Origin of the sequence: Rhodoferax sp. TS-BS-61-7 (genome assembly GCF_002943465.1) — a bacterium.
Lineage (GTDB): Bacteria > Pseudomonadota > Gammaproteobacteria > Burkholderiales > Burkholderiaceae_C > Allorhodoferax.
This window is the reverse complement of the sequence record NZ_PTQY01000001.1, coordinates 1182304-1235732: the sequence shown is the minus strand read 5'-3', so window position 1 is coordinate 1235732 and position 53429 is coordinate 1182304. Positions and strand designations below refer to the sequence as shown.

The 53429-nt window shown below is 63.3% G+C and carries 49 protein-coding genes and 1 riboswitch (1 of these 50 running past the window's edge); of the genes, 19 read left to right on the top strand and 30 right to left on the bottom strand.

Annotation, left to right across the window (positions count from 1 at the left end; genetic code table 11):
* Positions 1-137: 137 nt before the first annotated feature.
* Genes rarD through C5F53_RS05820 form a run of 3 tightly spaced genes read right to left on the bottom strand, consistent with a single transcriptional unit; the run spans position 138 to position 2445 of the window.
* Complete coding sequence (gene rarD / locus C5F53_RS05830; protein WP_105260320.1) at positions 138-1004, bottom strand: EamA family transporter RarD; 867 nt, start codon at positions 1002-1004, stop codon at positions 138-140.
* Positions 1005-1063: 59 nt separating this feature from the next.
* On the bottom strand, positions 1064-1927 hold the full coding sequence (locus C5F53_RS05825; RefSeq protein WP_105260319.1) for a bile acid:sodium symporter family protein: 864 nt from the start codon (positions 1925-1927) through the stop codon (positions 1064-1066).
* Positions 1924-2445: a DUF962 domain-containing protein gene (locus C5F53_RS05820; protein ID WP_105260441.1), complete on the bottom strand. Its 522-nt coding sequence runs from the start codon at positions 2443-2445 to the stop codon at positions 1924-1926. Before C5F53_RS05820 ends, C5F53_RS05825 begins: the two co-directional genes overlap by 4 nt.
* A 123-nt stretch (positions 2446-2568) precedes the next feature.
* Here C5F53_RS05820 and C5F53_RS05815 point away from each other — a divergent pair, with 123 nt between their 5' ends.
* Positions 2569-3273, top strand: coding sequence for a Crp/Fnr family transcriptional regulator (locus C5F53_RS05815; protein WP_105260318.1), 705 nt, complete (start codon positions 2569-2571; stop codon positions 3271-3273).
* Between the two features lie 8 nt (positions 3274-3281).
* On the opposite strand, the gene C5F53_RS05810 is transcribed toward C5F53_RS05815, so the two are convergent.
* Positions 3282-4484, bottom strand: coding sequence for an MFS transporter (locus C5F53_RS05810; protein WP_105260440.1), 1203 nt, complete (start codon positions 4482-4484; stop codon positions 3282-3284).
* A 114-nt stretch (positions 4485-4598) separates the two neighbouring features.
* Between C5F53_RS05810 and C5F53_RS05805 the strand changes: the two genes are divergently transcribed.
* Positions 4599-5483, top strand: a complete 885-nt coding sequence (locus tag C5F53_RS05805; RefSeq protein WP_105260317.1) for a LysR family transcriptional regulator — start codon at positions 4599-4601, stop codon at positions 5481-5483.
* Between the two features lie 46 nt (positions 5484-5529).
* Here C5F53_RS05805 and gap read toward each other — a convergent pair whose 3' ends face one another.
* Positions 5530-6528 (bottom strand): type I glyceraldehyde-3-phosphate dehydrogenase, encoded by a 999-nt coding sequence (gap, locus tag C5F53_RS05800; RefSeq protein ID WP_105260316.1) that lies wholly within the window; start codon positions 6526-6528, stop codon positions 5530-5532.
* A 50-nt stretch (positions 6529-6578) separates the two neighbouring features.
* On the bottom strand, positions 6579-8651 hold the full coding sequence (gene tkt / locus C5F53_RS05795) for a transketolase (RefSeq protein ID WP_105260315.1): 2073 nt from the start codon (positions 8649-8651) through the stop codon (positions 6579-6581).
* Between the two features lie 132 nt (positions 8652-8783).
* On the opposite strand from tkt, the gene C5F53_RS05790 reads away from it, so the two are divergent.
* Positions 8784-9905 (top strand): NADH:flavin oxidoreductase/NADH oxidase, encoded by a 1122-nt coding sequence (locus C5F53_RS05790; RefSeq protein WP_105260314.1) that lies wholly within the window; start codon positions 8784-8786, stop codon positions 9903-9905.
* Between the two features lie 12 nt (positions 9906-9917).
* On the top strand, positions 9918-10301 hold the full coding sequence (locus tag C5F53_RS05785) for an S-adenosylmethionine decarboxylase family protein (protein ID WP_105260313.1): 384 nt from the start codon (positions 9918-9920) through the stop codon (positions 10299-10301).
* Between the two features lie 18 nt (positions 10302-10319).
* On the opposite strand, the gene C5F53_RS05780 is transcribed toward C5F53_RS05785, so the two are convergent.
* From C5F53_RS05780 to C5F53_RS05745, 8 genes are all read right to left on the bottom strand, one after another.
* Entirely contained in the window at positions 10320-12629 is a 2310-nt protein-coding gene (locus tag C5F53_RS05780; protein WP_236635224.1) for a penicillin-binding protein 1A, read from the bottom strand.
* A 113-nt stretch (positions 12630-12742) separates the two neighbouring features.
* Entirely contained in the window at positions 12743-13549 is an 807-nt protein-coding gene (locus tag C5F53_RS05775) for a hypothetical protein (RefSeq protein ID WP_105260311.1), read from the bottom strand.
* A gap of 37 nt (positions 13550-13586) precedes the next feature.
* Positions 13587-14519, bottom strand: coding sequence for a TIGR01777 family oxidoreductase (locus C5F53_RS05770; protein WP_236635223.1), 933 nt, complete (start codon positions 14517-14519; stop codon positions 13587-13589).
* Positions 14520-14619: 100 nt separating this feature from the next.
* Positions 14620-16221 (bottom strand): FAD-dependent oxidoreductase, encoded by a 1602-nt coding sequence (locus tag C5F53_RS05765; RefSeq protein WP_105260438.1) that lies wholly within the window; start codon positions 16219-16221, stop codon positions 14620-14622.
* A complete protein-coding gene (locus tag C5F53_RS05760) occupies positions 16221-17783 on the bottom strand; it encodes a polyamine aminopropyltransferase (RefSeq protein ID WP_105260310.1) in 1563 nt (520 codons plus the stop codon). Before C5F53_RS05760 ends, C5F53_RS05765 begins: the two co-directional genes overlap by 1 nt.
* Positions 17784-17856: 73 nt before the next feature.
* Positions 17857-18075 (bottom strand): DUF350 domain-containing protein, encoded by a 219-nt coding sequence (locus tag C5F53_RS05755; RefSeq protein ID WP_105260309.1) that lies wholly within the window; start codon positions 18073-18075, stop codon positions 17857-17859.
* A 20-nt stretch (positions 18076-18095) separates the two neighbouring features.
* Positions 18096-19625 (bottom strand): DUF4178 domain-containing protein, encoded by a 1530-nt coding sequence (locus C5F53_RS05750; RefSeq protein WP_105260308.1) that lies wholly within the window; start codon positions 19623-19625, stop codon positions 18096-18098.
* Positions 19626-19727: 102 nt separating this feature from the next.
* On the bottom strand, positions 19728-20768 hold the full coding sequence (locus C5F53_RS05745; RefSeq protein WP_105260307.1) for an SPFH domain-containing protein: 1041 nt from the start codon (positions 20766-20768) through the stop codon (positions 19728-19730).
* A 70-nt stretch (positions 20769-20838) separates the two neighbouring features.
* Between C5F53_RS05745 and C5F53_RS05740 the strand changes: the two genes are divergently transcribed.
* From C5F53_RS05740 to C5F53_RS05730, 3 genes are read left to right on the top strand one after another with little or no spacing between them, the layout of a single operon-like run.
* A complete protein-coding gene (locus C5F53_RS05740) occupies positions 20839-21633 on the top strand; it encodes a nucleotidyltransferase family protein (protein ID WP_105260306.1) in 795 nt (264 codons plus the stop codon).
* Positions 21634-21637: 4 nt separating this feature from the next.
* The gene (locus tag C5F53_RS05735; protein WP_105260305.1) at positions 21638-23032 is read left to right on the top strand and encodes an aminopeptidase P N-terminal domain-containing protein; all 1395 of its coding nucleotides are present in this window, start codon (positions 21638-21640) and stop codon (positions 23030-23032) included.
* A gap of 1 nt (position 23033) precedes the next feature.
* Positions 23034-23420 (top strand): hypothetical protein, encoded by a 387-nt coding sequence (locus tag C5F53_RS05730; RefSeq protein WP_105260304.1) that lies wholly within the window; start codon positions 23034-23036, stop codon positions 23418-23420.
* A gap of 3 nt (positions 23421-23423) precedes the next feature.
* Here the strand turns inward: C5F53_RS05730 and ypfH are convergent, their stop codons facing one another.
* Both ypfH and C5F53_RS05720 read right to left on the bottom strand, forming a co-directional pair.
* Complete coding sequence (gene ypfH, locus C5F53_RS05725; RefSeq protein WP_105260303.1) at positions 23424-24110, bottom strand: esterase; 687 nt, start codon at positions 24108-24110, stop codon at positions 23424-23426.
* A complete protein-coding gene (locus C5F53_RS05720) occupies positions 24103-25308 on the bottom strand; it encodes a multidrug effflux MFS transporter (protein ID WP_105260302.1) in 1206 nt (401 codons plus the stop codon). Before C5F53_RS05720 ends, ypfH begins: the two co-directional genes overlap by 8 nt.
* A 132-nt stretch (positions 25309-25440) precedes the next feature.
* Between C5F53_RS05720 and C5F53_RS05715 the strand changes: the two genes are divergently transcribed.
* The 6 genes from C5F53_RS05715 (at position 25441) to C5F53_RS05695 (ending at position 32505) form a co-directional block, all read left to right on the top strand.
* Entirely contained in the window at positions 25441-26640 is a 1200-nt protein-coding gene (locus C5F53_RS05715; protein WP_105260301.1) for an FAD-dependent oxidoreductase, read from the top strand.
* 137 nt (positions 26641-26777) lie between these two features.
* Complete coding sequence (locus C5F53_RS05710) at positions 26778-29138, top strand: NADP-dependent malic enzyme (RefSeq protein ID WP_201740792.1); 2361 nt, start codon at positions 26778-26780, stop codon at positions 29136-29138.
* 154 nt (positions 29139-29292) lie between these two features.
* On the top strand, positions 29293-29682 hold the full coding sequence (locus C5F53_RS05705; RefSeq protein WP_105260299.1) for a ribonuclease domain-containing protein: 390 nt from the start codon (positions 29293-29295) through the stop codon (positions 29680-29682).
* 34 nt (positions 29683-29716) lie between these two features.
* A complete protein-coding gene (locus C5F53_RS05700) occupies positions 29717-30118 on the top strand; it encodes a barstar family protein (protein ID WP_094481228.1) in 402 nt (133 codons plus the stop codon).
* Positions 30097-30315, top strand: a complete 219-nt coding sequence (locus C5F53_RS20070) for a hypothetical protein (RefSeq protein WP_146097301.1) — start codon at positions 30097-30099, stop codon at positions 30313-30315. The genes C5F53_RS05700 and C5F53_RS20070 overlap by 22 nt, the downstream gene beginning before the upstream one ends.
* A 117-nt stretch (positions 30316-30432) precedes the next feature.
* Entirely contained in the window at positions 30433-32505 is a 2073-nt protein-coding gene (locus C5F53_RS05695; protein ID WP_105260298.1) for a PAS domain S-box protein, read from the top strand.
* An 18-nt stretch (positions 32506-32523) separates the two neighbouring features.
* On the opposite strand, the gene rsmA is transcribed toward C5F53_RS05695, so the two are convergent.
* The 3 genes from rsmA to C5F53_RS05680 all read right to left on the bottom strand — a co-directional run bounded on the left by rsmA (position 32524) and on the right by C5F53_RS05680 (position 37149).
* The gene (gene rsmA / locus C5F53_RS05690; RefSeq protein ID WP_105260297.1) at positions 32524-33333 is read right to left on the bottom strand and encodes a 16S rRNA (adenine(1518)-N(6)/adenine(1519)-N(6))-dimethyltransferase RsmA; all 810 of its coding nucleotides are present in this window, start codon (positions 33331-33333) and stop codon (positions 32524-32526) included.
* A 94-nt stretch (positions 33334-33427) separates the two neighbouring features.
* A complete protein-coding gene (locus C5F53_RS05685) occupies positions 33428-34735 on the bottom strand; it encodes a peptidylprolyl isomerase (RefSeq protein WP_105260296.1) in 1308 nt (435 codons plus the stop codon).
* A gap of 5 nt (positions 34736-34740) precedes the next feature.
* Complete coding sequence (locus tag C5F53_RS05680) at positions 34741-37149, bottom strand: LPS-assembly protein LptD (protein ID WP_105260295.1); 2409 nt, start codon at positions 37147-37149, stop codon at positions 34741-34743.
* A gap of 103 nt (positions 37150-37252) precedes the next feature.
* Between C5F53_RS05680 and C5F53_RS05675 the strand changes: the two genes are divergently transcribed.
* The 3 genes from C5F53_RS05675 to C5F53_RS05665 all read left to right on the top strand — a co-directional run bounded on the left by C5F53_RS05675 (position 37253) and on the right by C5F53_RS05665 (position 40407).
* Positions 37253-38407 carry an aminoglycoside phosphotransferase family protein gene (locus C5F53_RS05675; RefSeq protein ID WP_105260294.1) on the top strand — a complete coding sequence of 385 codons (1155 nt, stop codon included), beginning with the start codon at positions 37253-37255 and terminating at the stop codon, positions 38405-38407.
* Between the two features lie 80 nt (positions 38408-38487).
* Positions 38488-39210 carry a 16S rRNA (uracil(1498)-N(3))-methyltransferase gene (locus C5F53_RS05670; RefSeq protein WP_105260293.1) on the top strand — a complete coding sequence of 241 codons (723 nt, stop codon included), beginning with the start codon at positions 38488-38490 and terminating at the stop codon, positions 39208-39210.
* Between the two features lie 27 nt (positions 39211-39237).
* Positions 39238-40407 carry an MFS transporter gene (locus C5F53_RS05665; protein ID WP_105260292.1) on the top strand — a complete coding sequence of 390 codons (1170 nt, stop codon included), beginning with the start codon at positions 39238-39240 and terminating at the stop codon, positions 40405-40407.
* A gap of 3 nt (positions 40408-40410) precedes the next feature.
* Here the strand turns inward: C5F53_RS05665 and C5F53_RS05660 are convergent, their stop codons facing one another.
* From C5F53_RS05660 to C5F53_RS05615, 10 genes are all read right to left on the bottom strand, one after another.
* Positions 40411-41007: a chalcone isomerase family protein gene (locus C5F53_RS05660; protein ID WP_105260291.1), complete on the bottom strand. Its 597-nt coding sequence runs from the start codon at positions 41005-41007 to the stop codon at positions 40411-40413.
* Positions 41004-43076 carry a bifunctional diguanylate cyclase/phosphodiesterase gene (locus tag C5F53_RS05655; protein ID WP_105260290.1) on the bottom strand — a complete coding sequence of 691 codons (2073 nt, stop codon included), beginning with the start codon at positions 43074-43076 and terminating at the stop codon, positions 41004-41006. Before C5F53_RS05655 ends, C5F53_RS05660 begins: the two co-directional genes overlap by 4 nt.
* A 41-nt stretch (positions 43077-43117) precedes the next feature.
* Positions 43118-43960, bottom strand: a complete 843-nt coding sequence (locus C5F53_RS05650; RefSeq protein ID WP_105260289.1) for an alpha/beta hydrolase — start codon at positions 43958-43960, stop codon at positions 43118-43120.
* A gap of 15 nt (positions 43961-43975) precedes the next feature.
* Positions 43976-45436, bottom strand: a complete 1461-nt coding sequence (locus C5F53_RS05645) for a M20/M25/M40 family metallo-hydrolase (protein ID WP_105260288.1) — start codon at positions 45434-45436, stop codon at positions 43976-43978.
* A 76-nt stretch (positions 45437-45512) separates the two neighbouring features.
* Positions 45513-46340: a 2-oxo-tetronate isomerase gene (otnI, locus tag C5F53_RS05640; protein WP_105260287.1), complete on the bottom strand. Its 828-nt coding sequence runs from the start codon at positions 46338-46340 to the stop codon at positions 45513-45515.
* Positions 46341-46366: 26 nt separating this feature from the next.
* Positions 46367-46948, bottom strand: coding sequence for a methionine biosynthesis protein MetW (gene metW, locus C5F53_RS05635; RefSeq protein WP_105260286.1), 582 nt, complete (start codon positions 46946-46948; stop codon positions 46367-46369).
* Complete coding sequence (locus C5F53_RS05630; protein ID WP_105260285.1) at positions 46945-48177, bottom strand: homoserine O-acetyltransferase; 1233 nt, start codon at positions 48175-48177, stop codon at positions 46945-46947. Before C5F53_RS05630 ends, metW begins: the two co-directional genes overlap by 4 nt.
* A gap of 148 nt (positions 48178-48325) precedes the next feature.
* Complete coding sequence (locus tag C5F53_RS05625; RefSeq protein ID WP_105260284.1) at positions 48326-48781, bottom strand: type I restriction endonuclease; 456 nt, start codon at positions 48779-48781, stop codon at positions 48326-48328.
* A gap of 48 nt (positions 48782-48829) precedes the next feature.
* On the bottom strand, positions 48830-49153 hold the full coding sequence (locus C5F53_RS05620) for a type II toxin-antitoxin system YafQ family toxin (protein ID WP_105260283.1): 324 nt from the start codon (positions 49151-49153) through the stop codon (positions 48830-48832).
* Complete coding sequence (locus C5F53_RS05615) at positions 49095-49409, bottom strand: type II toxin-antitoxin system RelB/DinJ family antitoxin (RefSeq protein ID WP_105260282.1); 315 nt, start codon at positions 49407-49409, stop codon at positions 49095-49097. Before C5F53_RS05615 ends, C5F53_RS05620 begins: the two co-directional genes overlap by 59 nt.
* Positions 49410-49856: 447 nt before the next feature.
* Between C5F53_RS05615 and C5F53_RS05610 the strand changes: the two genes are divergently transcribed.
* The gene (locus tag C5F53_RS05610; protein ID WP_146097300.1) at positions 49857-50141 is read left to right on the top strand and encodes a hypothetical protein; all 285 of its coding nucleotides are present in this window, start codon (positions 49857-49859) and stop codon (positions 50139-50141) included.
* Between the two features lie 205 nt (positions 50142-50346).
* Here C5F53_RS05610 and C5F53_RS05605 read toward each other — a convergent pair whose 3' ends face one another.
* Entirely contained in the window at positions 50347-50907 is a 561-nt protein-coding gene (locus tag C5F53_RS05605) for a TMEM165/GDT1 family protein (RefSeq protein ID WP_105260280.1), read from the bottom strand.
* Between the two features lie 4 nt (positions 50908-50911).
* Positions 50912-51110, bottom strand: a riboswitch (yybP-ykoY riboswitch).
* Between the two features lie 123 nt (positions 51111-51233).
* On the opposite strand from C5F53_RS05605, the gene C5F53_RS05600 reads away from it, so the two are divergent.
* Together C5F53_RS05600 and C5F53_RS05595 are read left to right on the top strand one after the other, a co-directional pair.
* Positions 51234-52436: an ammonium transporter gene (locus C5F53_RS05600; protein WP_105260279.1), complete on the top strand. Its 1203-nt coding sequence runs from the start codon at positions 51234-51236 to the stop codon at positions 52434-52436.
* A gap of 266 nt (positions 52437-52702) precedes the next feature.
* Positions 52703-53429, top strand: the 5' portion of a protein-coding gene (locus tag C5F53_RS05595; RefSeq protein ID WP_105260278.1) for an endonuclease/exonuclease/phosphatase family protein. Its footprint extends 386 nt past the window's final position; the window shows 727 of its 1113 coding nt (coding positions 1-727); the start codon lies at positions 52703-52705; its stop codon lies beyond the right edge, outside the window.

The following is a 53429-nucleotide window of genomic DNA, read 5'->3' as shown; positions in this document are numbered from 1 at the left end:
GCTGAGGTGGTTGTGGGTCATTGGCAAACCTGTCGGTGTAGGAACCAAAAGGCTAACCAATTCACTCCATCCTCAGCCCTTCGTCATGCGCTCATGAGGTGTCGCAATTCGATTTGGAAATCAAGATTTGGCTTTAATTAGCGCCGACTGGTCCACCAGCCCTCCAGGCTGTAAACCCCCAGCGCCGCCCAGATCAGGCCAAAACCCAGAGCGCGCGCGGGTTCAAACACCTCGCCAAACAGCCACACACCCAACAGCAGCTGCAAGGTGGGCGAGATGTACTGCAAGATGCCCATGGTGGACATGCTGACGCGCCGCGCACCCGCGGCAAACAACAGCAAGGGGATGGCGGTGAGCGGCCCGCCCAGCAGCAGCCAGCCGATGGTGGCGCCGTCCGCCTGCACCAGCGCGCCCTGGCCGTGCCAGCCCCACCAGAGCAGGCAGCCCGCGGCCACGGGGCTGAGTACCAGGGTTTCCAGCGTCAGGCCTTCGAGTGCGCCTAGCGCACCCACCTTGCGCAGCAAGCCGTAAAAGCCAAAGGTGATGGCCAGCACCAGTGCCACCCAGGGCAGGCGCCCGGCCTGCACGGTGAGCCACAACACCCCCGCTGCCGCCACGGCCACCGCCAGCCACTGGCCGGGGCGCGGGCGCTCGTGCAGAAACACAAAACCCAGGGCGACATTGACCAGCGGCAGGATGAAGTAACCCAGGCTGGCGTCCAGTACATGACCGTTTTGCACCGCCCACACATAGGTGCACCAGTTGACCGCCAGCAGCAGCGCCGACAGCACAAAGGCCCCCAGCACCCGTGGCGAACGCCACACCGCCCCCAACCAGGCCCAGTGCTGGCGCACCGCCAGCACGCCCAGCAAAAACACCAGTGACCAGACGGTGCGGTGCATCACCACCTCAAAGGCGTTGACAGCGACCAGCTGTTTGAAAAAGAGGGGGAACAGGCCCCAGGCCGTGTAGGCCAAGGCCGCGTAGACAACGCCAGCGTGCATGAAGAAGGAGAGGGTGGAGCGGGAAAGCGCCTAGCTTACCCGCCCCACCGGGGGCCGGCTCAGGCCTCGGCTTGGCGGCGCAGCACCAGAAAACCAAACGCCGTGGCGGTGAGGTACATGCTGACCGAGTAAATGGCCGCGGGCAGCGCGAGCTGGAAGTTGGCCAGCACCGACAGCGCCACAAAAATCGCCAGCGTGGAGTTATGGATGCCAATCTCGAAACTCACGGCCGTCGCAATCGGTTTGTTCAGACCGGCCCAGCGCGACAGGTAATACCCCGAGAGCAGGCTCAGCAGATTAAAGGCCAGCACCACCGGCCCCAGGCTGGAGAAGGACGCGGTCAGCGCCGTCCACTCCTTGGCGATTGCAATGATGGAGAAGGTGGCCAGCACCAGGGCGCTGAAGGCCTTCATGGGCTGGCCCATGCGCTGCGCAAAGGCCGGGCGCTGGCTGCTCACCACCATGCCAATGGCCACCGGCACCAGGATCACCCCCACCACCTCAAACACCTTGCCAAACTGCAGCGGCACCACCTGGCCGGTTTGCACAAAGGTGGCAATCGCCCAGTTGGCAATCAGCGGCAGGCTCACGATGGAAAGCACGGTGTTGATGGCCGTGAGCGAGATGTTCATGGCCACATTGCCGCCAAACAAATGGCTGAACAGATTGGCCGACACCCCACCAGGCGAGGCCGCCAGCAACATCAGGCCCACGGCAAACACCGGCTCCACCTTGAGCGCCACGATGAGCAGGTAGGCCACACCGGGCAGCAAAAACATCTGGATGGCCAGGGCCAGCGCCACGGCCTTGGGGTTGTCACGCAGACGGCCAAAATCGCCCAGCGAGAGGGACAGGCCCAGACCAAACATGACCAGGGCCAGCGCGATCAGCAACAGCGTGGGCAGCGCAGCGGTAAAACTCATGCCGCCACACCGGTGGGGGTGGCCACGGCGCCCAGGCGGCGCTGGATTTCGTCACGCACGTCGGTGCGCATATTGAAGTGGAACGCGGCCTCCGCCACCAAAAACAGCGGGCCGACCAGCAAACCCATCAGGTCATCCACAAACGCGGGTTTTTTGCCCTCGTAGTAATGCCCCAGAAACTGGATCGCCCAGCCCACCACAAACAGGCCCACCCCCCAGCCCAGCCAGACGCCGGTGCTTTGGGCCGCAAACCACTGGCTGGCGGCCAACGAAGCGGCCAGCAGCAGGGCCATGACGATGCCAAAACGCGCATCCAGACGTGCATAAAACCAGCTGGACGCCAGCGCCACTAGCACCGCGGGGCTGAGCATCAGCGCCCCCATTTGCCACTGCGGGCGTGACAACAAAATGGTGACGGCCAGCACGATCAGGGGGATGCCGACAAAGTGGGTGGCCACGTTGCGGCTGTCCTGGTGGTAGGCGGCGTATTGGGTGAGGTGGTCGGTCAGGGTTTTCATGGCGCTCTCCTTCATTCTTCTGGATTGACGAAGCGCAATGATCCGCTTAGCCTCGGTCCTGCGTCTGTCGGGTAGCCGACACAAGACGCGTCATCCGTACAAACCACTAGACCCACGCCCTCCATGACCGACCTGTCCCGTTATCTGCCGGTGTTGAACTCCGGGCGCTGGTTCACCCAGCTGCCTGCCGAATTTGCCCAGGCCTTGCTGCAGATTGCCAAGCTGCGCACGCTGCAAACCGGTGATGCCCTCTTTCTGCGCGACAGTGCACCCTGCGGGCTGTATGCGCTGGTGAGCGGTGCCATCCGCATCTCGGGCCAGAGCGGGCAGCGCAACGATGCACGCGAGGCGCTGCTGGTGGTGCTGACGCCACCGCAGTGGTTTGGCGAGATTTCGGTGTTTGACGGCTCGGTGCGCACCCACCACGCCCATGCCGCCGAACCCAGCACGGTGCTGCAGGTGCCACACGAAGAACTGCTGGCCTGGCTGCAAGCCCACCCCGCGCATTGGCGCGACTTGGCCGTGCTGATGGCCGACAAGCTGCGCATGGCTTTTGTCAGCATGGAAGAACAAACCGTACTGAGCGCCCCGCTGCGCCTGGCACGCCGCCTGGTGGGCATGGCCCAGGGTTACGGCCAGCGAGCTGATGACGGCAGCACCCGGCGCGTGCTGGCCATCACGCAGGAAGAACTGGCGCTGATGATTGGCGTCTCGCGCCAGACCACCAACCAGATCCTCAACGCCCTCAAGGCGCAGCACATTGTGCGCATTCAGCGCGGAGAACTGGAAATTCTGGATCTTCCGGCGCTGCGTGCGCAGTGCCAGTAGCCCGCCCCTCAATGCGCAGGTACACGGCCTGAGACCTGCGTTGGGGCGGGGGCAGGGTCACGCTGATCGAGGCGACCACTCCAGAACGTCAGCGCCAGGGCGCCCAGCACCACAACGGCACCGATCCACGGCGTGTGCATCAAGCCAATGTGGGTGACCACCAGGCCACCGGCCCAGGCTGCAAACGCAATGCCCACATTAAAAGCCGCGATGTTGAGGCCCGAGGCCACGTCCACCGCATGCGGCGTGTGGCGTTCGGCCTGGCGCACCACATACACCTGCAGACCCGGCACATTGCCAAACGCCACAGCGCCCCACAACAGCACCGTCGCCACGGACAGCCAGGGGTGTGGCGCGGTGAAATGGAAGACGAACAACACGGCAGCCAGCAGCGCAAAGATAAGCTTGAGCGCAGCGATGGGGCCCTTGCGGTCCGCCAGCTTGCCACCCCAGATATTGCCCACGGCCACCGACACGCCGTACACCAGCATCACCCAACCCACGGCACCGGCGCCAAAGCCCGACTGCTGCAGGATGGGTGCAAGAAACGTGAACGGAATGAAGGTGCCTCCGTAGCCCACCGCCGTGGTGACGTAGACCAGCAGCAGGCGTGGCTGCGCCAATACTTTGAGCTGCTGCGCGATAGAGGCGGGGGCGGTGTGACGAATGGTGTTGGGCACAAAAACAAAACTCACCACAAGCGCGAGAGCGCCTAGGGCAGACACGGCCAGAAAGGTTTCGCGCCAACCAAAATGTTGACCGATGAAGGTACCCAGCGGCACACCGGTGACCAACGCCACGGTCAGGCCGGTGAACATGATGGCAATCGCACTGGCGGCTTTGTCCTTGGGCACCAGGCCGGTGGCAATGGTGGAGCCAATCGAGAAAAACACACCATGTGCCAGCCCCGTGAGGATGCGGGCGGCCACCAGCGTGGTGTAACCCGGCGCCTGCCAGGCCAGCAGATTGCCCAGCGTGAACAGGGCCATGAGGCCCAGCAATAAGGACTTGCGTGGCAGCTTGCCGGTGAGTGCGGTGAGCACGGGCGCGCCAATGGCCACGCCAAGTGCGTACAGGCTGACCAGCAGGCCGGCCGAGGGAAGGGTGATCTGCAAATTGGCCGCCACCGTGGGCAGCAGGCCCACGATGACGAACTCGGTGGTTCCGATGGCAAAGGCGCTGATGGTCAGCGCAAGAAGGGCAATGGGCATGAAGGGCTCCGGCATTCGAGTGAACAAGAGGACCGGAGTGTGCGTGCTTTACCTTTGCAGAATAAGCCCCTTGTCGGCAGAATACTGTTGACTTGAATTCAATAATGCAGGCTTATGAAAACCACGCTTGAAGAACTGCTGGCCTTCCGCGCCGTGGTCGACACGGGCTCCATCACCGCGGCGGCCGACCAGCTGGAGCAAACCGTCTCGGGCATCAGCCGCGCTTTAAGCCGGCTGGAGAAAAAACTGGGCACCACGCTGCTGCGCCGCACGACACGCCGGTTGGAACTGACCGAGGAAGGCCAGGCCTTTCTGGCACGCACCCGCGCCATCCTCGATGCGATGGACGCCGCCGAAGAGGAGATGGCAACCCGCCGCGAAGCGCCCACCGGGTTACTGCGGGTCAACGCGGCATCGCCGTTCATGCTGCATGCCATCGTGCCGCTGGTGCCGGAGTTTCACCGCCTGTTTCCCGGCATCCATCTGGAGCTCAACACCGATGACCTCAACGTGGACCTGCTGGCACAGCGCACCGACATCGCCATCCGCATTGGCACACTGCGCGATTCCACGCTGCATGCGCGACCACTGTGCAGCAGCCGCCTGCGCGTACTGGCCAGTCCGGCCTATCTGGCGCAGCATGGCAAACCCAAACGCGTGGCTGATCTAACCCACCACGCACTGATCGGCAACAGCCAACTGTCGGCACTGAACGATTGGCCCCTGCGCAGCCCACAGGGCGACCACTACCGCGCCACACTGGCCTTCAGCGCCTCCAGCGGCGAAACCATGCGCCAGCTGGCGCTGGCGGGCTTGGGCCTGGTCTGTCTGGCCGACTTCATGACCGAGGCCGACCGCACCCGCGGCGACCTGGTACAGGTGCTGGCGCGTGACACTGTGGAGGTGCGCCAACCCGTCAACGCGGTCTACTACCGCAACACCGCACTGTCTTCGCGCATCACGGCCTTTTTGGACTTTCTGGCAGCGCGGCTGCAATAAAAAAACGCGCCCGAAGGCGCGTTTTTTGGAGAGCGTGGGGGCTCTATTACTTGGCCACAACGCGTGCCATTTCCAAAACTTTATTGGAGTAACCCCATTCGTTGTCGTACCAGCTCACCAGCTTGACGAAGGTGCCGTCCAGGGCGATGGAGGCTTCGGCGTCGTAGATGGAGGTGCGGCTGTCGCCACGGAAGTCGGTAGCCACCACCTTGTCTTCGGTGTAACCCAACACGCCCTTCAAGGCGCCTTCGGATTGCGCCTTCAACTCGGCGTTGATCTCGGCGATGGTGGCGGAGGTGTTCAGCTCGACGGTCAAGTCAACCACGGACACATCGCTGGTGGGCACGCGGAAGGCCATGCCGGTGAGCTTCTTGTTCAGCTCAGGAATCACCACGCCCACGGCCTTGGCTGCACCGGTGGAAGAAGGAATGATGTTTTCCAGAATGCCGCGACCGCCGCGCCAGTCTTTGTTGGAAGGACCGTCCACGGTCTTTTGGGTGGCGGTGGCTGCGTGCACGGTGGTCATCAGGCCGCGCTTGATGCCGAACTTGTCGTTAATCACCTTGGCCAGGGGGGCCAGGCAGTTGGTGGTGCACGACGCGTTGGAAATGATGGCTTGGCCTGCGTAGGTCTTGTCGTTCACGCCGTAGACGAACATGGGGGTGTCGTCTTTGGAGGGCGCCGACAGGATGACCTTCTTGGCGCCGGCGTCGATGTGCTTTTGCGCGGTTTCCTTGGTCAGGAACAGGCCGGTGGACTCAACCACGATGTCGGCACCGACGTCGGCCCACTTCAGATTCGCAGGGTCACGCTCTTGCGTCAGGCGAATCTTCTTGCCGTTAACGATCAACACGCCGTTGTCCACCGACACGTCGCCCTTGAAGCGGCCGTGCACGCTGTCGTACTGCAGCATGTAGGCCAGGTAGTCAGGCTCCAGCAGGTCGTTGATGCCAACGATTTCGATGTCGTTGAAGTTCTGGATGGCGGCACGGAACACCATGCGGCCGATGCGGCCAAAGCCGTTGATACCAATCTTGATTGTCATTTGCTTCTCACTTCACTAAAAAAGTCGTAGGACACAGAAACCAGAATTACTTACTTGCGCAGCACTTGTTCTACGGTGTCCGCCACGTTGTCCGCGGTGAAACCAAAGTGCTTGAACAATACCGGTGCGGGCGCGGATTCACCGTACGTATCCAGACCGACAACAGCGGCGGTACCGTACTTCCACCAGCCACTGGTGGAGCCCATTTCGACCGCCACCCGCGGCAGGCCGGCGGGCAACACTGCCGACTTGTACTCGCTGCTTTGCAAGTCGAAGGTGGTGGTGGAGGGCATGGAAACCACGCGCACTGCGATCTTGCGCTCGGCCAAGACCTTTTGGGCGGCAATGGCCAGTTGCACTTCGGAGCCTGTGGCAATGATCACAGCCTGGGCCTTTTTCTTGAGGCCGGCGTCCGATGGCTCGGCCAACACGTAGGCACCCTTGCTGATCGCATCCAGACCCGAGGCGTCAGGCGACACGGCAGAGTCTGTTTTGGCGATGTAGGCAATGTTCTGGCGGCTCAGCAGCAATGCCGTGGGCTTGCTCTTGTTTTGCAGGGCCACGGTCCAGGCCACGGCAGTTTCGGCCGTGTCCGCAGGACGCCAGACGTCCAGGTTGGGGATCAGGCGCAGAGAAGCAGCGTGCTCGATGGACTGGTGGGTGGGGCCGTCTTCGCCCAGACCGATGGAGTCGTGCGTGAAAACGTGCACCACGCGCAGCTTCATCAGCGCGGCCATACGGATGGCGTTGCGGCTGTAGTCGCTGAAGGTGAGGAAGGTGCCGCCATAGGGGATGAAACCACCGTGCAGGGCCACGCCGTTCATGATGGCGGCCATGCCGAACTCGCGCACGCCGTAGTTGATGTGGCGGCCACCCTGGCCGGCTTCGTTGGTCACCACGGCACCGGTCAACGCGTCAAAACGCAGGTTGGGCGTGCTCTTGGTGTTGGTGAGGTTGGAGCCGGTCAAATCGGCGGAACCACCCAGCAGCTCGGGCAGCGCAGCGGTAAAGGACTCCAGCGCCAGCTGGCTGGCCTTGCGGCTGGCAACGGTCTCGCCCTTTTGGTGGGCGGCAATCACGGTGTCCACCGCGGTCTGCACAAACGACTTGGGCAGATCGCCCTTCATACGGCGCACCAGCTCTTTGGCCAGCTCGGGGAAGGCGGCCTTGTAGGCGGCGAACTTGTCGTTCCAGGCGGCCTCAGCGGCCTTGCCTTTTTCCTTGGCATCCCAGTCGCCATACACCTCTTTGGGAATGACGAAAGGTGCGTGGCTCCAGCCGATGGCTTCACGCGTGAGTTTGATTTCTTCGGCACCCAAGGGTTCGCCGTGGGCCTTGGAGGTGTTGGCGCGATTCGGGCTGCCCTTGCCAATGTGGGTCTTGCTGATGATCAGCGTGGGGCGGTTGTCGGTGCCGGCCTTGGCTTGCGCAATGGCGGCCGATACAGCAGCGGCGTCATGGCCGTCCACGGGGCCGATCACGTTCCAGCCGTAGGCCACAAAACGCTGGGCGGTGTTGTCGATGAACCAGGGTGCGACCTGGCCGTCGATAGAGATGCCATTGTCGTCGTACAGCGCAATCAGCTTGCCCAGCTTCCAGGCGCCAGCCAGGGCGGCGGCTTCGTGGCTGATGCCTTCCATCAGGCAGCCGTCGCCCATGAAGACGTAGGTGTGGTGGTCCACCACGGTGTGGCCTTCGCGGTTGAATTCAGTGGCCAGCAGCTTTTCAGCCAGGGCAAAACCCACGGCATTGGTGATGCCCTGGCCCAGCGGGCCGGTGGTGGTTTCCACACCGGGAGTGATGCCGAACTCGGGGTGGCCCGCGGTTTTGCTGTGCAGCTGGCGGAAGTTCTTCAGCTCGGCCATGGGCAGCTTGTAGCCGGTCAGGTGCAACAGCGCGTAGATCAGCATGGAGCCGTGGCCGTTGGACAGGATAAAGCGGTCGCGGTTCATCCAGTTGGGATTGGTCGGGTTGTGGCTCAGGTGATCTCCCCACAACGCAACGGCCATGTCTGCCATGCCCATGGGGGCGCCGGGGTGACCGGAATTGGCTTGCTGGACGGCGTCCATGGCAAGTGCGCGAATGGCATTTGCCATGTCTTTGGTATTGGGGGTGGGGGCCATGCGGGGCAACTCCGGGGTAAGGTTGGAAAACGGTGGGAAGGGTGAAACTCCCCCGATTTTACCGGGCCGCGCCGGAGGGACGTTACGGAGCGGTACCGCACGGAATTTGACCCATGGGCTATGCTTTTATGCATGAGCCTGCTTTTCACCCCCCTCACCCTGCCATCGCCCCGCGGCGGCCTCACCTTGCCCAACCGCATCGTCATTGCGCCCATGTGCCAGTACCAGTCCGTCAACGGCGAAGCCACCGACTGGCACCTGATGCACTGGGCCAACCTGCTCAACAGCGGCGCTGGCCTGTTCATGATCGAAGCCACGGGTGTGCTGCCCGAAGGCCGCATCACCCCGGCCTGCCTGGGACTGTGGGACGACCGCACCGAAGCCGCACTTGCGGACAAGCTGGCACGTGCGCGCAAGCTCGCGCCACAGGTACCGGTGTGCATCCAGCTCGCACACGCAGGGCGCAAGGCGTCCAGCCACATCCCATGGGAAGGCGGCCAGCTGATGGCGAAAGAAGAGGGTGGCTGGGAAACCTTTGGCCCTTCGGCGCTGCCCCAGTTGCCCGGCGAAGCACCGCCCACGGAGCTGGACGCTGCGGGCATGGAACGCGTGAAGAACGCGTTTGTGGAAGCCGCCCAACGTGCCGACCGCTTGGGGCTTGAAGTGATTGAGATCCACAGCGCCCACGGCTACCTGCTGCATGAGTTTTTGTCGCCGATTGCCAACCAGCGCAAGGATGCCTATGGCGGCAATTTCGAGAACCGCATCCGCTTTCCGCTGGAGGTGTTTGCCGCCGTGCGAGCCGTGTATGACGGCGTGTTGGGCCTGCGTCTGTCGGCCAGCGACTGGGTGGAGGGCGCCTGGGACGTGCAGCAGAGCGCCGAGTTTGCCAAGCGCCTGAAGGCATTGGGTTGCGACTTCATCCACGTGTCCAGTGGTGGCGTGTCACCGCAACAGAAGATTGCCCTGGGACCCAACTACCAGGTCGACTTTGCCCGACAGATCCGCGAGACCAGTGGCCTGCTGACCATCGCCGTGGGCCTGATCACCGACCCGCACCAGGCCGAGGCGATTTTGCAAAGTGGCGAGGCCGACCTGGTGGGCCTGGCACGTGCCTTTTTGTACCAACCCCGCTGGGGCTGGCAGGCCGCAGCTGCGCTGCATGGTGAAGTGCAGGCCCACCCGACCTATTGGCGCAGCCTGCCGCGCGAGGCGCAGGCCGTGTTTGGCAAGGTGGCGGTGGGCGGGCGCTGAGCGGACAGCCCCATGCAGGGACTGCACCTCACCGCCGATTTACACGGCTGCCGCTGCGCCATGGACTGGCTGACCGAGGCCGGGCCGCTGGGCGACTTTTGCTTCCAGGCCGTGCAAACGGTTGGGCTGCAAGCGGTGTCCCAGGTGGTGCACAGTTTTCCTGCCACCGACCAAGGGCCGGGCGGCGTGACCGCCACGGTGCTGCTGGCCGAGTCGCACCTGTGTGTGCACACCTGGCCCGAACAGCGCGCCGTGACACTCGATGTGTATGTGTGCAATATGGGCGGCGACCACTCCGCCAAGGCACGCGCTTTGCTGGCTGCACTGCTGCAGCTGTTTGACGCCGCACAGGTGGAGCAGCACGCCTTGCAACGCGGCGGCCTGCCGCGCGCCTGAAGCAGCCGAAGCGGCCCCTCAGGGGGCTGGGGCTGGCGTTGCCGCGACCGGCGGTGCAGGTTCCCAGCTGGGGGGCACCTGCAGCGCCGGGCTGATGGCCTGGCCATCCACACCCAGGCTCGGGATGAAGCCACCCCAGCTCCACTCGGCATAACGCCACTCGCTGCCGGAGCGCACCACGCCATCGGGTGGCTGCACCTCTTGCACCGGCACGCCCTTCAGCGCCACGGCCATGTAGTCGATCCAGGCTGGCAGGGCCAGGGCAGAGCCCGAGGCGCGGTTGCCCAGGCTGCGTGGCACGTCGTAACCCACCCACACCACGGCCACCAGGCCCGGCTGGTAGCCGGCAAACCAAGCGTCCACCACATCGTTGGTGGTGCCGGTTTTGCCATACAGGTCCGGGCGCTTGAGCGCGGCCTGCGCGCGTGCGGCGGTGCCGCTGCGCGTGACCTCTTGCAGCAGGGTGGACACCATGAAGGCGTTGCGTGCGGGAATGGCACGCTGGTTCTCGTCCAGCACGGCAGGGGGTGGGGCCTCAAACACTACCTCGCCGCTGGCCCGGGCAATGCGTTGCACCAGCAGCGGGCTCACGCGGTAGCCACCGTTGGCCAGCACAGCATAGGCACCGGCCAGCTGCAGCGGGTTGGTAGACCCGGTGCCCAGCGCCTGGGTCAGGTTGTCGGGCTGGCGCTCGGCATCGAAGCCGAAGCGGCTGGTCCAGCTGCGCGCACCCTGGGGCGAGAGCAGCTGCATGAGGCGGATGGAGACCAGATTTTTGGAGCGCGCCAATGCGTGGCGTAGCGTGATGGGGCCTTCGGTGCTGCCATCGTCGTTCTCGGGAGCCCAGTCGCCCACGTTCTCCAACGCTGCGTCGTTGACCAGGCTTTCGGGCTGCATGCCGGCTTCTATCGCGCCGGAGTAGATGAAAGGTTTGTAGCTGGAGCCGGGCTGGCGCCAGCCCTGGGTCACGTGGTTGAACTGGTTGCGGTGGAAATCAAAGCCACCCACCAGCGCACGGATCTGGCCATTGGCCGGGTCCATGGCGACGAGTGCGCCTTCGGTCTCGGGCCACTGCACCAGGCTCCAGGCCTTGCCTTGCTGCAGCACACGCAGCACCGCGCCGCGGCGCACGCGCAGCTTGGCCGAGGCGTTGTCGGCCAAGCCGCTTTGCGCCGGACGCAGGCCGGTGCCTTCGATGGTGATGACTTCACCGGAAGCCAACACCACGGTGACGGACTTGGCGCTGGCGCGCGTGACGATGGCCAGGCGCAGGTCTTCATCGTCGTCGTAGTCCGCCAGGGCCTGGGCGACGGCGGGGTTGTCGTCCTTCAGGGACTCGGCCAGGCTCTCCTGCCCTTCGGGGCCGCGCCAGACTTGGCGCAGCGAGTGCTCCACCAGCGTGCGGCGCAAGGCCTTGTAGGCCGCCTGCTGCTCGGTGGCCCGCAGGGTGGTGGTGACATTGAGGCCGGTGGTGTAGCTGAGCTCGCCGTACTGGGCATAGACCTGCTGGCGCACCATCTCGGCCACGTACTCGGCATGCACCTCCACCTCGTTGCGTTTGCGCACCACCAGTTTCTCCAGCAGGGCGGCCGCGTACTGGCCGCCGTCGATCACCTCTTGTGAGCGCATGCGGCCCAGCGCCACGATCTGGCGGGCACGGGCACGGTCCAGGTTCTGGATCGGGTTGGCAAAGTAGGGGTTCTGCGGCAGCCCGGCCAACATGGCACATTCGGCCGCACTGAGGGCGGAAAGCGTTTTGCCAAAGTAGGTTTGCGCCGCCGCCTCAAACCCGTAGGCGCGCGACCCCAGGTAGATCTGGTTCATGTACAGCTCCAGAATCTGGTCCTTGCTGAGCTGCGCTTCGATGCGGTAGGCCAACATGGCCTCTTTGAGCTTGCGCTCCAGCGTGCGCGAGCGGCTCAAAAAGAAAGTGCGGGCCACCTGCTGCGTGATGGTGGACGCGCCCTGCATGCGCCCCCCGGTCAGGTTGGCCAGCAGGGCACGGGCCACGCCCACCGGGTCTACCCCGCCATGGCTGTAAAACCGTGAGTCTTCCACCGCCAACAGGCTGTCTTTCATGAGCGGCGGGATCTGGTCGATGCGCTGGTACACGCGGCGCTCGCTGCCAAAGCCGCCAATCTCCACCCCATCGGCCGTGAACACCCGCAGCGGCTGCTTGGGCTGGTAGCTGGACAACGTGGAAATGTCAGGCAGCTGGGTGTAAAAAAACGCGGTGGCCAGCAGCAGGCCCAACACGGCCAGGGCACACAGGGCCAAGCCGATTTTGAGCGCTTGCTTGGGCCAGGGGCCCCGGGAGGTGGATTGCATAAGCATGGGTAAGGTGAGGGCGCATTATGGGCAGACCCGGCGCAGACCGCGCATGGGGGGCCCTGTCACAAGTGTTTCCAGCTGTTGCCGCGGGTAGGACCGGAGCGCGGCACTCAGGGGGCAGCAGCAAGCTGACTTGCAAAGTGGGCCCGGCTGTCCTTGAGGAAAAGAGCCGGCATGATTCCATAGTTCGCGATGGCAGCCGCCACCGTGTCCAAGCCCGCCTGCTCGGCCACAGCATAGGCCATGCGGCCATGCCGGATGCGCTCCTCCTGGTCAACAAAGTTGCGGAACTGCAGGCCTCGGCCGCTCGCAAAGTAGGCAAACGTGATGCGCGGTCGCATGGCCAAGACCTTTGCCACCGGCCAATCCAGCTGTGCCACCGCCGCATGCACAGCTTGGGCAACGATGGTGTCCTGCTCCCACAGGAAGAAGGCATCGAACAACTCCCGGCGGCTTTCGACAGAGAACGCATCCCCTGCCAAGCACGACGCATGGCATTGGTTGAGCACGCGCAGCAAACGGGGTGGGATGCGCTCGGCGGCAAACGCCGTGTGGCCATAGTGCTTTGAAAAGTGGTAAACACTGTAGGCCTCGGCGCAGACGCGCCGGTTGATGTCCCGAAACTGGTCTGCAAACTGCTGCAGCGCTTGCAAGCGCTTGCGCCGCAACCCGGGTTGCAAGCCATATTGCAAGGACAACCACTTGCCCGCCCAAAGGCCTTTGGCAAAGTAGCCCGCACCCCATAGCGCGCCATGGGCGGCGATCAGCGGAAACACATTGCGGCCGCCCGAGTCCTCGTACAAATGAAAGTACACCGAGGCGCGCTGCGGCAGGTCCGTCAGACCACCGGCCAGGGCATAGGCCGTGGCCCGGATGCTTTGGTACTCGGTTGCCAAAAATTCGTTGTCGTTCGTCATATGGGCCTCCCTCTGTCCGTTTGCACTCCCTGCCGCGTCAAACCAGGTTTTCCAGCGCCTGCTGCAAACCAGGGTAGGCAAACTGATAACCGGCCGCCACCAGACGCTGGGGCACCACGCGTTGCCCGTCCAGCAGCAGCTCGGCCATTTCGCCAGCGGCCCAGCGCAAGGGGGCTGCAGGCAGATGCAGCCACACGGGCCGGTGCAGCACTTGGCCCACGGTGCGGGCGAACTCGACCTGGCGGATGGCACCGGGTGCCACGGTGTTGTAGACGCCTTGCATGCCGGTGTCGGCCATGGCCCGGGCCATGATGTGCAACACGTCGTGGCGGTGGATCCAGCTCATCACCTGCTGGCCATCACCCAAACGGCCACCCATGCCAAACCGGTGGGGCAACAACATGGGTGGCAAGGCGCCGCCGGGCCCCAGCACCACGCCCAAACGCAACACCACCAGGCGCACACCCTGGTCCGCCACGGGTTGGGCAGACGCTTCCCACCGTTGGCACAACACCGACATAAAACCGCCTCCCGGCGCGCTGGATTCCGTCAGGTGTTCATCCCCGCTGCGCACGCCGTAGTAACCAATGGCGGAGGCCTGCAACCAGGCCGTGGGCTTGTGCACGGCACGGCCCAGCCATTGCAGCAGCGCCTGCGTCACCCCCACACGGCTGTCCAGCAGCTGCGCCTGGCGTTTGGGGCTCCACCGCGGGCCCAGCACCGGGGCGCCGGCCAGATTGATGACGGTGTCAAAAGCCTCCTCCGCCCCCAGCGCCGCCAGGGTGGGTACACAGCGGGCGCGGGCTTGAAATTGTTTCGTTGCAAGCGCGGGTTTGCGGGCCAGCAGCGTGACGGCATGGCCGGCGTCCAGCAGTTGCTTCACCACGGCCGAGCCGATGAACCCGGTGCCACCGGTCACCAGCACACGCTGCGGGGGCAAGGCCAAAAAGGGATTGGGGGAAGATGTCATGCGTGCTTCAGTCTCCATGGCCACACCAACGGCGGCACCCACATACGGGGCACCGTGCCCTAAGCTACCAGAAATCGCAGGGGCGGCCCGTCGCGCAGCCTCATGCCCCCGCCCAGTGCCCCAGCGTGAACGCCTCTTCAAAGATGGAGTAACCCGCCCAGTCGCTGTGGGCAAAACGCAGGCGGCCCGATTGCAAGCCAAAACGCTCTGTTTTTGATAGCTGTTTGCGCATATTCCATAATGGTTTGAAGCCTATTTGACCCTGAACTGAGGGTATGGGAATGGCCATGGCATGGCCGTAGCGGGTCAGCTCCATGCGCGTGGCTTTGGCCGGCAGGTCGGGGTGGGCGGCGGCCAGCTCGGCCAGGAGGGTGTCGCGCCAGTGCGTCCACGGCTGCTCCAGCAGCTGCTTGCGCCCGGCGCTGGGGCCACCACCGTCATCGCCCAGCGCACGGTAGTGGGTGAGCACGGTGGCGCCGGGCACCGGCTGCAGACTCTGGTGCATGGCATCCACATACCCCAGGCCCTGGGTGCCGTAGACCACGTTGTCCCAGCTGGGGGCCGGGCCGGGGCGGTCATGTAGCGGTTCGCGGATATGGATGTTGGCCACCAACCAGGGCGCGTAGACCACGCGCTGGGCGGCCTGGCGCAGAAAGTCGGGCGCACCCTCCACCACGCGTGCCGCCACAAAAATGGGCAGCGTCACGATCGCCTGCTGCGCCTGCCAGCGCTCCACTTGCTGCGTCGCAGTGTTGAAGGCATCCACCTCCACCCCGTTGCGGCCCTGCGCCACGCGCAGTACCACGTGGCCGGTGCACAGGCGCTCGCCCAACGGGGTGGCCAGGCGGCGCGTTAGCCAGGCATTGCCCTCGGGCCAGGTCAGCAGGCCTTCGCGCTCGGCCGACTCGGCCCCCGGCGCGTGGAAACCATGGCGGCTGGCAAAGTAGTGGATGCCAGCCCAGGCCGACACCGTGGCAATGCCCGCGCCGTAGTCGTCGCGGCAGCAGTAGTCCAGGTACCAGCGCAGGTGCGGGTCGGTCAGGCCGTTGTGTTCCAGGTACGCTATGAAAGTCATAGCTGCAAGCGCACGCTGTATAGGGGCCAGAGGCTTGTTTTGTATGGGAATGGTCCATTGGGCTGCGCTGCGCGCCTGCTCCACCAGCATGGCAAAGCGGCGGTACTGCGCCAGCGTGGCCTCGCCCACACCCTGCACCGGCAGCAGACCGTCCTGCCAGGCGCCGTTAAAAAACAGCCGCTCCTGCGGGCTGTGGCACAGATGGCGTTCGTCGTATAACCAGCGCCCCGCCACACGCTGGCGCAGGCCCAGTTCTTCCAGCAGGTTTTGCACCTCGGGCGCATCGTCGCTGGGCAGCGGCAGGTAGTGCGCACCCAGCGGGCAGGGGATGCCCCCTACGACTCCAGCACGCGCATTGCCGCCCGCGCTGTCTTCCAGCTCCAGCAGCGCAAAGTCGTCCATGCCCCGCAGGCGCAGCGCACGTGCGGCGGCCAGGCCCGCAACACCACCACCGGCGATGACGGTGTGCGTGCGGTGAATGACGGCAGGGGCGGGCCAGGCCGTGGTGTCGCGCAAGCGGTGGCCGCGCGCGTGGTCTACGCCGGTGAAGCCACCGGTGATGTCCGTTTGCGAAGAGCACGCCACCAGAGGCACGGCGACAGACGCCAGAAAGTGGCGACGCTGCATCATTTCACCACCCTGCCCCATTCCTCTTCATACGTCGTCACCAGCACCTGGTTGGACAGCCGGTTCACCTCGGTGGGTACACGCCCCATGTCCTGCGGAAAGTCAAACAGCAGCGGCAGGCTGGGCACGTTCAAAAAGCGCAGGCCGGCGGGCAGCACCGTGGGCATACGGAACGGGCGGCGGCTGGCCAGCACAAAGCCCCATTCGCCAAAGCTGGGCACATGGGCGTGGTACGGCGTGGCGGTCAGGCCGACGGATTCGATGGTGGTCACCACGGTCCAGAAACTCTTGCGCGCGATCAATGGCGAGGTGGTCTGCACCACCGCGTAGCCGCTGGCGGCCAGGTGCTTGTCGAGCAGGGCGTAGAAGGCGTTGGTGAAGAGTTTGCCCACCGAGAAATTGGTGGGGTCGGGAAAGTCCACCACGATGACGTCAAACACTTCGTCTGTGCCCTGCAGCCAGGTGAAGGCATCGGTGTTGATAACCCGCACCTTGGGCGAACGCAGCGACTCGCTGTTGAGCGCGGCCAGCTCCGGCGTCTGGCTGAACAGCGTGGTCATGGCCGGGTCCAGCTCCACCAGCGTGACTTGTTCCACGCCAGGGTATTTGAGGACTTCGCGCACGGCCATGCCGTCGCCACCGCCCAGCACCGCCACCTTTTTGGGTGCCGCGCCGCTGGCCGAAAACGCAGCCATGGCCGGGTGCACCAGGGCTTCGTGGTAACGGTATTCGTCACGCTGGGCGAACTGCAAATTGCCGTTGAGGAACAGGCGGTAGCCCAACTGCCCCTCACCCGGGGAGTGGGTCACCACAATACGCTGGTAGGGGCTGGACTGCGCGATGATGGCTTTGTCCTGGTAGAGCCGGTCCTCGGCCCAGGTGGTGATGTGGTCGGCCGCGACCATGCCCGCGCCCAACAGAGCCAGCACCACGCCACAGGCCCAGGCATGCGCGGCAAACCGCCGCAGCTCATGGCGAAACAGCCACAGCGCCCACAGGGCCACCGCTGCATTCAACAAGCCGAACAACAACCCGGTGCGCACCAGCCCCAGCTTGGGCACCAGCAAGAGCGGAAACGCCACCGATACGGCGAGTGCACCCAGGTAGTCAAAGGTCAGCACCTGCGACACCAGATCCTTGAGCGCCACATTGCGTTTGAGGATGCGCATGACCAGCGGAATCTCCAGCCCCACCAGAATGCCGACCAGTAGCACCATGGCGTAGAGCACAAAACGGAAGGAACCCGGCACCCAGGCATGCGCTACAAAAAGAATAGCTGGAAGCGCACCACCGGCAAGGGCTACCATCAGTTCTATGCGCAAAAAGTGGGCCGTGAGCTGGCGCTCGAAAAAGCGCGACAGGTAGGAGCCAATGCCCATGGCAAACAGGTAGGCCCCGATGACGGTGCTGAACTGCAACACCGAATCGCCCAGCAGGTAAGACGCCAACGCACCCGCGGCCAGCTCGTACACCAGCCCGCAGGCCGCCACCACAAACACCGAGGCCAGCAGGGCCACCTCCACCGGGCGTGGCCCGGCAGCCTGGGAAGACTCAGGTTTCACCGCAGGGCCGCCCCAAGGTGAAACGCGCCCCCGCGGGGGGCAGCGACCCGCGCAGCGGTGGAGCGTGGGGGCATCAATGGATGGCTGCCGCCACGATGATGCAAATGCCCAGCGACATGGCCGCCACCACCAGGGCTAGTGCCTTGTTCTGCTTCTCCACAATCTCCAGCCACAGGTTGTAGGGCGTGATCTTGTCAATGATGAGGAAACTGATCCAGAAGATCAGCACCCCCATCACCGCGTACAACACCGAGCCCAACACCACATCCGGTTTCAACCATTCCATGGTCATCTCCTTGAAAATTCCAACATCTATTTGTGCCCGCCACCCGAAGAAAAGCCGCCGTACGATCCGCCCGAAGAACGGTAGCTGCTGCTGGAGCAGTTCTCCACCTTCGGGTCGCAATCGGGTGAGCAGCGTGTCATGGCCAGGAAAATCAGCACCACCACAATAAACACCCAGAACTCCTGACGCATGAAGGGGTTGGTGCCGGACACCAATGGCCCCACGTCGGTGCGTTTGAGCAGGTCTTGTTTGTCCTTCAGCTTGAAGGCCATGGCCACCGTCGCACTGTCGATGGTGTTGCCCACCGACCAGGTCAGCTCGTTGGCCGTTTGCTCTAGCGACAGCAGGTTTTTGCCACTGCTGTAGTCGCGGTTCTCGGTCACCTGGTCGCGCTGCACCTGCCAATAAAACTCGCCCACCACGTAGTTGGTCCGTGCGGTATAACTTTCCTTCAGCTGGTAGTGTGTGCCCAAGTACTTGGCACTTTGCTGGTTGCTGCTAACCACAGGCGCCCCCGTGGCGGGGCGCACCACACTCCAGCCCTCGGTGGAATCCACCAGAAAGATGAAGCCGCGCTTGGCGTTGAAGAGCAAATATTCTTCCCAGCCAAAGTGTTCGTCGGGGTCGCTAGGGTCAGTGCCCATGCGGTGCTGAAAGCCCACCACCTGCCACTGCGCGCCCTGCAGCGTGCCCGTGGTGCCCAGCGGGATCAGCGGCTGCACGGGTTCGTCCTGGATCGCGTGTTTGAGCTCACCGCCGATGCCTTGCGACAGGTCGATGATGCTGTTGCAGGAGCCGCAGCTCATGCTTTGGCTGCCGGCCAGCTTCACGGTCAGCGTGGCGCCACAGTTCGGGCAGGCAAACTGCCGGCCCTTTTCGTCCTTGGCCGATTCGTCTTTCAGACCCGTGAGCTTCAGATCCTCCAGCAGCACCGACTTGCCCAAACTCACGCTGGGCGGCTGGCTGCTGTAGTCCACACTGAGCACCTCGCCCACGCCCTTGGCATCCACCGCCTGGCTACGCAGCTCCACCATCGCAAAGCTGGCACCCAGCGCGGGCAGGCGCGGCAGCTCGCCCTGCGCAGAAATCAGCGCAACCGATTGGTTGGACGCGACGGTGAACGACTTGCCGTTGATGGCCGTGGTGGCACCGACGCGGAAGCGCTCGGCCGGCGGCATTTCGCGCTGCACGGCCTGCGCGGTGGTGAACACATAGGCACCGTTGTCTTCGCTGAGGTAGGCGCTGCTGCCGTCGCCCAGCACCGCATGCCACTCGGTCCAGGTGCCTTCGCGGTATTTGTATTGCAGCCGACCCAGCAGCGTGAAGCTCTGGCCATTCCAGGTGCCACTGGCTTGTAGCTGCAGCAGGCTGTGGTCGTCAAACAGCTCGGCCATCTTGCCGATGCGTTGCAGCACATCACCATTGCGCACCACGGTGCTCTGGCAAAACGCGCAGACGGCGTGTGTGCTCTGCGCACTCAGAAAGCTGACAGGCGCACCACAGCCCGGGCACGGGGCCCGGTAGGCGCGTTGGGCAGCAACAGTCTCGTTAGCCAAGGAGGGCGGAGCGGTAGAGGGTTATGCGGAGGTAAAGCAGGAGCCCGAAGGGCGGGGGACACGTAGCAGAACCCTCTGCCGCTCCACCCGCCTCGTCAACGACTAGACCAGCTTCTTCAGCAGTTCCGCCTTCTTGGCGTCAAACTCTTCCTGGGTCAGGATGCCCTTGGATTTCAGATCGCCAAGTTTTTCCAGCGTAGCCATCACGTCCTCAGGCTTCACGCCCGCAGCCTGGGCCACGGCCGCCGCCGCAGGTGCCGCGTTACCTTGCAGGCCAGCGGCCAGGTTCTGCGCCAACACCTGGCCCAGCGCCACACCGGCACCCAAGCCCATGGCGTCACCCGCAATACCGCCACCAGAGCTCGCACCTTCGGCAAACTTCGGAATCGCCTGCGCGGTCTGGTACTGCATGAACTTGCCCATGTCGTTGCCGACCATACCCATACCGATTTTCTGGTCCAGGATTTTCTGCAACTCTTCGGGCAACGAGACGTTCTGCACCGTCATGCCTTCGAGCTTCAAGCCAATCTTCTCGAACTCGGGCGCCAGCTGGCGCACCAGCGCCTGCGCAAAACTCAGCTGATTCGCCGCCAAGTCCAAGAAGGCGATACCACTGCTGGCCACCGCGTTGCTGATGTTCTGCAACACCAGGCCACGCAATTGGCCGTCAATATCGGCCGTGGTGTAACTCTCGCGCGTGCCCGAGATTTCGGTGTGGAAGAGCTTGGGGTCGGCAATGCGGAAGTTGTAGTTACCAAAAGCGCGCAGGCGCACGGCGCCAAAGTCGGCATCGCGGATGGTGATGGGCTGGGGCGTACCCCACTTCTGGTCGATCTGCTGGCGCGTGCTGAAGAAGTACACATCGCTCTTGAAGGGGGACTCGAACAGCTTGTCCCAGTTCTTCAGGTAGGTCAGCACCGGCAGGGTTTGCGTGGTTAGCGTGTGGGTGCCGGGGCCAAACACATCGGCCACCTTGCCCTCGTTCACAAACACCGCCAGCTGCGACTCGCGCACAACCAGCGTGCCGCCGTTCTGGATTTCCATTCCCGCCATGGGGAAGCGCCAGGCCAGCGTGCCATCGTCCTCTTCAGTCCATTGAATGACGTCAATAAACTGTTTCTTGATGAAGTCCATCAGTCCCATGGTGCCCTCCTGAATATGTGTGGGGAAGATGATAGCCGCAGGCCGTGGCACTGGGCTATGCTCTGCGCCCATGTCTTCCCTGTCCACCGCCATCGTGCTGGCCGCCGGCCGCGGCGAGCGCATGCGCCCGCTGACCGATACGTGCCCCAAACCCTTGCTCGCTGTGCAAGGCAAACCCCTGATGCAGTACCACCTGGAGGCGCTGGCCCTCGGGGGTTTTGACCGGGCCGTGGTGAACACCGCCTGGCTGGGCGAGCAGATCGAGGCCCGGTTTGGGCATCAAATTGGCATGCAGCCTTCGTCCATACTGCGCGAGCAGCTATTAAAAACAGAGCGCCCCTCTGACTCTTTGGCATTGCACTACTCACACGAAGGGCGCGACTTTGGCGGCGCGCTGGAGACGGCGGGCGGCATTGCGCGCGCGCTGCCGCAGTTGGCGCCCGTGTTCTGGTCCATGGCCGGCGATGTGTATGCGCCCGACTTTGTGTTCACCCAGGCTGCGGTAGACCGCTTTGCTGCCAGCGGCAAGCTGGCCCACCTGTGGCTGGTGCCCAACCCGGCGCACCACCGCAAGGGCGACTTTGGGCTGGAACAGGTGGACGCCCACGGCGTGGGCCTGTGCACCGACCCAGCGGCCGACAGCACCGCGCCGCGCTACACCTACAGCACCTTCGCGCTGTTCCGTCACGCCCTGTTTGCCGCGCCATGGTGCGACATTCCTGCAGGCAACCCGCAAGGCATCAAGGCGCCGCTGGCGCCGCTGCTGCGCAAAGCCATGGCGCAAGCACAGGTGAGCGCCGAGATTTACACTGGTCGCTGGACCGATGTCGGCACGCCCGAGCGGCTGGCAGAACTCAACACCTGACACCATGACACACCCACTGACTGCAGACTACGCCGCCCGCCGCGCCACGCTGGCCGCCCGCATTGGCAAACACGGCGTGGCCGTGTTGCCCACCGCCCCAGAGCAGCAGCGCAACCGCGACAGCGACTTCCTGTTCCGCTTTGACAGTTATTTCCACTACCTGAGCGGTTTTGCCGAACCCAAGGCCTGGCTGGTTATCACCGGTGACGGCAAGACCACGTTGTTTTGCCAGCCCAAGGATTTGGAGCGCGAAATCTGGGACGGCTTTCGCGTCGGCCCCGATGCCGCGCCGGAACTGTTGGGCGTGGACGCTGCCTACTCGGTGGACGAGTTGGACCAGCGCATGCCGGCATTGCTGGACGGAGCCGATGCCGTTTGGTATCCCTTTGCCACGCACAAGGGCCTGGAAACCCGGGTGGACGGCTGGCTCAGCGGCCTGCGCGCCCGCGTGCGCTTTGGTGCGCTGACGCCCGAGCAGACGCGCGACCTCTGCGGCCCGCTGGACGAAATGCGCCTGATCAAGGATGCCTACGAGCAGGACACCATGCGCCGCGCCGCGCAAATCAGCGCGGGCGCCCACATCCGCGCCATGCAGCTGTCCGCCCGCATGCTGCGCGAAGGCAAAGACGTGCGCGAATACCACCTGGACGCCGAGCTGCTGCACGAATTCCGCCAGCTGGGTTCACAGTACCCAGCCTATGGCTCCATCGTCGCCGCAGGTGCCAACGCCTGTGTGCTGCACTACCGGGCCGACGCGGGCGCAGTGCGCAATGGCGAGCTGGTGCTAATTGACGCGGGCTGCGAGCTGGACGGCTACGCCAGCGACATCACGCGCACCTTCCCGGCCAACGGCACCTTCAGCGGCCCGCAGCGTGCGCTGTATGACCTGGTGCTGGCATCACAAATTGCCGCGGTGAATGCGACCAAGGCCGGCGCCCGTTTTACCGACCCGCATGAGGCCACCGTGAAGGTGCTGGCGCAGGGCATGCTGGACCTGGGCCTGCTGGACAAACACAAGGTGGGCAGCTTGGACGATGTGATCGAGAGCCGCGCCTACTTCCAGTTTTATATGCACCGCACCGGCCACTGGCTGGGCATGGATGTGCACGACTGCGGCAGCTACACCGAACCCAGTGAGCTGGGCCAGGGCAGTGTGCGCAAGGACGCCCTGACGGGTGCAGAGATTGTGAACCGCCCGGCGCGCATTCTGCGCAGCGGCATGGTGCTGACGATTGAGCCCGGCATCTATGTGCGCCCGGCGGACGGTGTGCCGGAGCAGTTCCACAACATCGGCATCCGCATCGAAGACGACGCCATCGTCACCGACACCGGCTGCGAACTCATCAGCCGCGGTGTGCCGGTGGAGCCGGACGCGATTGAAGCACTGATGCGCGGCTGACATGGCGACCCCTGCCCGCATCACCAGCAAGGACAGCAGCCGCATTCCGCAGCGGGCGGCGCTGGCCTTGCGGCTGGAGCGGGGGCCGCTGACCGTGTCGCTGCGGCGCAATGCGGTGAAGGCCTTTGTGATTGCCAAGAGTCCGCACGTGGTGATTGGCGTGGTGCGTTGGGGCCAGGAGTACGGGCTGCTGGCGATCTCCCCCGCGGGCGACTACCTGCGCGTGAATGGCTCGTATGAAGAGCTGCTGGACACGCCCGAAGTGCGGGCCGCCATCGTGAAGGTGTTCATGAGCGGTGAGCTCCCCCCGGGCCGCTCCCGCGGGGACGGCCCACCCGTCTGGGGCATGGAGTTTCTGGACGGCGCTTTGCGCCAGACACCGCGCTGAGGGCTACTGCGCCGGGGTGTCTCCGGCTTCGGCAGCACGTTGCACCTCTTCCCAGTGGCGCTTGGGCAAGTGGCCCAGCAGGCGCTCCATCACAGTGTCCACCACCGCATCATTGATCTCGTGACCCAGGAACGGGATCACATCGGCCGTCACGTCTGCGCCCAGGCTGATCAGGTGCTCGGCACCGGTCACGGTGTAGCCGTAGTGAATAACAGCATCACTCTTGCCGTGCACCATGTGGAGGGTGGTGTGTGGGTGGGGCGCCTGCGGCAGCGCCGCAAAACGGCCCGACAGAGCCACCACACGACCGGCCAGGTGCTGGGGCAATTGTGTAGCCTCCAGGGACATGATGGCGCCCTGCGAAAACCCGATCAACGCGGTGGCCTCGGGCCCCACACCACTTTGGCGCTGCCAGTCGTGCACCATGGCCACAAAGGCGGGCATGGCCTCGGCCACGCGCGCGGGCCGGTCTTCTTCGGTGATGCCGCGCACCGAGAACCATTGGTAACCCTGGCCCAGGTCCGACGCATGCGGCGCTTGCACACTGACCACCAGAGCGTCGGGAAACGCCTGCGCTAGGCGCTGCCCCAAGGGCACCAGCCCTTGCGGGGTAGCGCCCACGCCATGTTGCAACAGCATGAGCTGCTTAGCCGGGCCTGTGGGCCGTTGAACGACGATAGCGTCAGACATAGGCTTTCTCCTCCAAACGCTGGGCGTGGCCCAAGGTCAGCCGCGCCAGCAGCAGGGCTACGACGGCAGAACCCGCAATGCCGGCCACCATGGGTCGTGCACTGCCGTCCACAAACAGACCGGTCAACGCCATGACCACGGCACCGGTGACAAACTGCAGCGTGCCCATCAGGGCCGAGGCCGTGCCGGCGATGGAGCCATGCTCCTCCAGCGCCAGCACCGCCGTGGTGGGCACCACCAGGCCCAAAAAGCCATAACCCACAAACAGCACACCAATCATCACGTCCAAGCGGTCCACACCGGCCAGGTTAATGGCCAGCAGCAGGGTCATCATGGCGGCGTAACCCACCACCGCAAACTTGACTAGGCGCACCAGGCCAAAACGCGCACTGAGCTTGCCGGTGAACTGGGAAATGCCGATGAACGAGGCCGCATTGGCCGCAAACGCCAGGCTGTACTGGCGCGGCGTCAGGCCGTAGTGGTCAATCAGCACAAAGGACGAATTGGCCAGGTAGGCAAAGAAGCTGGAGATGCCGAAGGCGCCGATGAACACCAACCCCAAAAAGTGCTTGTCGCGCAGCAACACGCCATACGCGGCCAGGGCGCTGCCCACGCTGCTATTGACGCGCTCCTCGGCGGGGCGGGTCTCGGGCAGGCTGGTGGCCAGCAACACTATGCCCAACACAGCGGCCACCGTCACCGCCCAAAACACGCTGCGCCAGCCCACGATTTCGATCAGCACGCTGCCCGCAAGCGGCGCCAGAATGGGCGACACGCTGAACACCAGCATCAGCAGCGACATCAGGCGCGCGGCATCGTGGCCGGTGTGCAGATCACGCACCACGGCACGCGGCACCACCATGCCGGCACAAGCACCCAGCCCCTGAATAAAGCGCAGCACCACCAGGGTTTCAATGTCCGGTGCCAAAGCACAACCCACACTGGCCACGGCAAACAACACCAAGCCAAAATACAGTGGCGGCTTGCGACCCACCATGTCAGACACCGGGCCGTAAATGATCTGGCCAATCCCCAAGGCGATGAAAAAAGCCATTAGACTGGCCTGCACCGCCCCCATGGAGGCACCCAGGTTCTGCCCAATGGAGGGCAGGGCGGGAAGGTACATGTCGATAGCGAACGGACCGATGGCCGATAACAGGCCGAGCACCAGTGCGGTGCCAAAAAACGAAGATTTCATGGTTCGGAGAATACCCCTCCCCCTCCAACCTGTGGGGGCATGGGGATACTTGGGGATTCGCGCCAGAACGTCCATTCGGCCGCCTGAGGCTTGGGCTTTAATACGGCACTGAGCCCTTCACCGCAAAACCCCATGACCGACACTTCTCCCTCCTCCGCTCCCCTCCTCATCATTGGCGCAGGCCTGGCCGGCTGGACCACCGTACGTGAGTTCCGCAAACTCGACACCAGCACCCCCATCGTGCTGGTCACCGCGGACAGCGGCGACTTTTACGCCAAACCCACACTCTCCAACGCCTATGCGCAAAAACGCACACCGGCACAGCTGGTTACCACGCCGGCCGTCAAGATGGCCGAGACGCTGAACGTCACGCTGCTGGCGCACCACCACGTGCAATCCCTGGACACCGCGGCACACAACGCAGTGGTGACGCACAACGCCCAGACGCACACCCTGCACTACAGCCGCCTGGTGCTGGCCACGGGCGCCCAGCCCATCCGCATTCCCGTGGGCGGCACGGCGGCAGACCAGGTCAAGTCCATCAACAACCTGGACGACTTTGGCACCTTCCACCAGGCCCTTGGCTTGGACCCCAGCGCCGCGGAACCCGCAGCGCCCAAGACCGTGCTCATCATGGGTGCGGGCCTGATTGGCTGTGAGTTTGCCAACGACCTGGTGCTCGCTGGCGCCACCGTGCATGTGGTGGACCCGTCTCCTCGCCCGCTGGCATTGCTGCTACCCGCAGAGGCTGGAGAGCAATTGCAGGCGGCCTTGCAAGCGCTGGGTGTGGTCTGGCACTTGGAGACCACAGTGACCGCGGTAGACAGCGCAGACGGTGGCCTACGGGTCCAACTGGCCGACGGTAACAGCGTCGCAGCAGACCTAGTGCTTAGCGCTGTTGGCCTGCGTGCCGACACCACACTGGCCGCAGCCGCAGGCCTAGTCTGCGAGCGCGGCATTGTGGTGGACGACATGCTGCAAACCTCCGCTACCGACGTCTACGCCCTGGGGGATTGTTCGCAGTACGCATCGGCCGGGCAACGCACCCTGCCGTATGTGATGCCCATCATGAACGCGGCCCGGGCCTTGGCGGCCACGTTGGCGGGCACGCCCACAGCGCTGGTGTTTCCGCTGATGCCCGTGAGCATCAAGACCCCGGCGCTGCCCATCGTGGTGGCTGCCGCGCACCCGGCGCTGGCAGGCACCTGGAAGGCCGGCGATGGCGACGGCATCTGGCAGTTCACCGACAGCGACGGCGCCCAACGCGGCTTTGTGCTGACCGGCAAAAGCACAGCCCGCCGCATGGAACAAAGCAAGGCCACTCAGCCCTGAATAACCCCATTCTTTATTCGCATAAAGTTCACCCGCTCTGCGGCTGAGCTTTAGAGAGCCAGGTCTACAATCCACCACCCATGACCGCACCGAGGGGTCTGCAACTGTGTCAGAACCCCTCGCCCAGAGGATCCTCAATGCCCCAGCAACCCGCACCTCTCGTTCCGCACCCACCGGTGTCCAACTCGGCCGAAAAGAAGGCCCAGCTGCGCCAAGCAGCGCTGGAGTACCACGAGTTTCCCACCCCCGGCAAAGTGGCCATCTGCGCGACCAAGCAGCTGATCAACCAGCATGATTTGGCGCTGGCCTACTCGCCCGGCGTGGCAGCACCCTGCGAAGAAATCGTCAAGGACCCCAACAACGCCTTCAAGTACACCAGCCGGGGCAATCTGGTGGCTGTCATCACCAACGGCACTGCGGTGCTGGGCCTGGGTGACATCGGCCCGCTGGCTTCCAAGCCAGTGATGGAAGGCAAGGGCGTGCTGTTCAAGAAGTTCGCCGGCATTGATGTGTTTGACATCGAAATCGACGAGAAAAACGACCTCGACAAACTGGTCGACATCATTGCGTCGCTGGAACCTACCTTTGGCGGTATCAACCTCGAGGACATCAAGGCACCTGACTGCTTCTACGTCGAGCGCAAGCTGCGCGAGCGCATGAAGATCCCGGTGTTCCACGATGACCAGCATGGCACCGCCATCTGCGTGGGCGCCGCCATCTTGAATGGTCTGAAGATCGCCGGCAAAGATCCTAAAAAGGTGAAGCTGGTGACCTCCGGCGCCGGTGCCGCCGCGCTGGCTTGCCTGGGTTTGCTGGTCAAGCTGGGGATTCCGCGTGAAAACATCTATGTGACCGACCTGGCGGGTGTGGTTTACGCAGGCCGCACCGAGCTGATGGACGAGGACAAAATTCAATTCGCCCAGAAGACCGATGCACGCACGCTGCGCGAGGTGATCGTGGGCGCCGACATTTTCCTGGGTCTGTCCGCCGGCGGCGTGCTCAAGCCCGACATGGTGGCCTCCATGGCGGCCAAGCCGCTGATCTTCGCGCTGGCCAACCCCACGCCCGAAATCCTGCCGGAAGAAGTGAAAGCGGTGCGCGACGACGCCATCATGGCCACCGGCCGCACCGACTACCCCAACCAGGTCAACAACGTCCTGTGTTTCCCCTACATCTTCCGCGGTGCGCTGGATGCGGGTGCCTCCACCATCACGCTGGAAATGGAAATTGCCGCGGTGCACGCGATTGCCGAGCTCGCCCAGGCCGAGCAGAGCGAAGTAGTGGCTGCCGCCTATGTGGGCGAGCAACTGGCTTTTGGTCCCGAATACCTGATCCCCAAGCCGTTTGACCCGCGCCTGATGATGAAGATCGCGCCGGCCGTGGCCCAGGCCGCCGCCGACAGTGGCGTGGCCCTGCGCCCCATCACCGACATGGACGCCTACCGCGAGCGCTTGCAAAGTTTTGTTTACGCCTCCGGCACCACCATGAAGCCCATCTTCACGGCGGCCAAGAAGGCACTCAAGAAGCGTGTGGCCTATGCGGAAGGCGAAGACGAGCGCGTACTGCGTGCCGCCCAGATTGTGGTGGACGAGGGCTTGGCCCTACCCACCCTGATCGGCCGCCCCAAAGTGATTGCCGAGCGGGTCGAGAAATTTGGCCTGCGCCTGAAAGAAGGCGTGGACTACAACGTGGTCAACGTGGAACAGGACCACCGCTACCGCGACTTCTGGCAGACCTACCACCGCATGACCGAACGCAAGGGCATCACGGTGCAGGTCGCCAAGATCGAGATGCGCCGCCGCCTGACCCTGATTGGCTCCATGCTGCTGCACAAGGGTGATGTGGACGGCCTGATCTGCGGCACCTGGGGCACCACGGCACTGCACCTGCATTACATCGACCAGGTGATTGGTAAGCGCCACGGCGGCAGCCCCAGCACCCCGCAAGACGTGCAGATCTACGCCTGCATGAACGGCTTGATGCTGCCGGGCCGCCAGGTCTTCCTGGTGGATACCCACGTCAATTACGACCCCACTGCCGAAGAGCTGTGCGAGATCACGGTGATGGCGGCCGAAGAAATGATGCGTTTTGGCTTCAAGCCCAAGGCAGCACTGCTCTCCCACTCCAACTTTGGCAGCAGCAACGAACCCAGCGCCATCAAGATGCGCAAGACCCTGGCCCTGCTGCAACAACAGGCGCCGTGGCTGGAAGTGGACGGCGAAATGCACGGCGACGTGGCACTGGACGGTGCAGCCCGCAAGGCCTTGATGCCCAACAGCACCCTGCAAGGGGACGCCAATCTGCTGGTACTGCCCAACATCGACGCCGCCAATATTGCCTACAACCTGCTCAAAACCGCGGCCGGTGGCAACATCGCCATTGGCCCGGTGCTGCTGGGTGCGGCCAAGCCGGTGCATGTGCTGACCGCGAGCACCACAGTACGCCGCATTGTGAATATGACAGCGTTGACAGTGGCGGACGCCAACGCCACCCGCTGAAGCTTTTCCTTACAGTTAGCGCCCACTTAGGGCGCTAAAAACCCTGCAGGCCTTGCTTATTTCTTGAGCAAGGCCTTGCTTTTTTGTGCCGGATACGCGACACTACGCGCTTGCTTTTTCGGGTTTACCCGCAGTAGACACACAAGGATTCAGGGTGCGCAAGGGTGTTTCCAAGTTAGTACTCACTGGCTTGTTTTTGAGTGCGGCACTTGTTGTCGGCTCCCTCTCTGCCAAAGATACGCGGCCGTTGCCGCCCGGTACCGATGTTGCACTGGGTAGTCTGTCAGTCCAAGCCCAAACCACCTACGCGCTGGTCCGGCAAGGCGGCCCCTTCCCCTACGCCAAAGACGGCGTGGTCTTCGGTAACAGGGAGCGCTTGCTGCCTCTGAACACCCGTGGTTATTACCGCGAGTACACCGTCAAAACCCCGGGGGCCCAAACCCGCGGCGCACGCCGATTGGTGTGCGGTGGCCCGGCCACGGTACCGGATGCCTGTTACTACACGGCCGATCACTATGCGAGTTTTCGCAAGATCGTGCCTTGAATTGAATTTTGTACTTTGAGAAAGAGAATCGGGGATGGATATGCCACTTCGAACTGTCAGAACGAACATCGTTCAATCGATCCGCGCCTTCCGGGTGTCGGATCTGCAGGAAGCCGCACAAGGCTTGGGACACCACTTTCTGTACGCCAACCTGGCCAATGCCCAGACCAAGCAGGATGTGCTGGACATGATCGGCCAACAGTTCATGCTGCCCACCACGGTCAGCAAGAACTTTGACGCGCTCTACGACAGCATGACCGACCCGGTGCACAAGTCGGGCCCACAGCCTGGTTTTATCGCCGTGCTGGAGCACATTCCTGCAAACGTGAAGTTTGACAAGGAAGCGCGCGAGCAACTGCTGGACATCTTCCGCGACACCGCCGACTACTGGGGAGACCGGAAGATACCGTTCCGATGCTTCTATTCTTTTCTGTAGCCCGTTCTGCACACACCAGCCAAGCAGAACGGGCGAACGAGGCAAGCAGCGAAGCTGCACCCACCGAAGTAGTGGGCGTGGAGTTGGGCGTCGAAGCCGGCGAAAAAATGCCGACCGACAAATTGTTGGACGTCTCTCCCCTGGCGCTGCGCATGAGCAGCCCCTTCAACGCTGGGTACTGGCTGGCTGCAGCCTAAGCACCTAGCGTCCCCCGCGCGGAGCCAGTTTGGCTCCGCAGAAAAGCCTGTCCCTGTGACAGGCTTTTCTATTTTTAGCGCTGTACTATTGCGCCAAACACATAGACACTCGTTGGCATGGGCATCCTGGCAAGGTTTCTCCCCAAGGCGCTCAGGCGCCGGATTCTGAACGCACTTTCGGACGGAGAGGACACCTTCTCGCGGGTCTTCAACACCAGCGCCGACTGGATTGTCATCACCCGCCTGAGCGACAGCACCATCGCCAAGGCCAACTCCGGTTTTGAGACCATCAGCGGCTACCGACGCGAAGAAGTCCTGGGGCGGCGCATGCTGGACTTCAATGTGTGGGCCCACCCCGAACAGCGGGTCGCCCTGGTCGCAGAAATGATGCGTGCCGGGTCGGTTCGCAACCACCTGGTGACCCTGCGCCGACGTGATGGTGCGCTGCGGGACTGTGTGGTCAACTGCGCCCTGATTGCACTGGACGGGCCGGAACACTCACACGCCGTCTGGATTGCCCGCGACGTGACCGAACACAACATCGTGCACGAGCAGTTCAAGGCCGCGTTCCAGCTCACACCGGATTTCATGTCCATTTCCCGCGTGACTGACGGACGTTATGTAGAAGTAAACGCAGCCTTTGAGCGCATCACCGGCATCGCACGGGCAGAGGCGCTAGGCAAAACATCCACCGAGCTGCGCATCTGGGCCGAACCGGAGAAACGCCCCAGCCTGATTACGCTGCTGGAAACAGAGGGCGCCGTGAACGACTTCCCCATGGCCCTGAACGCCAAGGGCCAGGTACGCGAGGCACTGCTCAATGCTGTGGTCTTCGAGTCGCGCGGCGAACGTTACATCATTGCCCTGCTGCGCGATGTGACTGACGAACGCAAGGCCGCCCGCGCTCTGCAGGAAAGCGAATCCCGCTTTGTCCGCCTGTTCGACCAATCCCCGCTGCCCATGTGTTATTCCAGCGACGAAAACCAATACCAGACCACCCAGTGGAACCTGGCCTGGTTCGATGCTTTTGGTTTTGACCCGGTCGAGGACCAGGGCAAATCGGGCCTTACGCTGAATGTGTGGGTGGACCCCGAGGAACGCACGCGCCTGCTGCGCATGACGGCGGAGGGCACCGCCTTCACCGACGTGGAGGTGCAAATGCGCCGCCGCAACGGGGAGTTGCGCTGGATCTCGCTGTCGACCCGGCTGTTTGACGAAATGAACCGCACCATGGTGCTGTTCACCTACTTTGACATCACCGAGCGCAAGCACGCCCAGGAGGGCATTCTGGAGCTCAATGCCCAGTTGGAGGCCCGTGTTGCGCGGCGCACCGCGGAACTGCAGGGTGCCAATGCGGAGCTCTCACAGGCCCTGTCTACGCTGCAAATTGCACAGGACCAACTGGTGCAGAGCGAGAAACTGGCCGCGCTGGGCTCCCTGGTGGCCGGTGTGGCCCACGAGCTCAACACCCCGATCGGCAATGGCCTGACGGTGGCCAGCACGCTGGAGCACCGCATCGAGAGTTTTCAGGGCTTGGTCCACAGCGGGCTGCGCAAGTCCGACCTGCAAACCCTGCTGACCGACATGCAACTGGCTTCCGAAATCCTGGTGCGCAACTTGGGACGGGCTGCGGCCTTGGTAGCCAGTTTCAAGCAGGTGGCGGTGGACCAGACCAGCTCACAACGGCGCAAGTTTGACCTGGGCGCGGTGGTCGCAGAAATCCTGGTCACCCTGAACCCTGCGCTGCGCAAGACGGCGTGCAACGTTCACACACACATCGAGGAGGGGCTGACCATGGACAGCTACCCCGGCCCGCTGGGTCAAGTGTTGACCAACTTGATCAACAACGCGGTGCTGCACGGTTTTGAACCCGGCGAAGAAGGCATGGTGGAAGTACAAGCCTGGGCGCCGGATGGCAAACAGGTGGTGATTGAGGTGCGGGACAGTGGCCGCGGCATCGTGCCCGAGAATCTGCACCGCGTGTTTGACCCCTTCTTCACCACCCGGCTGGGCCAGGGTGGATCGGGGCTGGGCCTGCACATCGTGCACAACCTGGTGCACAGCGTGTTGGGCGGGCGTATTGAAGTCCACAGCCGCCTTGGCGCGGGTGCAAGCTTCAGCATCACCCTGCCCATGACGGCGCCGGAGCGTGTTGAGGGCGCCACCGCCATGCCCATCAGCGACGGCTGACGCGCACCACCGGGTCTGTCAGGCGACAGGGTGCAACTGCTGAACCAGGTCCAGGTAGTCCTGCACCGGCACCTCTTGGGCACGGCGCTGCACATCGAAGGTCCCCACAAAGCCTTTTTCCTCCAACCAGCGGCCCAGGGTGTGGCGCAACAGCTTGCGGCGCTGGCTGAACGCCACCTGCACCATCTCGGAAAAGAGCTTCTGGTCAATCGCCGGTGGCTGCGCCAATGGCACCATGCGCACCACCGCACTGTCCACCCGCGGCGGTGGATCGAAGCTCTCCGGCGGCACAAACAGCACGTCTTCCATGGCGTAACGCCATTGCAGCATCACGCTCAGGCGGCTGAAATCCGAAGAATCTGCCGGTGCGACCATGCGGTCAATCACCTCCTTTTGCAGCATGAAGTGCTGGTCTTCGATGCAGTCCACATGGTCCAGCAGGTGGAACAGGATGGGGGTGGAGATGTTGTACGGCAGATTGCCCACCACGCGCAGCTTGGGCCGGGCCGTGATCTCAGAATTTGCTATCGTTTTAGTAGCTGCTTGCGCAATATCTATAAGGCTAAAGTCCACATTGAGCACATCAGACTCAATGACCGTCAGTTGGTCGTGGCTACGCAGGCGTTTGGCCAGGTCGCGGTCTAGCTCGATCACTGTGAGGTGGCCCAGGCGTTCCACCAGCGGCTGGGTCAGCGCCGCCAAGCCGGGACCAATCTCCACCATGGGCTGGCCCGGCTGTGGATGGATGGCATCCACGATGGCATCGATGATGCCGCGGTCAGACAGGAAGTGCTGTCCAAAGCGTTTGCGGGCGATGTGTTTGGTCATAGCCATCCTGGCTTGAGCGCTGCCGGGCCGCCCCAAGGCGCGAAGGCCCCCCCGGGGGGCAGCGAACGACACGAAGTGCGGAGCGTGGGGGCCATCATTGGGGTGGTTCGCGCATTTCCACGTAGGCGCGGCCACGCACGTCTTGCGCCCAGTTGCGGTAGGCCTCGTCATAACGACTGCGGCGCAACTGGTTGCGCACCGACTCGCGCACCTGCTGCGGGCTCAGCTCTGCGCGACGGCGTTCCGTGAGCTGGATCAGGTGCACACCAAAACGCGACACGACGGGCTGGCTGATTTCGTTTTCCTTGAGTCCGTTCATGGCCTCTTCAAACTCCGGCACAAACATGCCTGGGTTGGCCCAGCCCAAGTCACCACCCTGCTCGGCCGAGGTGTCTTGCGACAAGCTGCGCGCTGCCGAGGCAAAGTCGGTCTTGCCGCTCACAATGCGCTGGCGGGCATCGGCCAGCTTGGCAACGGCCTGGGCCTGCGATAGCTGGGGGCTGCTACGCAGCAGGATGTGACGCGCACGGCTCTGGACCACGGTTTGCACCAGGCGTGTGGGCGCGCGTTTCTCAATCACCTTGAGAATGTGAAACCCTGCACCGGAGCGCACGATCTCGGACACCTCACCGACCTTCAGGGCCTGGGTCGCCTCGACAAACAAAAGTGGGTAACGGTCGGCACGGCGCAGGCCCAGCTGCCCTCCGTTGTTGCGGTCAGCCGCCGAGGCCTCTTTCACCAAGCGGTCAAAGTCTTCACCGGCACGGATGCGATCCAGCAGGCGCTTGGCTTGCACAAAGATGGCTGCGGCCTGCTCGGCTGAGGCTTTCTCGGGCACGGCCACCAGGATCTGGGCCAGGTTGATGTCGAAGGTCAGCGGGTCGGTGTTGGCCGCCTGCTGGGCTTGCATGGCGCGCTCCACATCCACGTCGGACACCTTGATGGTGGACTCCACATCACGCTCATGCAAGCGGTTCAGCGTCAGTTGGTCACGCAGCCCACTGCGGAAGGTGGCAACACTCACGCCGTCTTTGGCCAGGCGCTGGTGCAGGCCGGCAACGTCCACCTCATTTTGGGTGGCCACGGCTTGCTCGGCACGGTCAATGGCAGGGGCATCAATACGGATGCCGGTCTCACGGGCCAGCTGCAGCTGGGCGCGGTCGCTGATCATGCGCTCCAGCACCAGACGGCGCAGCTCGGCAGCCGGGGGCGTTGCCTGGCCCTGCTGCGCGATTTGTTGCGCGACCCGTTTGATGTCACGCTCCAGCTCCTGGTGCGTGATGGGCTCGGAATTCACCAGCGCCACGATGTAATCCAGCGACTGGCTGGTTTGCGCGTGTAACGATGGCAGCGCCAGACCGCAGACACAGGCAAGGGCCGCGGCCCACATGCGTAATTTCATGGTTCTCAATCGTAGTTACTGAAGCGGCTGTTGGAGCCGCCGGCGTCACGCAAGTTCTGGTAGCGTGAGATATTGGATTTCAGGCTCTGCAGCGGGCTCACACCCAGGCGGGTGAAACCCACAAACTCCAGCTCAAATTTGATGCTCTCGGTGGCCGAGGAGGTACTGGTCTGCACCCGGCCCACCACCACCCGCGCCAGCCAGCAGCCCGCATCGTACTCGACGCCCAAAAGCGTGTCGACCAGCCGGCGTTCGTTCATGCTGTAGTTCATGCGTCCCACAGCGTAGTAGCGGCCTTCGCCCTGGCCGCGGCCTGCCCCCAGGTCCTGGCCGCGGTCGCCCCAGAGGTCGTTGAGGGGCCACTGCCAGCTCACATCCACCTGTTCACTCACGTCGCGCTGGAAACGGTAGGCCGCATTCAGCACCCGGTAGCTGCTCGGGCTGTAACGTGCTCCGACGGTGGAGCGCACCGATCTGTCGGTACGCGCGTTGTACTGCACCGTCGAGTCCAGCGCCCAGCGCTCATTCAGATTCACCCCGGCCCCCAAAAGCACATCACTAAAGCCCGCACGGGCCGGTTCTGTGGTGGGGGTGAGGGTCACCAGCTGGTCTTCAAACCGGAACCGTTGTGCGATGCCAAAACGCGCCAACTGCGCGCCCGTGCTGGCGTCCAGGAACCGTGTCGTCAGCCCGAAGGTGAGCAGGTTGTTGTCCGAAATTTTGTCGTGCCCGCCATAGGCGTTCTCGGTGAAGATGGTGGCGAAGTTGAAGTCGTTGGCGCCGGTGTCGTAATTGGGCAGCAAGCTCTGGTTGCGGTAGGGGGTGCGCACATAAAACAGGCGTGGCTCCAGGGTCTGCACCATGTTTTGGCCCCAGTAGCTGGTGTCACGCTCAAACACCAGACCCGCATCCAGACTGAAGGTGGGCACGGTGCTGTCGGCCGAGCGGGTGCCGTCGGCCAACATGGCATCAAACTGGTAGGCCGCCGTGTGCAGCTGCAACTTGGGCACCACAAAACCGGCCGAGCCCAGCCAGGGGTAGCTGACCTGGGCCAGTCCAACCACACGTTGCGCGTTGGGTTGCAGCGTCAGTGTGCGGTCCGCCTCAAACTGCGTGAAGTCACCCTGCAAGGACCAATCGAATCCATGGTCATTGGTCTGCGTGTAACTGGCCACCAACTGGGGCACGCGGTCGTAGGGCGGAACAATCGGAGCCGTAGGGTCCTGCAAGGTCTGCCACTTCAGCACGCTGGCACTCAGGCTGTAGGGGCCCTGCGACCAGCTCACGGACCCATTGCTGGGCAACAGGCGCTGCGTCAGCGTGCCGTTGGAGGAACCCGTGAAGTCGCGCCAGTAGTTGTCGTCACTCACCCGGTTCACATTCAGCAGGTAAGTCACCGATCCCACCTCAGGCCAGCCGGTGTCCCAGGTGCCGGTCTGGTTGACCGATGCACCCCAGCGGTCGGCACTGCGCAGCTTGTCGCTGGGCATGTAATTGGCGCGCAACACGCCCGCGTAGGTGGGTTCGAGGTAACGGAATTCGCCGCCCAGATCGACGCCCCGCGCCGTCATCAGCGTGGGCGTGATGGTCGCGTCGCGGTTGGGGGCAATGTTCCAGTAATACGGCACGCTGAGCTGCGTTCCGTTCACGCTGTCCGCGCCAATGGTGGGCGGCAGCACGCCGGACTTGCGTTTGTCGCTCAGCGGAAAACTGATCGCCGGCACCGGCAGGATGGGCACGTCCTTGAAGCTCAGGTAGCCCCCGTGGGCAATGCCCACGTCCTCACCACTGTCAAACTCGATGTTCGCCGCCTTCAGCACCCAATCGGGCATCCAGCCCGGGCCGGGCTTGCGCCGGCAGGTGGTGTAGGTGGCGTTGTGGACCACGGTGGTGTTGGCGTCCACAAAGTCGGCACGGCTGGCCTCGCCATGGGCATCACCCTGCAGAAACTGGTAACGCGGCTCCACAAAAAAGCCCTCAAAGGTCTCCACCTGGAGCTCCAACAGCGGGCCTTCAAACACATTGCCACCGCGGTTGATGCGCACATTGCCGCTCGCCTTGGCGCGGTCGGTGGCCGCGTTGTACTCCAGCCGGTCCGCCTTGATAACGGTGCCGGGCTTGCGCAATTCCGCCTGGCCTTCCACCACCGTCTCCAGGTCCGGGCGGCCCGAGATGCGTTCACCCATCAAGAAGGTCGGCGCCTCGTTGCGCTGGGCCGGCGACAAGGACTCTACGAGCTTGGGGCTTGCGGTCAGGCGGGCGGGCTCTGCCTCGGGGCCCTCTGCGGCGGGCGACTCCTGCTGGGCCTGCGCCGCCATCTGCACGCACGCCAGGGCCACCAGGGCAACCAGGCGGGTCAGCGGGGGCAGGCAGGGGAGCGGCCTGCAAGGCAGGTCGCGCGGAGAAAAACGCATGGGGCGGAGCGCAGGGTCGGTCGGCAAATCGGTTCGAAGAAACAGCCCGTCAAGGACAGGTGCCCGCAGGCGCCGCCAAGGGGCTTTGTAGAATGGATTATCCATGAGCCCAAGCACCGCCCTTCCCCCGAACGCCCCCGCCGCACCCGCCACCGACATCCATTGGGCCGACCCGCAGCGCCAAGCCCTGTTTGCCACCTGGTTTGACCAGGTGCAGGCCACCCACCAGCTCGATCCCAGCACCCTGGGCCTGGCCTCGGCCGATGCCAGCTTTCGCCGTTATTTCCGGGTGCAGGGCCCCAGCGGCACGCGGGTCATCATGGACGCGCCACCCGACAAGGAAAATTGCCAGCCCTTTGTGGACATCGCCAAACTTTTGGCACAAGCAGGTTTGCGCGCGCCCGACATCCTGGACTGGGACCAGGCCCACGGTTTCATGCTGCTGAGCGACCTGGGCACGCTGACCATGATGCAGCTGATGGACGCCCGCGGCGACCTGAACCCCACCTTCAGCGCCACCGGCCAGGCACTCAGCGCCCCGCCGCTGGACCTTTACCTGGGCGCGGTGGACACGCTGGTGCAGTGGCAGTTGGCCTCCCAACCCAACGTGCTGCCCCCCTACGACCACGCGCTGCTACTGCGCGAGCTGGAGCTGTTCCCCCAGTGGTACGTCGCCGGACACCGCCAAGTTACGCTCGATGCGGCCCAGCGCAAGGTGCTGGACGATACTTTTGCGTTGTTGATCGAAAACAACCTCTCTTGGCCCAGCGTCTATGTGCACCGCGACTTCATGCCGCGTAACCTGATGGTCCCCTTGGACGGCCTGCCCCCCAAGCTGGACGCAACCACCCTGGGCGTGCTAGATTTCCAGGACGCCGTCTACGGCCCCATCACCTACGACATCGCCAGCTTGATGCGCGACGCCTTCCTGAGCTGGGACGAAAGTTTTTGCCTGGACGTGACCATCCGCTACTGGGAAAAAGCGCGCAAGGCCGGCCTGCCCGTGGGCGACGACTTTGGCGAGTTCTACCGTGGCGTGGAGTGGATGGGCCTGCAGCGCCACCTCAAGATCGCGGGCATCTTTGCGCGCCTGACGCTGCGCGACGGCAAACCCAAGTACCTGGCCGACACGCCGCGTTTTATCGACTACATCCGCAGCACCTGTGGCCGCTACATGCAGCTCAAACCCCTGCTGCGTCTGGTGGAGAACATCGAGGGCATCGAAATACCCACGGCCTTCGTCTTTGGTCGCTCATAACGCAGTTTATAAGCAAAATTGACCTCTAGACCCCGTGGATATTGCGCAAACAGCTCCTGATTTAATAGCAAAATAGCCCCATGCCCCGCTTCTACTGCCCCACGCCGCTGGTGACTAACGCCCTGCTGGAGCTGCCTGCCGGTGCGGCGCGCCATGTGCAAGTGCTGCGCCTGCAGCCGGGCGATGCCATCACGCTGTTCAACGGCGAAAGCACCGAAGAGTTCGACGCCACCGTCACCCGCATGGGCCGCAGCGATGTGCAGGTGCAAGTGGGCACCCACCGCGCCACCGAACGCGAACCCACCCGCCGCGTGCACCTGGCCGTGGGCATGCCGGCCAATGACCGCATGGACTGGCTGGTGGAAAAAGCCACCGAACTCGGCGTGGCCAGCATCCAGCCGCTGATGACCGAGCGCAGCGTGCTGCGCCTCAGTGGTGAACGCGCCGAGAAAAAAGTGGCGCACTGGCAAAGCGTGGCCATCTCCGCCTGCGAACAGTGCGGCGGCAACCGCGTGCCCACGGTGCACCCGGTGCTCACGCTGGCGCAGTGGCTCAAGACCCTGCCCACCACCGATGATTCCCAGCGCCTGCTGCTGTCGTTGCGCGAAGGCAGCGTGGCATTACATGCCAAGACGCCCACGCAAGAGGCCATGTTCCTTTCGGGCCCCGAAGGGGGCCTGGGCCCCGCCGAAGAAGACCTGGCGCTGGCCCAGGGCTTTGCCCCCGTGTCACTGGGGCCGCGCATACTGCGTGCGGAAACTGCTGCTTTGGCCGCACTCACCACCCTGGCACTGCTGCCCTAATCCCACCACTCCTTCGGGCGCGCCCCCATGAACCGCAACCTCTGGCTGCTGGCCCTGTGCCAGGGACTGTTCCTTACCAACAACGTCACCTTCATCGCCATCAACGGCCTGGTGGGGCTAGCACTCGCCCCTTATGGCTGGATGGCGACACTGCCCGTCATGGGGTATGTGGTGGGCGGGGCACTGGCCACGCCACTGGTGGCGCAGACCCAGGCGCGTTATGGGCGGCGTATCTCCTTCCAGATTGGACTGGCGGTGGCCGTGGTCTCTGCGCTGCTGGGTGCCTGGGCCGTGGCCGAGAAGCAGTTTTGGTGGCTGGTGGCCGCCACCGTGGTGGCGGGTTATTACAGCGCCAACGGCCAGCTCTACCGCTTTGCGGCCGCCGAACTGGCGCTGCCCGCGTTCCGCGAAAAAGCCGTGTCGCTGGTGCTGGCCGGTGGTTTGATCGGCGCCGTTGCCGGGCCCAACCTGGCGGCGCGCACCCGCACGCTGCTGGAGGTGCCGTTTGCCGGCGCCTACGTGGTGCTGGCCGGTGTGGCCCTGCTGGCCATGCTGCTGATGGCGTTTGTGCAGTTTCCGGCGCACCAGCCGCCTACCGCCCAGACGCTGCGGGGCCGCCCGCTCTGGGAGATTGCACGCCAGCCGGCCTTTATGGTGGCCTGTATCTGCGCCGCGCTGGGGTACGGCGTCATGAACTTGCTGATGGCGGCCACGCCACTGGCCATGCAGCAATGTGGCCTGGGTTTTGACGATGCGGCTTTTGTGCTGGAGTGGCATGTGATCGGCATGTTTGCGCCAGGTTTTTTCACCGGCCACCTGATCAAACGCTTCGGCACCCTCCCCATCATGGGTGTGGGTGTATTGCTGAACCTGTTGTGTATTGCGGTGGCGCTCACCGGTGTGGAGCTGCACCAGTTCACCATCGCGCTGTTCCTGCTCGGGGTGGGCTGGAACTTCCTGTTCACCGGCAGCACCACGCTGTCGCTGGCGGCGTACCGGCCCGAGGAAAAAGACCGGGCCCAGGCGGCTATCAACTTTGCCGTGTTTGCGGTGATGGCGCTGAGCTCGCTGGCGTCCGGCGCGCTGGTGGTGACCAGCGGCTGGACCTGGCTCAACCTGGGCTCGCTGCCCCTGGTGCTGCTGACCGGCGCGGCCCTGCTGTGGCTGGCTTTGCACCAGCGCCGCACCGCCGCCTAAGGCTTACTGGCCTAACAAAGCATCTTTGAGTTTGAAATCGGCGGGCGCCGGGCCGACCCAGATCTTGAGCACCATGTTGAAAAACTCGGTGTCTCCCACGGGAGCGCCTTGGGGCTGGCCCTGGATGTAAAACGTGGTGCCCTTGCCCGGCACGTATTCCATGGCAAAGGTGTCGCCGCTCACCAACTTGGGTTTGCCGGAAAAAATCTCGATCAGGCGGGTGCTGGACGCCGTGTGTTTTTGCACCAGCTCCGGCGATGAATTGCTGTTCAGGCCCTTGATAAAGGCCAAGCCCAGATCGGTGCCAGGCACATCGCGCAGCGCCACAAAATTCAGGCGTTTGGGGCCTGGCAAAGCCAGCAGCGCCTCGGGCGTGGCCACCTTGCTAGGGGTGTAGATCGCCATGTCATAGACCTTAAAAATGGCCTTGTAACGCGTGCCCATGCCGTTGAGCGACAGTGAGGTGCCCTGCACCACCTGGGTGGGGGCAAAGGTGCTGGTGACCGTGGTGGCGGCCTGCACTTGCAATGCCGTGCAAGCGCAGAACAGGGCGCCAATCAGCAGGGTGTGCCGTAATTGGCTGGGAAGGGGTTTCATCATGCAGTCTCCTTGTTATGGCGGGCTGCCATCCACACCTCCAGGGCGTCCACCGCCAGCGGTCGCGCGATGTAATACCCCTGCAGGGTGTGGCAGCCACTCTCCCGTAAAAATGCTTGTTGTTCGACCGTCTCTACGCCTTCGGCTACCACATTGAGGCCCAGCGCATTGGCCAGCCCCACGACACCGCGCACGATGGCGCGTGAGTCGCTGTCCACGTCCGCATCGTTGACAAACGAGCGGTCGATCTTGAGTTGGTTGGGCCGCAGGCGCTTGAGGTAGGCGAGCGAGGAATAACCGGTACCGAAATCATCGATGGCAATCCCGACACCGAGCTGACGCAGGCGCTCGATGATGCGCTGGCTGGTTTCGGTCTCGGCCATCAGCACACTTTCGGTGATCTCGATCTCCAGCTCATTGGGCGCAATACCGCTGGCGGCCAGTGCGGCCTGCAGGCTGTCGAGCAGGCGGTGGTCCCGGAACTCCAGGGCCGAGACGTTGACCGCCATATTGCCGACGTGGATGCCGCGCGCCTTCCAGTCCGCCAGTTGGCGGCAGGCCTCGCGCAGGGTCCACACCCCCATCTCGGCAATCTTGCCGGACTCTTCGGCCAGGCCAATGAATTGCCCGGGCAGCAGCAGGCCCCGCGTCGGGTGTTGCCAGCGCACCAACGCTTCCACAGCCACCAAGCGGCCGGTCATCGCGTCCACCTGCGGCTGGTAGTGCAGGACCAGCTCGCCATGCGCGATGGCATGGGCCAGTTGTTGCTCCAGCTCCAGGCTGGCCTGCAGGCGGAAGTTGAGTTCGGAGTGGAAGAAGCTGTAGCGCGCGCGGCCCAGGGTCTTGGCCTGGTAGACCGCAATGTCGGCGTGTTTGACCAGGGTTTCAAAGTCCTGCGCATCTTCGGGGAACAGCGCAATGCCGATGCTGGCGGACACCCGCACCGTAGTGTTGGCCAGTTGCACCGGCTCTTCCACCACGCGCAAAATGCGCTCGGCCATTTCGCCCAGCGACTCCCAGTGGTCGATGTCGCTCACCATCACCAAAAACTCGTCACCGCTCTGGCGGCACACCACGTCCACCTCGCGCAGCGTGTCGCGCAGGCGGCGCGCCACCTCGATCAACAACTCGTCGCCAGCGGCATGGCCCATGGAGTCGTTAACCGCCTTGAAGCGGTCCAGGTCGATAAAAAAGATGCCGAACTGCTGCTGGCTGCGGTGGGCCTGCAGCATCTCGCGTTGCACCAAGTCGATGAACAGGGCGCGGTTGGGCAGTCCAGTGAGCTGGTCGTAAAAAGCCATCTGCTGCAGCTGGGCGTTTTTGGTGCCCAGCTGGCCAAACAGGGTGCGCAGCTCTTCCTGCACGCGGCCCAAGTGGCGGCCCAGCAGGCCCAGTTCGTCCTGGCGGCGCCAGACAAAACGGGCCCGGTCCACAGTACTGTCCTGTCCATGGTCCAGCAGGGCCGAGGCCTGCTCCTTGAGCCGCTCAATCGGGCGCAGCACGCGCGAGACCAGCACCGGCATCAACACCGCCAAAATCGCCAGCACTTGCAGCGCCACCAGCGACAGCATCTGGCTGCGCCGCGCCTGCAACAGGCCCTGGCCGTAGGTGGCGTCAAACCACACCACCAACGTGCCCAGCACCTCGCCCGAACGCACCACGGTCTGGGTGCGCCGTGTGAGGCTGCCGGCGGCGGTTTCGGTGGCCAGGGTTTTGCCGTAATCGGGCCGCACCCGCTCCAGCTCGGGGGTGTTGGCGAGGCCGTCCTCGATGCGCACGGCCACCACCTGCGGGCTCTCCAGCAGGCGCACGGCCGCAGCGTCCAGCGCCACCCGGTCCACCACCCACATGGGTTCGGCAATCGACACGCTGCCGATCTTCATGAGCGCGGTTTCGCTCTGGGCCAGCAAGGCCTTCTGGGATTTCTCCGCCAACTCCTGCTCCAGCGTCAGCAGCAGCAGGGCCGGCAGGGTCACACCCACCACCACCACCACCATCATGGTGTAACGCAAAGGCAAACCGGCACGCCAACGGGCACGCAGACTGGAGAAGCTCAGGGGGAAACGGTTCATAGGGGCGTGTGGCACTCAGATAAGCACAGGCAGTGCCAGGCTCAAAACCGCTGGTCCAGCCATTGGCGCAAGGCTGCAAATACAGGCGCCGCGTCCAGCTCGTTGAAGATCTCGTGGTACAGGCCTTCAAAACAGTGCGTGGTCACCAGCGCCTGGGGTGCCGCGGCGGCAAAGTCGCGGCTGCCTTGTGGCTGGACCAGGCGGTCGTCCCCCGCATACATCAGCAGCGTGGGCACCTTCCATTGGGGTGCCAGGGCCACGGTGGCCGGGCCGGCCGTGGCAATAAACCGGGCCAGGCGTGCGGAGATGCGGTCGTGCACCAGCTTGTCGGACTGGTAAGCGGCCACCACAGCCGGGTCGTGCGAGATATAGCTGGCGTTCAGGCCATTGCCCACGCGCAGGTTGGGGAACAACTTGGGTAACACTGCCACCAGCAGCTTTTGGAACGCGCTAAGCCCCGGGTTCAGCGCGGGCGAGGACATCACCAGCGCATCCACCGGGCGCATGCCCAGCGACACAAAACGCCCCGCTACTAGGCCGCCCATGCTGTGGCCCAACACAATCAACGGCGTACCTTTGTCCATGCGGGCGCGGGTGCTGTCCACAATATCGGCCAGGTCGTCCAGCAGGCGGGTGTCATTGGGCAGGCTGCCGGGTGCGCCACCCGACTCACCATGGCCGCACTGGTCGTAACCGCGCACGGCAAAACCCCAGGCATTGAGCTGGTGCGCCACGTGGTCGTAACGGCCAGCATGCTCGCCCAGGCCGTGCACAAGAATGACCACGCCGCGCAGGCGCACGCCAGACTCCAGCGGCCAGTCCTGGATGACCACGTTATCGCCATCGCTGGCCACGAAGGTAGTGAGGGTGGTGTCAGCGCACATACAGGGGTCCGTGGTTCAGGGGAAACGGGAAATCACCTGGGCCACGGCCGCGGTGAGCTTCTTGGCATAGGGAACGTGCAAAAACTCGTTGGGCCCGTGGGCATTGCTCTTGGGGCCCAGCACGCCACAGACCATCATCTGCGCTTTGGGAAAGCCTTTGGACAGCATATTCATGAGCGGAATGGTGCCGCCCTGGCCGATGTGGCCACAGGGCGCGCCAAAGTGCGCTTGCGAAGCCTCGTTGAGCGCGGCCTCGAACCAGGGTGCGGTGTCGGGGGCGTTCCAGCCGGTGGCGCTGGACATGCCTTCAAAGGTGACTTTGGCCTGGTAAGGCGCGTTGTCTTCGAGTAGGGCCTTGAGCTCCTGCACGGCCGTTGCGGCCTCCACCAGCGGGGGCAGGCGCAGGCTCAATTTAAAGGCGGTGTAGGGGCGCAGCACATTGCCGGCATTCTTGAGTTCCGGGAAACCGTCGGCCCCGGTCACGCTAAGCGTGGGTTGCCAGGTGCGCTTGAGCAAGGCTTCCAACGGGTCGGTGGTGGTAGGCAGGGCGAAAGTGGTGGCACCGCCGCAGTCGTAGTGCGCCCAAGGGAAGCGCTTGAACAGCTCGTCGCCCAGAATGGCGGCCGTGGCCTGCGCCTGCTGCAAGCGCTCGCCCGGCACCTCGCAGTGGAAACTCTGTGGCAACAGGCGGCCGGTTTTGCTGTCTTCCAGCCGGTCCAGTACCTGGCGCATGATGCGAAAGCTCGACGGCACCAGGCCACTGGCGTCGCCCGAGTGGATCCCTTCGGTGAGGATCTCCACCTTGAGCACACCACTGGCCATGCCACGCAGGCTGTTCGTGAGCCAGAGCTGGTCGTAGTTACCGGCACCAGAATCCAGGCACACCACCAAGCCCACGTCGCCCAGGCGGGGCTTGAGGATGTCAATGTAGGGCAGCAGGTCGTACGAGCCGCTTTCCTCGCAAGTTTCAATCAAACCGACCACCCGCGGGTGCGCCACGTTCTGGCTCTTGAGGGCTTGTAGCGCAGCAATGGCGGCATAGGCGGCATACCCATCGTCGGCACCACCGCGGCCATACAACTTGCCGTCTTCGTATTTGGGGGTCCAGGGGCCCAGGTCGTTGCGCCAGCCGGAAAACTCGGGTTGTTTGTCCAGGTGGCCGTACATCAGCACGGTCTGGTTGGAAGTGCTTCCGCTGGCCGCCACTTCAAAAAACAGCACCGGGGTGCGGCCTTCCAGACGCACCACTTCGAGGGTGAGGCCGGGCACCTTCTGCGCCTCGATCCATTGTGCGGTGTTGCGCACCACCGTTTCCAGATACCCGCCGCTGGCCCAGTCGGCATCGAACATGGGGGACTTGGCGGGGATGCGGATGTAGTCCTCCAAGCGGTGAACAATGTCACGGTCCCAGGCTTGGCTGACTTGCTCCAGCGCTTGTGGCGCATTCAAGGCGGCGGACGGTACGCGGGCGTTCATGTCGAACTCCTGATGGGCAAAATTGGTAAAGCACCATCATGCCATGGGCGCGGCCCATTCCGGCTCTCACAAACCCTCAGGGCGAGACCGTTTTGCGCCAGCGCAAACCGGCACGGGTGGCGCCCAGCGTCGCCCCGCCGCGGGGCCGGTATTCACAGCCCACCCAGCCGGCGTAGCCCAGGCTGTCGACCAGCGCCAACAGGTAGCCGTAGTTCAGCTCACCCGCATCCGGCTCCTGCCGCTCGGGCACACTGGCAATCTGAATATGGCCCACGGCGCCCGTGGGCAGGTACTGGCGCAGCTTGCTGGCCACATCGCCCTCCGTCACCTGGCAGTGGTACAGGTCCATCTGCACCTGCAGGTTGGCCGCCCCAACCTCCGCCACCACGGCATGCGCCTGGGCCTGCTGGCGCAAAAAGTAACCCGGCATGTCGCGTGGGTTGATAGGTTCGATGAGCAGGGTGCAGCCCTGCGCTGCCGCCTGCTCTGCGGCCCAGCGCAGGTTGTGCACATAGCAGGCGTGCAGGGCCGCGACATCCGCCCCCTGCGGCACCAGCCCGGCCATCACATGGATGCGCGGGCATTGCAGGATCTGGGCATAACGCAAGGCCTCGGTAATCCCCGCGCGAAACTCCGCCTCGCGCCCCGGCAGGCAGGCCGTGCCGCGTTCACCGCGGTCCCAGGCGCTGGCCATGCTGGTCAGGTCGGCGCCTCCCGGCGGCGCATTGAGCAGCACTTGCTGCAGACCGGCCTGCCGCAGGACCTGGTCAATCTCGCCCGCGGTCCACGCGTAGGGAAACAGAAACTCCACACCCGCAAAGCCATCTTCAGCCGCCGCGGCAAAGCGCTCCAGGAACGGCAGCTCGTTGTACAGAAAACTCAGGTTGGCGGCAAAGCGGGGCATGGCAGGTCGTGGGTTCAGCGCAGCATTCAGCGGGCCAGCTTGTAGACCGAGGTACCGGCGCGCAGATTCGGCGCAAAGCGCACGGTGCGTCCGTCTTGCAGACCAAAGCTGTCGAGCACCCGCAGGCCATTGCGCTGCGCCAGCAGGGCCAGATCGGCATGCGTGCCGACGCGGATGTTGGGCGTGTCGTACCACTGGTAGGGCAGGCGTTTGGTCACCGGCATGCGACCCTTCAAAATGCTCAGGCGGTTGGGCCAATGCGCAAAGTTGGGGAAGGCCACAATACCCACGCGGCCCACACGCGCCGTTTCCTTGAGCATGGTCTCGGCATTGCGCAAATGCTGCAGCGTGTCAATCTGCAGCACCACGTCAAAGCTGGCATCGCCAAAGACCGTGAGGCCCTGGTCCAGGTTGAGCTGCAGCACATTCACGCCGCGCTGCACGCAGGCCAGCACATTGGCATCGTCCAGCTCCACGCCATAACCCGTGCAACCGCGTTCGCGTTGCAGGTGGTCCAGCAGGGCGCCGTCGCCACAGCCCAGGTCGAGCACGCGAGAGCCTTCAGGCACCAGACTGGCAATCGCGTGCAGGGTGTTCAGGTCGGTCATGCTGAGAGTGCCCCCACGCTTGTCGCTGCGCGTACTGCGCTGCCCCCCAAGGGGGCGCTTTCCGCCTTGGGGCGGCCCGGCGGCGGAAATACCTCTGCTTCCTGTGCAATGCTATCAAAGTAGGAGCGCATCACGCCCATGTAACGGGCGTCATCGAGCAAAAAAGCATCATGTCCGTGAGGCGCGTCGATCTCGGCGTAACTCACGTCGCGCTGGTTGTCGAGCAGGGCCTTGACCACCTCGCGGCTGCGCTTGGGGCTGAAACGCCAGTCGGTGGTGAAACTCACAAGCAGGAACTTGCAGGTGGCGCGTGCCAGGGCCTGGCTCAAGTCACCGCCAAAGGGCTTGGCCGGGTCAAAGTAATCCAGCGCGCGCGTGATCAGCAGGTAGGTGTTGGCATCAAAGTACTCGGCAAACTTGTCGCCCTGGTAACGCAGGTAACTCTCGATCTGGAACTCCACGTCCTGGGTGCTGTACTTGTAGCCACTGGCACTGCCCAGCACCGTATCCTTGAGTTCGCGACCGAACTTCTCGTTCATCACGTCGTCGCTGAGGTAGGTGATGTGGCCAATCATGCGGGCGATGCGCAGGCCGCGCTTGGGGATGACGCCGTGTTCGTAGAAGTTCCCGCCGTGGAAGTCCGGGTCGGTCACGATGGCGCGGCGCGCCACTTCGTTGAAAGCAATGTTCTCGGCCGTGAGGTTGGGCGCACTGGCCACCACCACGGCGTGGCGCATGCGGTCCGGGTACTGCAGCGTCCAGCTCAGCGCCTGCATGCCACCCAGGCTGCCACCCAACACAGCGGCCAAGGTCTGGATGCCCAAGGCATCGAGCAGGCGGGCCTGGGCATTGACCCAGTCTTCCACCGTGACCACCGGAAAATCGGCGCCATAGACCTTGCCCGTATCGGGGTGGGTGTGCATGGGGCCGGTGGAGCCGAAGCAGGAGCCCAGGTTGTTCACGCCAATGACAAAAAACTTGTTGGTGTCCACCGACTTGCCCGGGCCAATCATGTTGTCCCACCAGCCCTCGGACTTGTCCTGGCCCGCGTAGACGCCCGCCACGTGGTGCGAGGCGTTGAGCGCATGACAGACCAGCACGGCGTTGGACTTGTCGGCATTGAGCGTGCCGTAGGTCTCGTAACTCAGCGAGTAGCCATGGATGGACGCACCGCTTTGCAACTGCAAAGGCGCGTCGAAGGTCATGGACTGGGGCGTGGCAATCAGCATAAAAAACAAAACCCGGCAACGCTAAACGCGGGCCGGGTTGCAATGCCAAAAGGCGGGTCCGTGTTTAGCTGTATTTATTAAGCGCCCGCAAGCTGGAGCAAATTGGCGCTGTGAGCGGTGAGTATAGCAACGGCGGTATTTTCGGGGGCTAATCCGCCAAGGCGGTGGGGCTGGTGCACTTGATCCACAACTGCGTCACCGCCAGAAACTTGTTGGTCTTGGCCCCGTCGGGCCCAAAATCGATCAGGCGCAGCTGTTGCTGCTGCGGGCGGCCTTGCGCATCATCAAAGCGCACCGGTATGCCGTTGCGTAGCAAGTTGTCCACCTCGCGGTTGGCTGCCGCCAGGCTCATGGCTTGGCGCCGGTCGGCCAGTAGCGCCAATGCGGCATCCACCGTGGCCTCTGGCACATCGGGATTCAGACGTATGGCTGCCTCACGCAGCCGCTGGGGCAGCAGCACATCGCGCTTGTCCAAGCGACCGGAGCCATAGTTCAGGTCGGCGGGATCGACCGTGTAGCACTCCAGCACATCAAAGCCACACACATGCTGCAAACGCTGCAACAGCGCCTGCTCGATCTTGTCTTCGGTGATGAAGTTCGGCATGGATTAATGATAGGACGCAAAAAAGCCCGCCGAAGCGGGCTCTCGTGACTAGCGGCCAAACAACTCAGAGTGCGTTCCAGCACGAACAAATATCACGTGGTCTGCCTCCAGTTTGTAAATCAACAGCAAATCACCCTTGGCATGGCATTCACGGTGGTCAGCCCATTCGCCAATCAGCTCATGGTCTAGCCACTCTGCTGGTAGCGCCCCTTCATTGGCAATCAAGAGCAGCATGACGTCCTTGAGACGCCTCATATCCTGTTTGCCTGAGTGAGTCAGCTTCTCCCAATCTTTGCCAAATTGCCGCGTGTAATCAGCCTTTCTTGGCAGAGGCGCGCGCTTTGCCTTTGCCGGCTTGTTTGTCGAGACCATCAAAAAGTTCTTTCGCAGAGCCGTAGCGCGCCGCCGACATTGCGCGAGCCTCCATCATTGCCGCAACCGTTTCTGGTGTGGGTTTGCGTACCTCGAAAGGCAAGCCCCCCACCTCCACCACCTGCCGCAGAAACAACCGGATAGCACCGCTCAGGTCAAGACCCAAATCGGCGAGCACTTCGGTAGATTGTTTCTTCAAGTCAGGCTCAATCCGCGAACGGACTTCGGCTGACTTTCCATACGTTGCTGCTTGCATAGTCGTTTAGTCGTTTAGTCGTTTAGTCGTTTAGTCGTTTAGTCGTTTAGTCGTTTAGTCGTTTAGTTTTTGAGTATTGCGTTTGATTGAATTTAGATTTGAAATTTTTTTGCAGTACGTAGCCACATTGTAGCTACAAACGTGCTTTCATCAACAAAGCAACTTTCATAGCTAACGCTGCAGATAGCCGACCTTACAATTTGTATATACATACATTGATGGAAATCCTTAGAATTCTGAATCTTTTCGATAATTTCTGTCTAGCTATTCACACTTAAGTGGGCGATTTTTGAGGATTTCAACCACTTTTGACTGGAGTCATTCTGTAGATACACGTAGATGAAAATAACTAAGAAGATTAAGGGCACCTCCAAAGCATGGGACGAGCGACTGCTGGGCGCTGATGCGCGATCAGTAGCCACAGCAGAGCCAAACGCAGATACCGCCGTGAACGACGCCCTAGGCTTGAAGCTCATCTCTATCCGCCTGCCTGGCTCGCTGATTGAAGACTTCAAGAACATTGCCACCATCAACGGCGGCATGGGCTACCAAACCCTGATGCGCCAAGTGCTCCAGCGCTTTGCTGCGAGCGAGCTGAAAATGATCGCCCGCGGCTATGCCGAGCAAGTGCAGCGCGCCAAAGCAGAAGAAGCCACTACCGCACCAGCTCCGCGTGCACAGCAGAAAAAAGCCGCTGAAAGACCCGTCGCCCAAACAAGAAAACCCGCCTAGGCGGGTTTTCTTGTTTGCGAGGCTTCATTTACATGAAAATCGGCCCCTAGACCTTGTGGAATATGCGCGAGCAGCTATCAAAATCATAGTGAACTAGGCGTCCACGTTCACCATGCCCGGCGGAAAGCGGATGTCCAGCGCGTCCACGGACAGCTTGCCGGAGATCAGGCGGGGGAGCAGGGCGTCGCGGGTGGTTCTCGGCGCATCAGCCCCATATGATGGCGGCGATACCCAGCCCCACAAAGATCAGCGCCGACACCAAGTGCACCACACGCAGCGGCACCAAGCGTGTCATGCGTTCGCCCAGCCAGACCACGGGCGCATTGGCCAGCATCATGCCCAGCGTGGTACCGGCCACCACCCAGAAGTAGGCGTTGTACTGCGCAGCCAGCATGACGGTGGCGATCTGCGTTTTGTCGCCCATTTCGGCCAGAAAGAAAGCGACGACGGTGGTGCCGAATACGCCCCAGCGCGGCTGCGCGTCGGTATCCTCGTCGTCCAGCGTGTCGGGGATCAACATCCACACCGCCATGGCAATAAAAGAGGCACCCAGAATCCAACGCAGGGTGGTGGGGCCGATGACCGTGGTGACCCAGGCGCCCAGCGCGCCAGCCATGGCGTGGTTGGCCACGGTGGCCACCAAGATGCCCCAGACGATGGGCCAGGGTTTGCGAAAACGCGCGGCGAGGATGAGCGCGAGCAGCTGGGTTTTGTCGCCCATTTCGGCCAGCGCAACGATACCGGTGGAGAGGAGAAAAGCTTCCATGACGAGATCCATGGCCGGGGACCTACCAATGACTGCACGACACCCCCGGCCGAAATCAGAGGCGTGCAGTCAAAGGTCTCGCCAAAACCCGCGTGACGGGCCCTGCTTGCGCCATGGGTACCGTTGCCGGCACCACAAGTCTGTTGACGCAAGCCCCTCTCAATAAAGAAGGGCGGCTACTCCCCAATGACAGCCTCCATTGTAGCCGCCAGCCTCCCAGGCCATGCCAGCCCCAATCTGGCGCACTTTTTGCTTGATTTTGGTGCACAACGCAAATTTCATTGAGATTTGCACCAATAAGCAGCATTTCAATTCAAGAGGACCTTATGGAAGCACTCAAACAGGGCGCGGATGCCTTGTTCATCCTGCTCGGCGCCATCATGGTGTTGGCCATGCACGCCGGTTTTGCCTTTTTGGAACTGGGCACGGTACGCCGCAAAAACCAGGTCAACGCGCTGGTGAAGATCCTGGTGGACTTCTCGGTGTCCACCGTCGTCTACTTTGCGGTGGGCTACGGTGTGGCCTATGGCACGCATTTTTTCATCGGCGCCGAACAGCTGGCCAGCCAAAACGGCTATGCGCTGGTGAAGTTCTTCTTCCTGCTGACCTTTGCGGCCGCCATTCCCGCCATCATCTCGGGCGGCATTGCCGAACGCGCCAAGTTCTGGCCGCAGCTGATTGCCACGGCGGTCATCGTTGGCGTGGTCTACCCCTTCTTTGAGGGCATCGCCTGGAACCAGCACTTTGGCGTGCAGGCCTGGATCAAGGGCCTGACCGGCGCCGAATTCCACGACTTTGCCGGCAGCGTGGTGGTGCACGCCGTGGGCGGCTGGATTGCGCTGGGCGCCGTGCTGCTGCTGGGCGCGCGCAGCAACCGCTACCGCAAAGACGGCGCCATCTCCGCGCACCCCCCAAGCAGCATTCCGTTTCTGGCCCTGGGCGCATGGATTCTGATCGTGGGTTGGTTCGGCTTCAACGTGATGAGTGCACAGATGCTGGACAAGATGTCTGGCCTGGTGGCGGTGAACTCCCTCATGGCCATGGCGGGCGGCACGCTGGTGGCCCTGCTGATGGGCAAAAACGACCCGGGCTTTGTGCACAACGGCCCCTTGGCTGGCTTGGTGGCGGTATGCGCCGGCTCCGACCTGATGCACCCCCTGGGCGCACTGGTGGTGGGCGGTGTGGCTGGCGCCATTTTTGTGGTCATGTTCACGCTGACGCAGAACAAATGGAAGATTGACGACGTGCTGGGCGTGTGGCCGCTGCACGGCCTGTGCGGTACCTGGGGCGGCGTGGCGGCCGGCATTTTTGGCAGTCAGGCGCTGGGTGGGCTAGGCGGCGTGAGCTTAGGGGCGCAGGTGATAGGCACACTGATGGGCGTGGCCTGGGCCACCGCCAGTGGGTTTGTGGTCTACGGCGTACTCAAGGCGACCATGGGGCTGCGCATGAGCCAGGAAGAGGAATTCGACGGTGCCGACCTCTCCATCCACAAAATCAGCGCGTCGCCAGAGCGTGAGGCCAACTGGTAGTCACTGATGATGGAAAACAATTGAGTCTGCCGGACGAGAATTGAGTTCGTCGAACCGTTTGAATGAAATAAGCCCGGCGACGCCGGGCTTATTTTTTGAGCTCATCCAACAAGTGCCTACGGCCACGGAACATCACCCACGGTAGACAGACCCAGAATGGCTAGAAATAATGGCGTGTCGTGCAACTCGCGTCAGCTCTCAGCATAGAAAGCAACGCACCAACGCTGCACGCGTGATCGGTTATCACAACCTCAAGGGAGTCACCCATGCGCCTTGCGACCTTCAACGTCGAAAACATGTTTGACCGGGCCAAGGCCTTGAATGGTGCGAATTGGGCTGAAGGCAAGCCCGCGCTGGAAGCGCAGAAAGAGCTCAATACGCTTTTTGAGAAACCTAGCTACAGTGCCGCTGACAAGAAACGGATGCTCAAGCTCCTGACTGACAACGGCCTGCTCAAGACCGATGACAGCCCCTTGCTCATATTGCGCAAGATTCGGGGGCAACTGATCAAACGCCCCCGCGTAGGTGAAGCCGAGATTGTTGCCTCAGGCCGCAAGAGCTGGATCGGATGGATCGAACTCAAAACGGAACCGGTCAACGAAACCGCCACCCTCAACACAGCGCGGGTGCTTCACGCCATTGCCGCGGATGTACAGGCCGTCATCGAGGCGGAAGATCGGACAACCCTGCGTCTCTTCAACGAACAGGTTCTCAAGAATGTTGGCGGAAAACCCTTCGATCACGTGATGCTGGTGGATGGCAACGACGAGCGCGGAATAGACGTCGGACTGATGACCCGGGCCAAGTACCCCATCCTGTCGATTCGCTCGCATGTGGATGACACAGACTCCAAAGGGATCATCTTTAGCCGTGACTGTGCGGAGTATGAAATCGGACTACCCAAAGGGAAACGCCTGTGGGTCTTGGTCAATCACTTGAAGAGCAAGGGATATGGCAGTCAGGCGTCGAACGATGCCAAACGCAAGCGACAAA

What these genes read in the sequence shown, in the direction of transcription:
- C5F53_RS05645 (WP_105260288.1), bottom strand. Translation starts at nt 45,436, where the DNA reads ATGAACGCCCGCGTACCGTCCGCCGCCTTGAATGCGCCACAAGCGCTG.
- rarD (WP_105260320.1), bottom strand. Translation starts at nt 1,004, where the DNA reads ATGCACGCTGGCGTTGTCTACGCGGCCTTGGCCTACACGGCCTGGGGC.
- C5F53_RS05770 (WP_236635223.1), bottom strand. Translation starts at nt 14,519, where the DNA reads ATGACATCTTCCCCCAATCCCTTTTTGGCCTTGCCCCCGCAGCGTGTG.
- C5F53_RS05775 (WP_105260311.1), bottom strand. Translation starts at nt 13,549, where the DNA reads ATGACGAACGACAACGAATTTTTGGCAACCGAGTACCAAAGCATCCGG.
- rsmA (WP_105260297.1), bottom strand. Translation starts at nt 33,333, where the DNA reads ATGACCAAACACATCGCCCGCAAACGCTTTGGACAGCACTTCCTGTCT.
- C5F53_RS05605 (WP_105260280.1), bottom strand. Translation starts at nt 50,907, where the DNA reads ATGGAAGCTTTTCTCCTCTCCACCGGTATCGTTGCGCTGGCCGAAATG.
- C5F53_RS05825 (WP_105260319.1), bottom strand. Translation starts at nt 1,927, where the DNA reads ATGAGTTTTACCGCTGCGCTGCCCACGCTGTTGCTGATCGCGCTGGCC.
- C5F53_RS05620 (WP_105260283.1), bottom strand. Translation starts at nt 49,153, where the DNA reads ATGGTCTCGACAAACAAGCCGGCAAAGGCAAAGCGCGCGCCTCTGCCA.
- ypfH (WP_105260303.1), bottom strand. Translation starts at nt 24,110, where the DNA reads ATGTCTGACGCTATCGTCGTTCAACGGCCCACAGGCCCGGCTAAGCAG.
- C5F53_RS05680 (WP_105260295.1), bottom strand. Translation starts at nt 37,149, where the DNA reads ATGCGTTTTTCTCCGCGCGACCTGCCTTGCAGGCCGCTCCCCTGCCTG.
- C5F53_RS05625 (WP_105260284.1), bottom strand. Translation starts at nt 48,781, where the DNA reads ATGCCGAACTTCATCACCGAAGACAAGATCGAGCAGGCGCTGTTGCAG.
- C5F53_RS05740 (WP_105260306.1), top strand. Translation starts at nt 20,839, where the DNA reads ATGTCTTCCCTGTCCACCGCCATCGTGCTGGCCGCCGGCCGCGGCGAG.
- C5F53_RS05730 (WP_105260304.1), top strand. Translation starts at nt 23,034, where the DNA reads ATGGCGACCCCTGCCCGCATCACCAGCAAGGACAGCAGCCGCATTCCG.
- C5F53_RS05785 (WP_105260313.1), top strand. Translation starts at nt 9,918, where the DNA reads ATGCAGGGACTGCACCTCACCGCCGATTTACACGGCTGCCGCTGCGCC.
- C5F53_RS05655 (WP_105260290.1), bottom strand. Translation starts at nt 43,076, where the DNA reads ATGAACCGTTTCCCCCTGAGCTTCTCCAGTCTGCGTGCCCGTTGGCGT.
- C5F53_RS05715 (WP_105260301.1), top strand. Translation starts at nt 25,441, where the DNA reads ATGACCGACACTTCTCCCTCCTCCGCTCCCCTCCTCATCATTGGCGCA.
- gap (WP_105260316.1), bottom strand. Translation starts at nt 6,528, where the DNA reads ATGACAATCAAGATTGGTATCAACGGCTTTGGCCGCATCGGCCGCATG.
- C5F53_RS05700 (WP_094481228.1), top strand. Translation starts at nt 29,717, where the DNA reads ATGGATATGCCACTTCGAACTGTCAGAACGAACATCGTTCAATCGATC.
- C5F53_RS05765 (WP_105260438.1), bottom strand. Translation starts at nt 16,221, where the DNA reads ATGCAGCGTCGCCACTTTCTGGCGTCTGTCGCCGTGCCTCTGGTGGCG.
- C5F53_RS05710 (WP_201740792.1), top strand. Translation starts at nt 26,778, where the DNA reads ATGCCCCAGCAACCCGCACCTCTCGTTCCGCACCCACCGGTGTCCAAC.
- C5F53_RS05665 (WP_105260292.1), top strand. Translation starts at nt 39,238, where the DNA reads ATGAACCGCAACCTCTGGCTGCTGGCCCTGTGCCAGGGACTGTTCCTT.
- C5F53_RS05650 (WP_105260289.1), bottom strand. Translation starts at nt 43,960, where the DNA reads ATGTGCGCTGACACCACCCTCACTACCTTCGTGGCCAGCGATGGCGAT.
- C5F53_RS20070 (WP_146097301.1), top strand. Translation starts at nt 30,097, where the DNA reads ATGCTTCTATTCTTTTCTGTAGCCCGTTCTGCACACACCAGCCAAGCA.
- C5F53_RS05810 (WP_105260440.1), bottom strand. Translation starts at nt 4,484, where the DNA reads ATGCCCATTGCCCTTCTTGCGCTGACCATCAGCGCCTTTGCCATCGGA.
- C5F53_RS05735 (WP_105260305.1), top strand. Translation starts at nt 21,638, where the DNA reads ATGACACACCCACTGACTGCAGACTACGCCGCCCGCCGCGCCACGCTG.
- C5F53_RS05820 (WP_105260441.1), bottom strand. Translation starts at nt 2,445, where the DNA reads ATGAAAACCCTGACCGACCACCTCACCCAATACGCCGCCTACCACCAG.
- C5F53_RS05600 (WP_105260279.1), top strand. Translation starts at nt 51,234, where the DNA reads ATGGAAGCACTCAAACAGGGCGCGGATGCCTTGTTCATCCTGCTCGGC.
- C5F53_RS05685 (WP_105260296.1), bottom strand. Translation starts at nt 34,735, where the DNA reads ATGAAATTACGCATGTGGGCCGCGGCCCTTGCCTGTGTCTGCGGTCTG.
- metW (WP_105260286.1), bottom strand. Translation starts at nt 46,948, where the DNA reads ATGACCGACCTGAACACCCTGCACGCGATTGCCAGTCTGGTGCCTGAA.
- tkt (WP_105260315.1), bottom strand. Translation starts at nt 8,651, where the DNA reads ATGGCCCCCACCCCCAATACCAAAGACATGGCAAATGCCATTCGCGCA.
- C5F53_RS05805 (WP_105260317.1), top strand. Translation starts at nt 4,599, where the DNA reads ATGAAAACCACGCTTGAAGAACTGCTGGCCTTCCGCGCCGTGGTCGAC.
- C5F53_RS05780 (WP_236635224.1), bottom strand. Translation starts at nt 12,629, where the DNA reads ATGCAATCCACCTCCCGGGGCCCCTGGCCCAAGCAAGCGCTCAAAATC.
- C5F53_RS05615 (WP_105260282.1), bottom strand. Translation starts at nt 49,409, where the DNA reads ATGCAAGCAGCAACGTATGGAAAGTCAGCCGAAGTCCGTTCGCGGATT.
- C5F53_RS05755 (WP_105260309.1), bottom strand. Translation starts at nt 18,075, where the DNA reads ATGACCATGGAATGGTTGAAACCGGATGTGGTGTTGGGCTCGGTGTTG.
- C5F53_RS05675 (WP_105260294.1), top strand. Translation starts at nt 37,253, where the DNA reads ATGAGCCCAAGCACCGCCCTTCCCCCGAACGCCCCCGCCGCACCCGCC.
- C5F53_RS05695 (WP_105260298.1), top strand. Translation starts at nt 30,433, where the DNA reads ATGGGCATCCTGGCAAGGTTTCTCCCCAAGGCGCTCAGGCGCCGGATT.
- C5F53_RS05790 (WP_105260314.1), top strand. Translation starts at nt 8,784, where the DNA reads ATGAGCCTGCTTTTCACCCCCCTCACCCTGCCATCGCCCCGCGGCGGC.
- otnI (WP_105260287.1), bottom strand. Translation starts at nt 46,340, where the DNA reads ATGCCCCGCTTTGCCGCCAACCTGAGTTTTCTGTACAACGAGCTGCCG.
- C5F53_RS05630 (WP_105260285.1), bottom strand. Translation starts at nt 48,177, where the DNA reads ATGCTGATTGCCACGCCCCAGTCCATGACCTTCGACGCGCCTTTGCAG.
- C5F53_RS05745 (WP_105260307.1), bottom strand. Translation starts at nt 20,768, where the DNA reads ATGGGACTGATGGACTTCATCAAGAAACAGTTTATTGACGTCATTCAA.
- C5F53_RS05660 (WP_105260291.1), bottom strand. Translation starts at nt 41,007, where the DNA reads ATGATGAAACCCCTTCCCAGCCAATTACGGCACACCCTGCTGATTGGC.
- C5F53_RS05670 (WP_105260293.1), top strand. Translation starts at nt 38,488, where the DNA reads ATGCCCCGCTTCTACTGCCCCACGCCGCTGGTGACTAACGCCCTGCTG.
- C5F53_RS05720 (WP_105260302.1), bottom strand. Translation starts at nt 25,308, where the DNA reads ATGAAATCTTCGTTTTTTGGCACCGCACTGGTGCTCGGCCTGTTATCG.
- C5F53_RS05815 (WP_105260318.1), top strand. Translation starts at nt 2,569, where the DNA reads ATGACCGACCTGTCCCGTTATCTGCCGGTGTTGAACTCCGGGCGCTGG.